A 42963-nucleotide genomic window follows, 5' to 3' on the forward strand; every position below is an offset into this window, starting at 1 on the left:
GGAGGTACAAGTTTTCGTGGCGCTGACTTAACCAATGCTGATTTCACCCAAACCACACTCAAAAGTACAGATTTGCGAAACACTATTCTTATCTGTAGCCGTTGGCATCAAGCCAAAATGCTTGACCGTGTTCGTCCTGGCTCAACTTATCTGCAAAACTCACAAGTACGTCAACTGCTGGTTACAGGACAGGGACAGGATAAGAATTTTTACCGTGAAGACCTGCGGGGTATCAACTTACAATCAGCAAATCTAGCTGATACCAGTTTTATCGGCGCTGATCTCAGTGAAGCAAACTTGCAAGATGCCGATTTGTCAAGAGCAAAACTGAAGCAAACGCAACTAGACGGCACAGATTTAACAGGTGCAACTCTCACCGGCGCGTACATCGAAGATTGGGGCATTACAAATACAACTAAATTGCATGGGGTGAGGTGTGAATATGTCTTTATGCGTTTACCCACTGCATATGACCCCGACCCCCTCCGCAAACCTGATAATAAACAAGAGGTATTTGCAGACGGCGAGTTTGCCGACTTTATCAAACCAATTTTTGACACCCTCGACCTTTACCATAATCAAGGCGTTGACCCCCGCGCTGTTGCCATTGCTTTCAAAAACCTTGCCGAAAACCATCCCGAAGCCGAGTTAGAAATCGTGGCAATGGAGAAACGCGGCGATGATAAAATCTTGCTCAGAGCCAAAACCGCAGCTCTTAGCGATAAATCTCAACTGAGTGCAGAATATTTTGATGATTATAATCAACTCAAAGCTTTATCGCAGAGTCAGCAATTATTGCTGGTAGCAAAAGATAGTTATATTAGTGATTTAAAAAATATGATCACAACTGCACTTGGGCAGCCTAAATCTTATACACAAGGAAATACCATCATGTCAGATATCAGCGGCATCAACATTCAAGGTAGCAGTAATGTAAGCGGTATTGCTGGCAATAGTTCTATTGCTAATCTGGGAACCATTAGCGGTAATGTGAGTATTGTCCTCAATGAGTTACCTGATGCGCCAGATGCCGAAAAACCAGGAATCAAATAATTATTGTCGCAGTTGCAAGATGCAATTATACAATCTACATATTTGCCAGAAGAAGACAAAGCCGAAGCGCTAGAACAGGTGAAAGCTTTAGCAGAAGCGGGTAAAAATCCCCAAGAATCCACCAAGCAGAAGACGGCAAAAACTGCAATCACCATGTTGAAAGGGATACTTACAGGCTTACCTGCTGTTGCCTCGCTGGTGGAAGCGGGTAATAAATTATTGCCTGCGATTTCTAAATTATTCGGTTTAGGATAATTTCTTGACACCAATACACAGAAATGCTCTGACCAGAACGTGTATCGTGGTTTATTAGACCTCTTGCAAAAGTCCCTAACACCCCACCCCCAACCCCTCCCCGCAAGCCAGGGTGGTTTCATACAAGCAGAGAAAAACTTAAAACTGAGTTTCAAAGCCTCTCCCCCCGTGGGGGAGAGGTTTGGAGAGAGGGAAAAAGCCATGCTACAAAACGAGAAATCAAAACTTATGTATTTTTCTTTTTTCGTATGAAACCACCCTGCTCCCCGCAAGCAAAGAGGGGAGACAAAGCGTAGCTTTGGCGGGGTGGGGTTCTTATTTTTGATTTATGCAAGAGGTCTATTGTATCCAAAAGAGAAGCACTATAAAAGACACAAGCAATGTGCAGATATTCACAGAGTAGGGCAAAGAATTAATAATTACTCTGGGTTATTATCGCGTTAAAAAACAGTACAAGCCCTGTACGCTGGAAATTCTACCCTCTCTAGTGCCAGAGTTAAGCTAGTGCGCGTCTAAATTGCGGATTTTTTCGTTAAAACTGTCATTAGTCCTTTGTCCTTTGTAAATACGAGTGACTAACGACCAATGACCAAGGGCGATCGCGAATAAATAAGCAATTAAAATGCGTAACAGCCTAGCAATAATTGCAGTTTGCTCCAGAAGCTTAGTATGACAAAGGCATTCCCAAGCATAGCAAGGCGCTTGAAAAGTACAAGAATCAAGTTGTTAAATATGGGAACCTTCCTAATAAACCGTTTTATCGAAAGCTGGAAACGCTACTTCTTGGGTGACACTGTTGATGTCCGCCCCTCCCCCTCTCCCTCCTTCGATGTCCGTCCTTCCTTAGCGGGCCCAGTCCTTAGCTTAGGTGGGGGTGGCCCCGATGTCGATGATGCTATCCAGTGGATGATTAACCAAGTTAGGGGAGGTACTAACTCCGCCACTAAAGTTAATGTTGTAGTTATCCGCACTAATGGTAATCACGATTACAATCGGCTAATTTATGACATGAGGGGCGTAAAGTTTGTGGAAACTCTTGTGATTAGCAATAGGCAAGAGGCAAACAAAGCCGAGATTATTGAAAAAGTCAAAAATGCTGATGTGATTTTCTTTGCTGGCGGCGACCAATGTGAATACATCCGTAACTGGAAAGATACCAAGCTTGAAACTGCCGTTAAGTCAGTTTACCTGAAGGGAGGTGGTGTTGGTGGCACCAGTGCGGGTGCGATGATCCAAAGTGATTGTGTGTATGATGCTTGCGCTTCTTCCGAAAAAGGCATTGAAACTAGGGATGCACTCGAAGATCCTTACCGGGACATCACTTTTACTTACAACTTTTTCAATTGGAGCAATTTGCAGGGAACTATTGTAGATACGCACTTCGACAGGCGGGAAAGAATGGGTCGAATTATGACTTTCATTGCCCGTCAAATTAAGGACGGTGTATCTAACAGTGTTTTAGGCATAGCAGTTAGTGAAAGTACATCGGTTCTTGTGGATAAAAACGGTTTGGTGAAAGTTATAGGTAGGGGTGCAGCGTACTTTGTACTTGGCAATCATATGCCGGAAGTATGCCAACCCCGAACGCCTTTGACCTTTTCCAATTACAAAATTTGGAAAGTTCGCAGTGGCGACACCTTCAACTTGAGAAACAGACCAACTTCTGGGTACTATCTCAGAAGCGTCAAAAGGGGACGGATTGATTCAAATCCCTATTGAATGGGGCATGGGGCATAGGGCATGGGGAGTTAAAACTTGAAGGTTCAGCCTCAGAAGCTCAACGTTCACCCTCAGAAGCTCAACGTTCACCCTCAGAAGCTCAACGTTCACCCTCAGAAGCTCAACGTTCACCCTCAGAAGCTCAACGTTTACCTCAGAAGCTCAACGTTCACCCTCAGAAGCTCAACGTTCACCCTCAGAAGCTCAACGTTCACCCTCAGAAGCTCAACGTTTACCCTCAGAAGCTCAACGTTCACCTTCAGAAGCTCAACGTTCACCTTCAGAAGCTCAACGTTCACCTTCAGAAGCTCAAGTCTAAGTTTTACACTCCTCCTCCTGCCCAATGCCCTTTTACTTTCTACCAGGGAACCACGCCATTTTCATCAAAAAACCCTCCGCTAGAACCATTATCAGGGAGAGTCGCAAGTCTCACTGCTGCGATCGCTCCCTGCTCAACAGTGCGGTGCCCTTGGTATTGATTAATGTCAGTTGCTGTGTAACCAGGATTAGCAGCATTGACTTTAATCGCGGTATCTTTAAGATCAGCAGCCAACAGAACTGTGATCGCATTCACTGCTGTCTTTGATGAGTTATAAGCAAGATACCTAGAATCAGCGAACTCACTATTTGGGTCAGAGTTTAGAGTCAGAGAACCTAAGCCACTTGATAGATTCACTATTCGCCCTGCTTTTGACTTCTTTAAGAGTGGCAACAGCGTTTTTGTAACTGCAAACACTCCAAATACATTTGTCTCGTAAGTGTGTCGCAGTGTTTCAATATCAACTTGACTAGGTGGAAGGCGATCGCCATCACTTAGTATCCCAGCATTGTTCACAAGGATGTCAAGTTTCCCGAATTCGCTCTCGATTTTTTCAGCCGTAGAGTCGATTGTTTTTTGGTCGATGACATCAAGCTGAATTGATCGGGCATCGATTTGATTTGAACGAAGTTTATTCGCTGCTTGTTCACCACGTCCGATATCTCTTGCACCAACAAGAACAGTTGCACCTCTAGAACCTAATTGGCGTGCAATTTCATACCCGATACCTTTGTTTGCACCTGTAATTAGCGCAACTTTGCCTTTTAAATCTTCTGACATATTACTTCTCTATTTTGATAAACACTGACACTGTTACTATTTTCGAGCAAGTCTAGTGTATAAGAGGTATGTGTCAACATAACATTCATAATTTAGTAATCCTACATAAGTAGTGATTGGCTGTTGTGTTTCCACCAGTAGTCATTCACACTTTTGATAGCGGTTGAGAAAATATTTGCAGCCTAAACTAGCAATTGACTCAAAAATTCTTGGAAAAGCTAGATATGCAAACCAAACAACTCGGCAATTCGGAGCTTCACATTACCCCAATTGGTTTTGGAGCCTGGGCGATCGGTGGAGGTGGATGGGCTTTTGGTTGGGGAGAGCAGGATGACCAGGAATCGATCGCAGCGATCAATCACGCTCTCGACCTCGGCGTTAATTGGATTGACACCGCAGCTGTCTATGGTCTGGGGCATTCTGAGGAGGTTGTTGCTAAAGCGCTCAAAGGTCGATCTAGTCGCCCCTACATTTTCACTAAATGCTCACTGATTTGGGATGAAAAGGGCAAAATGGGTAACAGCCTGAAGGCCGATTCTCTGCGGGGGGAAGTTGAAGCTAGTCTACGCCGACTCGATATTGAAACTATCGACCTTTATCAGATCCACTGGCCCAACCCTGACTCAGAAGTTGAAGAAGGCTGGACGACTCTCGCCAAGCTCAAGGATGAGGGGAAGGTTCGCAATATTGGGGTTTCAAACTTCAATGTAGAACAGTTGAAACGTGCCCAGGAGATTGCACCAGTTACCTCATTGCAACCGCCTTATTCACTAGTTAAGCCGGATGTCGAAAAGGAGATTTTACCTTTTTGTAAGGAAAACAACATAGGTGTGATTGTTTATTCACCGATGCAATCTGGCTTGCTTACAGGAAAGATGACACCTGAGCGGGTTGTTAATTTCCCAGATAATGATTGGCGCAAGAATAATAGTGAATTTCAGGAGCCACGTCTATCTCGTAACCTGAAGCTGGTGGAAGTATTGCAGCACATTGGTCAACAACATGATCGCTCCCCCGGTGAGGTGGCGATCGCTTGGACTTTAAATAATCCGGCGCTGACAGGAGCGATCGTTGGCGGACGCAATCCAAAGCAGGTGGAAGGAATCATTGGTGCTGGAGAATTTCGCCTCAATCAGCAGGAACTAGATCAGATTGGCACTTTCCTGCGCGAGAATCCATAAAATCTCTGAACCGCCTACCAAAGTCGAAAACAGAACGGCAATCTTTGGCACTGACAATAAGTGATGATGATCATCACTTATTGTCAGCTTTGTATCAGTATTCAAGTCCAGAATGATTACAGGAACTATTCCCTTTGACTAAGAGGTTGTTTGAAAAGTCGTAAAGTATACTAGAAACCCCTCTCCAAACCTCTCCCCGAAGCGGAGAGAGGCTTTGAAACCCCCATTCCCTCGTAGGGAAGGGGGGCTAGGGGGGTTAGGTTTCCGAGACTTTGATGTTACGAAAAATACTTTTCAAACATCCTCTAATCGTAATTCCTCTGCCATTATTGTGGGATGTTTGGTAATACCCTCGTTTAATTCGCCAATAGTCTCATTGAATTCACCTAATACTTTTCGGACATCCTCTTCAAATCCGCTGTATAAAAGAGTTTAATTCCCACATTTATACTAGGCAGTCTCCAATCATCTGGTGGTATAGAACTCCACTTGATTCATCCTGAATACTGGATTATGACGAATGTATTCTTTTTTAATTTTCCAATTCAAACTCAATTTTTCAAAATTCTCTTGAGCGTTCAAAACGCCTTATACCAAAATCGTAAATTAAATGATAGAAATGCTAAATGTGATATCAACAGGTTGCAACAATGGCTGGCGATCGCATTTTATATGTTATAAAGCTCACAGAAATTCATGTTAGGCGGAAACTACTTTATGGAACCAGATAAACTGGGCCGTTTTAAGGAGTACGGCGAATTCATCCTCCGAAAGATAGATTCTGTGCCCCAGTACCCTTCTAAACAAGAAGATTGGGTTCCAGCTAGTCTTGATGACTGTCTGCTTCGTCTGCGGTCAGCTGCCCAGAAAACTGTAGACCTTGCAACCTCGCCTGTCAAAATTGGTGTGATGGGGGAATTCAGTAGTGGGAAAACCTTACTTTTAGGCAGTCTAATTGGATATGCAGATGCTTTGCCAGTCAGTGAAAACCCGACTACAGGTAATGTTACCGCCATACATATCATCCCGCAAGACGACTTTGCAACTACTCAATTAAGTAATTTTACTGTAGAGTATCTTTCTCATCAAGGAGTACATGAGTGTCTACGCTTCATGCTAGGGGAAACCAATAAACGGACAACAGCAGCAGGGCTTCCTCCTATACCAGTATCAAAACTCAATTCTGGCAAAGATATTATTAGCTGGTGTGAAGAAGCATGGAATAGTAGTAATAATTTGGAGCTACGTTATTTACTCCGGGAGTTGGTATTATTCCTGCGGGCTTATCAAGCTTATGGGGAAGTTCTGTGTGGTGGCCGCTACCAGATTGATGCTACCACCGCCCACGAGGGGCTACAGCTAGTCGAACAGCCAATGGCAATCCAAACTCTGAAATTTGAGGATCTACCTCCAGCGCATATCCGATTACCGAGTCCACCCCAGAGGCTACCAACAAAGTTATTGCAAAACAGTTTCCCACTGATCCGCCGCGTCGATATCGATGTGAAAATCTCACGGGAAATTTGGGATTTTGCAGACGCAGCTAAATTTATTCTTATCGACTTTCCCGGATTGGGGGCTGCTAATTCCGGGGCTAGAGATACCTTTTTGTCACTGCGGGAATTGGCAGAAGTTCAGACGATTTTAGTACTGCTAAATGGTAAATCTCCCGGTAGCGATCGCGCCAATAAAATCTTTACGATGATGCAGCAGCAGCGACCGGGACAAGACCTGAAAGATTTAATTCTCGTAGGTGTGGGTCGCTTCGATCAACTACCTTTAGACAGCGAGGGTGGCGAAAGAGAACTTGACCAACTGATTGAAGATAGCCCAGCTAATAGCCATTTGCAGGAAGAAACGGTTTTCCAAAAACTCAAAGTTCTGCAAACTACCATTGACGGTGCAGAAGCCTTTACAACCCAAAAAGATCACATCGTTTTACTGTCGCCACTGTTGGGATTGGCTGAATTAGCAAAACGTTCTACTACAGTCAAAGCAGGCTCACCAGAGTTTTTGGCTAACTTAGACTATCCTGATTACCTAGATCGGTCTAAACGGCTACAAGAAAAATGGGAGCTATTAAGTGAACGGTTGCTAGAATCTGACACCCGCAGCTATTTGGGCAGACAGCTGGGTTACTTTAGTCAAGATGGGGGTCTTAGTAAGCTGCGGGAATTGATTCAAACCCACGTAGCTACTCATGGTCTAAAGCAACTGTATGAAGATACTAAAAGAGCTGCTAATGTGGTGAGTCAGCAACAAGATCACTTGAAAGACATCATAGATGAAATTCACGAGCAAGGCATCTCCACAGGAGACAGTCCCGCTTTTATCGAGTTGCGCTTTATGGTCGAAAGCTTGGATAAAATCTACAGGAATTTTCAAAAAGATTTAGGGAAAGAACCGCTCAAAGACCGGCGCGGTGTTGTTGTCAGCGATGTAGTGAAAGATGAACTCACCTTTAGAATCCTCAATTGGAACCAATGGACTTTACTCTTCAACAAAGCCAACAATGGAGCGATCGCTCTGGCAGAATCTAAAGGTGCAGCCGGGAAATTATTTGATCGGGGAAACCGTGTAAATAGCTCCCTTCCGACTAAGAGTGATGATTTTTATCCAGTATTTGAAAAAACTGTTAAAGAAGTAGAAGATTTTGCCCGCGATCGCATCCATCAAGCAGTAGTAGATTTGTTGAACCAATTGTCAATTTTTGTAGCCCCAGAACGCGAACACTTGCAGGCATTTTTCCATCCAGAAATGGAACAAGAAATTGAAGAAAAATTTGGTTTTGAAGATGCTGATCTCTTTTTCAAATTATTACTAGGATGTGATCCTAACGAATGGAAAGAAGCAATTCTCTCCGAAATCAGTAGCAAAGATAAAACCGTTGCACCCGAAATCATCTTTCCCCTAGCACGTCAAGACGACAAACATAACGTTGGTCAAATCTTTGACTGGGCACCAGAGAAAAGCCAAGGTTTACCAAGATCAAGCAATCACCAACTTTTAGTACTGCGACTGCGAGATGAAATTACTGCTAGCGCCAGTCTCCATCTTGTGCAGTATGTTAGCGAAGTTAATCAGCAAATTAATTCCGAAATAGAAGGCATTTTGGATCAAATTATTCCTAGTTTGCAAAACATCTCAAAAAAAGAAACTTTGCTGAGATATTTGGCAGCTGGGGAATTGCCATCTGAAATAGAAATTCCGACTTGGTTGCAGATTCTTTTAGAAATTGCCTCTATTTCTTACTTAGATATTTCGTGACTGGGGAATAGAGCAGCGGGAGAAATAACTACTTTTATCCCGTTGGAAGAATAGCTAATTTTTTTTACGTAGACGCAAAGCGCCTTGCCGCAGGCTACCGCCTTCTCTGCGCGTTGGCGGAGCATCTCGCAGAGAAGGCAATTCTATAATTTTCATAACTCAAATAGGATTGCTATAGTACCAAATTCTCAATGCTCAATTCCCAATACCTAACAGAAAGTGATACTATAATGAACCCTTTTCAACTCAACAACTATACCGAGCAACAATTAAGCGAAAAACAACAAAAAAGATTTCCAGGATGGTTTGCCTTAGATTTTGGTACATCGAATTCTACAGTCACACTTTTTGATCCGATTGAAGTACCGATCGCAGAAATTTTACCAAAAGAACAAGAAATGCGGTTGCGCGATCGCTTATCACAATGGCTAAGTTCTCCCGCCTCAGAAGCTTTACCAGATGTTAGCGATGATGATTGGGAAAAGTTTATTACAGAAATTAGCAAAAACCTGGAGATAGATCCAAGAAAATTGAGTGAAGTATTTGAAAGTGATAATAAAGAGCGATTTTTGGAAGCAATTCGCCAAATTGAACTTTCTTTAGGAAACAGCGAGAGATTCCGCCGGGCTGTCAGCAAAAAACTTTACCAAATCTATCATGAGGTGTTCCGCGTCCCTACCCTAGAGTCGCAAAATCTGATCTCAGTTGTGCTGGATATCGATCGCCGTGACACGGAAATTCCTAGCGAGTCGGAAATTTCGCAATTAGGAGACTTAAAACTGCGGATGGGTAGGGAAGCTAGAGATAACCGAAAAAAAGCGATCGCTCAAGGTACAAGCAGTTCTTTAAAGGAAATTATCAGCAGGTTTCACCATTCACCCAAACGCTATTTTGGTCAGGAGCGGTTGTTTTCAGTTATTTTGGATGGTGAAGAAGAAATAATTACCGCTAACCACCTGATCCAATCTGCTTGGGCGCATTTAATTGAGTTAACTGAAGATTATCGCCAACGCGCACAACGTAGGTTTTCAGAAGGAGATTTTTTGACAGCAGTTGTCACCTACCCCACTGTCGCCCCACCAGTTGTTCGCAAGGAAGTTAGGGAACTGGTTGAGGAATTGGGAATCGATGATGTACAAACTGCTTATGATGAAGCCGTTTCCGTAGCAATATTCTTTTTATGGCGAGAATTTGGCGGTAATCTCAACATTGGAATTGAGTCATTTAAAACTCGTTGTCACCAAGCAGGAAACAAATGGTCACAAAATGTTCTCGTCTTGGATATTGGCGGGGGAACCACAGACTTAGCTTTAATTGAACTGACTTTAGAAGATAAAACCCCTACTTTTGCTGATTATGAAGACCGGGGTTTAGGAGGACGTTACTATAAACTTACCCCGAAACTATTAGGGTCATCCGGTCATTTACAATTAGGCGGGGAATTAATTACACTGCGAATTTTTAGATTATTAAAAGTTGCGATCGCCGACTTTTTATTGACAGCAGTAACAACAGGTGATCTTGACAGCGAAAAGCTCGAAGATTTAATTAACTCTGAGTTAAACGAGCGCTTTTTAGAGCAAGGCAAATTCAAAAGTGGCAGTCTTTTAAAATGTCTCGACAAGGAAAATCCAGAAGGCGATGTTGCTTACAAAGATGCCCTAGATACTGCTGAGAAAGTATTGCCCACCCGTTGGCAACAAGCACCCCAACGTCTGCAATCCTTTTATATTCTCTGGGATCATGCAGAAGCAGCTAAACTTAAACTTGGACAAAAACCACCAGTAGAGAATTCTTTATTAACCTTCACACTTTCTGAGCAGCAAATTTCTGAACTGCTTACCCAAAGCGCCGTAAAATTGCAAGTCAATGATCCAAATAACATCTGCGTTACTCTAGATAACCAGCAATTTGAACGAGCCGCCGCTTCCGGAATTAAAGAAGCGATCGGTATTGCTAAAGGATTGATGGAAAGTCGCTTGCGTCCCGATGATCTCACCAAAGATTCTTGGAATTCCCAAAAAGTTGATTGGTTAATTTTGTCTGGTAAAACTTGTAATTTAGACATAGTGCAGCGCCAAATCTACCAGGAATTTAGTAAGTCTCCATATTTTGTCTGGAATCCAGAACGAATTACCTTTGTATTGGAATTTACCAAATTAGCCACCTCCGCTGGTGCTTGCTATGCTGAGAAACTGCGAAGATTGAGATTCGATCCAGAAGAGTCAAAAAGCTTGCTGCGTAAGGGAGCCAACCAGCTAGAAATTGATGTCAAAAACCTGTTTTATTATTTGCCCTGCAACTTCAAACGCAAAACCCAAAGTAACGATTTGCTAACTATATTCAAGGCTGGACAAGAACTCTATCAACTAGCACCTTGGGAAACTGTTGCTAAGGTTCGTACTGCATGGCAAGGAATCCAACTAACTAATATTATTTACCGTCAAGACTACGAGGATGGAGATTTACGACTATGGGGTAGCTTCGATGGCAAAAACCTCATGAATAAACTGGTAATGCAAGAAGCAGAGTTTCTGAAAAAACTTAAAGTCCAGTTTGAAATTGACCAAACCCTTGAATTTAGTGTGTTGCTTTGTCAGGGAAATCCTCATTATTTAATTGATATTCCTGGCATTGATTTGGAATCGGTAGTTTCAGAAACTTCAGCACTCTTTACTGATGGTAAATTGAACTGGAATCTGGCTGTAGAAGGCTTCAATAAAAACTTGAATGATGGTGATATTGCCGTCAATGTTATTGAGTCAGCAACTGTTGATCAACCAGATGCCTATCATCTTGTATTTGAAGTAGGAAATGATGGTAGTAGAACGTTCCAAAAATTTCACTATTTGCGCGATGGGGTGACGCAACCAGGAATCGGGTTAATTAGTAATCCCTTACCTCCCTTTCCGCAAACTGGCCAGCACACTTTCTATGTTTATCAAACAGATGCCGAAACTAATAGTAAAAAATGGATAAGAATTGGCGCACTCAGCAAACCAGATGTGACAACAGATTACCCTTGCCAATATCGTGTAACTCTCGATGATCAAGGTATTCTGCGGATGCACGCTGGTGAAGTGCCTTACTGGACATCAAAAAGTCAGGAATGCCTGAAGGAAGAGGGATGCGTTTATTTTGCTGAATTAGAGCTGCAACCCAATGAAGTTGATAAAGAACGCGATCCATTTTGCGGCATACATTAACTAGAGTGATGATAGCCTCACGCAAAAGTTTAGTTTTTCAGCGCATAGGCGCTTCGCCTTCTTGCAAGGTAGGGGCGCAGAGTTTTGCCAAATTTAATTCGCTACGAATTAATGAAATGCTGTACTAAGAAAACCTTTGCGTGAGGTTTTTAGAAAAATCATTACATACAGGTAATATTTGGAGGCAATATTCATGCAGCACTTGCGTCAGCTATTAGAGATAAATAACTCGGAGTTAGCCCGGTTACTGTGGTTTAACCTCTATGGATTAGAGGCTACTTTAAATCAGGCTCGCACAGAATTTCCACTAGATCCAGGAGCCAAGGTATGCGATGATGTGCTGCAAGAACTTCATAGCCTGTTGCAACCTACACCGCCACAGCAAAATACTGGTTGGGAAGATCCGCCAAATGAGTTAAAACTAAGTCACCTTCGAGAAGCTTTCGATTCTGACTCAGAACTTAGTTATTATCTGGGTAATTCCCAACTGCAAAGTCAAACAGATTCTGATTTGTGGAATGAGATTCAACGCAAACTGCTGCGAGTCCCAGAGGATTTAGCTGCATCTTGGCGACAACGCACCTTGGATCTGGCTCAAGAAGTTGGTGCGATCGCAGATAATTCTAATCTCTATCAACTTCCCTTTATCCGCGATGAAATTATCTACCCTGGGCTTAGTGGTACTGTTCAAACTCAGGGATTGAGCTTATATCAACAAGCACTTTCAAATTCTCAAATTTCCCAAGGTAATGCATCCGATTTACCAGCAGCATTCCTATTTTTATATATGAATTTTATTGAAATAGACCCAGATTTACATCATGCTTTAAAAAGCGTTTTTAGCTTCGATGTCATCTCTTTACACTCCAAACCAGAACAGCGCCATCAATATATTGATGCTTTAAGCGATCGCTTCCAACGCATCCAAAAAGCTGAGGAAAATGCTGATCCGCTGTCAACTCTTCGTGCTTGGATTGACATGGACGAGGCCATACATTCCCTAGTATTCGTACCACCGGCTGAACGCTATTCTTGGTGGGGAAAGCTACAACACGAATCACGACGCATCCTGAAGAAAGTCGCTGATGAGGCAATTAATGCAGGTAATGAAGTGCGAATTCGTCAATTATCGGGACATTATGCAGATATCTGTGCTTCATCCAAGGATGACTTACAACTAGACTGTGGTGGTATTCCTGGGGAAGTCTTAACTTGTCTTCGGGTATACGCGCGAATTAATCAGGAAGAATCTCCAGGTCGTGTAATATTTCGCTCATCACGTTAGTTGCTGGCGAGTTTTCTAATTCTTGAGATTATGAGGCAAGGCAGACAATTTTACTAATCCCCGCCTTGCCTCATAATCTAATGAAGGTAAAAACCTTTAAATCTAAAGGATGCCCCAGAAGTGTAAAATTCCTTGGCCAGAAAACACTTCAAGCGCAACAGCAGATATAAAACCAATCATTGCAAAACGACCGTTCCAATTTTCGCTCTGAGGAGTAAAGCCCCAGCGTAAAGCATTAGGATCTTCTGGAACCAAAGCCGTAGTTTTCTTAACGTCTGCCATAAATAATACTCCGAGCTTTTATGTTGTAACAGGTATAACTGCCTGTAAAGTAATGTAACAGACTTTTACGAAAATGCAACATAAACTCAAAGCAAAATTCTTTCCCATAAATAAGGGTGGGTAATCCCTACTGGCTGGTAGATTAATATTTATACCATAACAACATAAGTAATATTAATAGTGCAGTTGAGATACAACAATGAATATCGACTTACTGGGATATCGTCAGAAAGTAGGCATGGGTCAAGTACAGGTTGCTAATGTACTGGGCATCTCCCATGAAGAAGTTTGTATTTATGAGCAAAAGCCTGAAACAGTTCCAATGGGGCTTTTAGAAAAATGGCTGGGAATATTTGGGCTTGATATTGCCACTGCTATATCAGCATCAACACCACCACTCAAAGGAATTGATCCAGGAACTCCATATGCTGAACTTTATCACAAACTAAATTTACTCAATCAGTACATTGATGCTAGTCATCCCGTAGGCAAACTAGATATACCAACACCACCAGCTACACCACATGATCTCAAAAAGCAACTGAAGCTCTATAAGCAAAAACCTAATTTAGCACTGACAGGAGGCTTTGACGCTGGTAAATCACACTTAGCAAATGCTCTATTGGGTAGCAAAAATTTACCAGTTGGTTATCAACCAGCCACTAGAGTAATTACATTTGTTCGCCATGTAGAAGACCGCCCCGAATGGTTCAAACAAGATGTCTTGGTTTTTGATGAAAACTTTTGGTTAAAAGATGAGAGTGGTAAACCAATAATTGACTTGTTACTTCTAGATGACAAAGAACGTTGCGAGCAGTATTGTTTACAAGCAGGAAACTTTCATATTTTGCAGAAATATGGAGTACATGGTAGCAATGATGATGTAGCAGCTCATGCAGCCGTAGTTTATATCGATTCTCCTCTACTAAAAGCCTGCAACCTAATAGACCTCCCAGGCTATTCTGATCAACCTAATGAAGTCTCAAAGGACGTTGAAAAAGCTACTAGTGCTGCACAGATAGCCGATATATTGCTGTATGCTTCGCCAGCCAAAGGTCATATTAACGGCCAAGACATGATTCGCCTTGGCGGTTTACTACGCTTACTTCCTGCTCCAGAAACTGAATGCAATAATTTCCCAACACTAGGCAATTTCTTCATTGTAGCGACTCATGCTGATCCAAGTATCTCTGACCATCAGCTGAAAGAAATCTCAGATAAAGCTTCAAAAAGATTTTATAAAAACCTCAGCGAAACTGTTCTAGAGCGTCGTAGAGAAAAAACAAATCGCGCCATCACTGAAGCAGAAGTACGAGAAAGATTCTTCACTTTTTGGTCAGAAAGACCGGATAGATGTCAGCACCTATTTGATGAATTAACCAATATACTTGGCGATTCTCTACCTCAAGCACGTATATGCCGTATTGAACGAGAAATGAAAGCTATAAAGGAGGATAATACAAAAAAGTATACTAGCTTGATTGATACATATAACACAAGTATTGCTGATATAGAAGCACAAAATGCACAACGATCACAATTAAGTGTATTGACAGAAAATGAGTCTGTTCGGCAGCAAGAAAATAAACTTAAACGTGACAACGTTAGGAAAAATATAGATAAATTAAAAAAAAATACCAGAATTGATTTTCAGAAGTATACAGAAGAACTACTCAATGTTGATGCTGTAGAACAAATCATTCGCCAAAAGTACGATGACAAAAAAGAAGCGCAGGAATATCTTGCTGGGTATCTGGTTGAAAAACTTCAAAATGAGTTAGAAAACCTTATGAAAGAAAATTCTGAAAAATTCAGGACAGAACTTGATACTTTCTTTCAAGGCTACCCAGAAGCAGAATTTAATGGATACAAATCAGGAGAACATACAAATTCCAAAAATTTTCGTTTTGATTGGGAAGCATCTGTTATGGGCGCAGTTGCAGGTTTAAGTAGCTTTGGTGCTTTGGCGGCTTGGGCAATATCTTTTGGAAATCTTGGCGGTTACATCTTAGTTGCTAAATTCGTCAGTTTTTTATCAGCACTTGGGGTTGGTTTTGGTTTTAGTGGTGGTACTGCTGGAATAATGACTCTCGTAGCGGCCATAGGTGGCCCAATTGTCCTTGGGATAGGTTTATCTGTTACGATAGGTTTGGCTGTAACAAACTTATGGAGTTCTTGGACAGAATCATGGCAAAAGCATTTAGCCAAAAAAGTTGTTAAATATTTTGATAAACAGAGTGTATGTGAACAGTTCCTCAAAGTAATTGATAAATTCTGGCAAGACACATCTGATGGTTTTGAAAAAGTAGCTGATGTAGTAGAAGGTGATTGGAACAAATATCTTGATCATCAGCGTGAGATAATATCTCCTACAATAGAATCAAAAGATTGCATTGAGAAAATCATTGAGATATTAAAGGTAAATAGGGATTTTTTTGCTGGAATTCCTTGGTCTAACATTAAGTACCAATGTTGAGTAGTAACATATTCTCAAATCTGAGAGAAATATTCTTGCTTTTTCGTAGTCTAGCTGAGATACCCATGTAAAGTGCAAAGTCCTCTTTGGAGGACTTTTGTTATTAGCTTATAATTTTAAATTCTGGTGAGTTAACCGAAATGTGACGATTCCTAAATTATGCTCAAAAGCCCTTTGCGATATCCTGGTGGTAAATCGAAAGCAATAAATCAAATAGTTGAATACTTGCCAGAGAATTTTTCAGAATTTCGAGAGCCTTTTGTAGGTGGTGGTTCTGTATTTATTTATTTAAGACAAAAGTTTCCGCATATCAAGATTTGGATTAACGATTTAAACCGCGAATTATTCTTATTCTGGAAGTTTGCCCAATCCGATCTAGCTCAGTTAGTTAAAGAAATTCGGCATATTAAAGTTAAATATACAGATGGTAAATTATTATTTGCAGAACTAACTAGCGTAGATGTCAATAATTTATCTGATTTAGAAAGAGCAGTTCGTTTTTTCGTACTAAACAGAATTACTTTTTCAGGAACTGTAGAATCAGGTGGTTTTTCTGAACAAGCTTTTTATAAAAGATTTACTGATTCTTCAATAGAACGATTAGAAAAATTAAAAGGTATTTTATCAGAAAATGTCCAAATTACTAATTTGGATTACAGTCATCTATTAAAATCAGCAGGAGAAGATGTATTTGTATTTTTAGATCCACCATATTTTAGTGCTACAAAATCAAAGCTATATGGTAAAAAGGGTGACTTGCACACTTCTTTTGAGCATCAAATATTTGCTAACCTTTTGCAACAATGTTATCATCGCTGGCTAATTACCTATGATGACTCACTGCACATTCGAGAAAATTTCCAATGGGCTAATATCTCAGAGTGGGAATTACAGTATGGGATGAATAACTATAAGCAGAGTGGTGCAGCGAAAGGAAAAGAGTTATTCATTACTAACTACGAAGTAAAACTTGATTTGGAAAAAAAATCACAAGTTCAGAATCTTGCTAATCCAGCTTTGCAATTAAGCCTTGAGATTTAAACCTAACTTTAATAGCTTCCAATTTTCCGGTAGGATAACCCCATAGCTCTCAATATAGCTACAACATATAAACCTTAGCTATGATAACTTCCCCAATCCCTGCTCAAGAATCTTCTGCTAGCTGGTATCTCCTGCTGCAACAATTAATAGATGGCCAATCCTTGTCCCGTACTCAAGCTGCTGAATTGATGCAAGGATGGCTCAATGAAGCGGTTCCCCCAGAGTTATCAGGGGCTATTTTAACAGCGCTGAACTTTAGAGGCATTTCTGCCGACGAGTTGACTGGCATGGCTGAAGTATTACAATCTCAATCAAAACTGGGGACTGGAGACTCTTTACTGGGGACTGGGCAAGAATCTACCCAATCCCTAATCCCTAATCCCCAATCCCCAATCCCCCTAATTGACACCTGTGGCACTGGTGGAGATGGATCATCAACCTTTAATATTTCTACAGCAGTTGCATTTGTCGCCGCAGCATCTGGCGTACCCGTCGCCAAACACGGCAATCGTTCAGCGTCAAGTCTCACGGGAAGTGCAGATGTATTGGAAGCTTTGGGTGTAAATTTGAATGCCCCTAGTGAAAAAGTGCAAGCAGCACTACAAGAAGTGGGGATCACTTTCTTATTTGCCCCTGGTTGGCATCCAGCACTCAAGGCGGTTGCCTCATTACGGCGGACTTTGAAAGTGCGAACAGTTTTTAATTTGCTCGGGCCGTTAGTAAATCCCTTGCGTCCAACTGGGCAAGTGGTAGGGTTATTTACTCCAAAACTTTTGGCAACTGTTGCCGAAGCTTTACAGAATTTGGGCAAGGAAAAGGCAATTGTGCTGCACGGGCGAGAAAAACTTGATGAGGCTGGGTTAGGAGATGTAACTGACTTAGCGGTGTTATCAGATGGAGAAGTGCAGTTAACTACGATTAATCCCCTGGATTTGGATTTAACGCCTGCTCCCATAGGTATGCTTCGGGGTGGGGATGTCCAAGAGAATGCGGTGATTCTCAAGGCAGTACTGCAAGGTAAGGGAACTCAGGCGCAACAGGATGCAGTAGCGTTGAATGCGTCGTTGGCGCTGCAAGTAGCGGGTGCGATCGCTCTGCTGGATCATGCCCAAGGTATTAAAGTCGCTAAGGATATCCTACAAAGTGGCGCAGCTTGGACAAAGTTGGAGCAGTTAGTTGAGTTTCTGGGGAATTGATTTGCGATCGCGATTGCGGACGAAATTCTACCACATTACGTTTGATGGTGACATCGTAGTTGCCAAAAAAGTCATGTCCTAGAAGTCCAGTTTCTAGTTCTGCACCTGCGATCGCTACTGCTACTTTATTCACTATTACCCCGCCAACTGCCATCGAATTAACATAGCCCACAGGAAATTCTACAGCTCTAGAACTAGCGGTGTTTGCCTTCGCTTTCCCTACTGGCACTATTCCCAAAGCATTGGCCATGTCTTGGGTGATTACAGTGCCACTGGCTCCTGTATCCACAATCATCTCAAATTGTCGCTGACCATTGAAGGTGACTTCGACAATTGGCGTTCCACCAATCCGCCTTTTAATCGGGGCTGTAAATACTGCTTCATCTGGAATCAGCACTACTGATGAGGGCAAACCTGGGTCTGGTGGTAACGGTTTTGTTTCTTGTGGAGGCGATAGAGGTAAGGTATACTTTGGTGTAATTGCTGTGTGGGGAACAAGAACTACTATCCTCTTCGGTTCGGCAACGCGCACAGGGCGAGGAGTCGCTTGCTGTTGGGCATATTTGATTTGCCGCCGATATTCAGTAATTTTGGTTTGAGCGATCGCAAATTCTGGGCTTTGTCGCCGCACTCTTTGCATCAGCGCGATCGCATCCTGGTACTGACTCGCCACCAATTTCCAATCATCTGGAGATTGAGCAGATTGGCTGATACTCCAAGCGCCAACAGCTTTGTCTCGCCCCATCTCAAAAAGACTTGGTTCACTTTCAAATGGCTCTAGCGGCTGCGCTTCTGGGGTAGCTGCTGGTGTTGTTGGTTCGACGGCAGGCTGGATTGATGCCAGATCCCCAATTGGTGCGGGTTGCTCATTGCCACCAGTCGCAGTGTTTTGTTTGTCTTCACTACAGCCAACACACAAAACCGCTAGAGCGCTCGATAGAAAAATTAGGGTTGCACGGGATAAAAAAGACTGAAGCATAATTAATTTTAACTGCCCAAGCTTTGCCAAAGCCACTCCCGCTACTTTAATTCCCTTTTAATTTTAATTAACTATTCTAAAAACTCCCAATTGCTCAAATCATGGGATAATTAACAATCGCAGTATTAGGGCATGGGGCATAGAGTATGGAAAATAGGGAACAGGGAAGAGTTTTCCCAATGCCCAATGCCCGATCCCCAATGCCCAATGCCCGATCCCCAGTATCCAATCTATCGCCTATGCCCCTGTCTGACGCAATACCAGCCTTACTTGTCCTGGCAGATGGAACCACTTATCGCGGTTGGTCTTTCGGTGCTACAGGAACCGTGATCGGAGAAGTGGTGTTCAACACTGGGATGACTGGCTACCAAGAAGTCCTGACCGACCCAAGTTACTGCGGTCAAATTGTCATTTTTACCTATCCTGAATTGGGCAATACTGGCGTCAATCCTGAAGATGAGGAATCAGATGGTCCCCAAGTGCGAGGTGCGATCGCGCGCAATATTTGTCACCGACCAAGTAACTGGCGATCGACACAATCCTTGCCTGACTACCTCAAAGAAAATCAAGTACCAGGGATCTATGGCATCGATACCCGCGCCCTCACCCGCAAAATTCGGATGTTCGGAGCCATGAACGGTGGCATTTCCACAGTCATTCTCGATGAGGCGGAATTGCTAGAGCAGATACAGGCGGCTCCCAACATGGCGGGATTGAATCTGGTTGGTGAAGTCACCACCCCAACGGCTTATGAATGGTCAGATCCCACAATTCCAGCTTGGGAATTCAACTCTGAGGCTGCGGAAAATCTTGGGGAACCCTTTACGGTTGTTGCCCTTGACTTTGGCGTAAAACGCAATATTTTGCGTCGCTTAACAAGTTACGGTTGTCGGGTGATTGTTGTACCTGCTAATACCTCACCAGAGGAAATTCTCAACTACAATCCAGATGGTGTGTTTCTTTCTAATGGGCCTGGTGACCCTGCTGCCGTCACCGAAGGGATTGCAACTGCCAAAGCGCTCTTGTTAAGTCAAAAACCCATCTTTGGTATTTGTATGGGACACCAAATTTTAGGTCATGCACTAGGGGCAGAAACCTATAAACTCAAATTTGGTCACCGTGGTTTAAATCAGCCTGCTGGCTCACAACAACGGGTAGAAATTACCAGCCAAAACCATAGTTTTGCTATTGACCCAGATTCTTTGCCTACGGCAGTTGTGGAAATCAGCCACCTGAACTTAAACGATCGCACCATTGCCGGGGTACGTCACAAATCTTTACCTGTATTCTCCGTACAGTATCACCCAGAAGCCAGTCCTGGTCCCCACGATGCTGATTACTTGTTTGAGCAATTTGTCCAAACCATGCGAACAGCACGTCAAGCCGTGGCAGCCGAGGTGAGGTAAAAATAGGGAATGGGGCATGGAGCATGGGGGAGGCAGTGCGGTCTTCTCCCTTGGCGTTAGCCTCTCCAAGAGTTGGGCGGCGTCGAAGTAGCAAAGCCGAGGTAAGCCGTTGGCGCAGCCTCTCGTAGAGAACTATACGGCATAGGGACTAGAAAAGAATTTTCCAATGCCCAATGCCCAATGCCCTATTCCAGCAGATTGTAGACAACTTGCTCAAAAACCATCTATACTTGAGCGTTCACTTTAACTCATGAGGAGGGAATTATTGCTGAACCACTGAATCTAACCGTTAGCCTGAGGGGCACTCGTGAAGTCCGGGATAACTGTCAGCTATTCCGCCTCACAGGTTTGTTAGATGCCTTTTCGGAGCCGACATTTCGCAAGGTACTTGGCAGCAAGATTGACGAGGGCCCTAAGCATATTATTTTGGATCTCTCACAAATCGATTTCATTGATAGCTCTGGCTTGGGTGCTCTGGTGCAGCTAGCCAAACAGGCTCAAACTGCTGAGGGCACTTTGCAAATTGTCACGAATGCCCGCGTCACTCAAACGGTCAAGCTTGTTCGCCTAGAGAAGTTTCTCTCCCTGCAAAAATCAGTTGAAGAAGCTCTAGAAAACGTCAAGTAGTCTTGATTGCTCGACCTGAGAGATCAATTCAGCTATCCAGATTCAACATCGGATAGCTGAATTTTTAAAATTTCTGGCAGAAAACCTCTCTCCTTGTGGGAGAGGGGCAAAGCCAGTTGAGCTATTATGTTTCTAAGTTGAGCAAGAATTAAAGATATAGACAGCCAATTCTTGGGTATGCAATTGTTGGCTAGAATATTCGGATAAACAATCAAGGCTGAAAAACTTGTAGGAAATACAAAGCCAGCAGATTTGTCTATATGTAAACTTTTCTTGATACTGTATAGTTAAAAATTGTCGCTTACTAAGTAAGCATGGCAATGTGATCAAGTAAAAAGGTGAATTTGATGTCCAAATTTTACTCTATCTTAGGCATAGACCACAATAAGTAAGGAAAATTTGGTTTATAGCCGTTGACATCAGGTGATCTAAAATGCCAACTCTCAATCAAAAAGATGAAATTAGGAAGTAATTTTGATAGTATTGATTATGCTAAGTATACTATCATGGCATACTTCATAAAAATTAGTCTTTGGGAAGAATGCCTGCCAAATCTAGCCCGTCAAGGAATGATTTATTTGTGAAGTCACAGGAGGAAGAGCTATTAGATGGACAAGATGAAACTCCCAAACACAGTTTATCTTGGACTCAAGCACTCTTGGCAACCACAGCGCCATTCCAAGAGGTTTCTCTTTCACAAGTACAACAAATTTCTCCTAGTGCTTTAGCATATTTGGGGGATGCAATTTATGAGTTATATGTTAGAATATTCTATCTGCTGCCATTACAACGGTCAGGAATTTACCATCGTCTGGTAGTGGAGCAGGTAAGAGCGGAAACACAAGCGCTACATTTGCGATCGCTGATTCCTCATCTCAGGGACACCGAATTAGAAATTGTCCGACGGGGCAGAAACGCCGCTACAGGACGCCCAAAGCGACTTAATCCCGAAATTTATCAACAGGCAACTAGTCTAGAAACCTTAATTGGCTACTTATATCTCACCGATTACCAGCGTCTAACCGAACTGTTGCAAATACTTCATGTAGAAAAAGAGTGAAAACTCGATTTCCCAATGGCCACAACACTAGATTAGGTTCAAGATATCGAGGTAATCGGGATGATCAACCATACGCTATATCTATAACTCAAATGCAGCAGAAACCAAGAAAAGTCAAGACTTCTAGCGAACCAAATCGTGGACAACCCGTAAAAATTCCGGGTAAGCGTGTTGTTACGAACCCCACTCGCAATCCCAGAAAAATAGATAGCAACCCCATCTCTGTTAGTAATCCTGTTCGCAATCCCAGAAAAATAGATAGCAACCCCATCTCTGTTGCTAATCCGACTGGCAATCCCAGAAAAATAGATAGCAACCCCATTGGCAACTCCCGACAACGAAATAGCAACTTCTCCCAGGCGTCTGAATCTACACCGATAGAAGAAGATAGCGATCTCATCTATGGTCGTCATCCAGTATTGAGGGCATTGCAAAATCAGCGCAATCTCAACCGGATCTGGATTACTACCCGTCTGCGGTACGATCCTAGCTTTCACCATTTTCTCCTGCAAGCGAAGGAAAATGGCACAGTTATTGATGAGGTTGAACCCAAGCGCTTAGACTATCTCACCAACGGAGCCAATCACCAAGGTGTAGCGGCACAAATTGCTCCCTACGCCTACATCGAATTGCCGGATCTAATTGAACAGGCCAAATCTGTAACCGATGGCGTAATTGTAGTGGCTGACGGAATTACTGATCCCCACAACTTGGGAGCAATTATTCGCACCGCCGAAGCAATAGGCGCTCAAGGATTGGTGATTCCCCAGAGAAGGGCATCTGGGATCACTTCCACTGTCATGAAAGTGGCAGCAGGTGCTTTAGAAAATTTTGCTGTAGCTAGAGTTGTCAACCTCAGCCGCGCCTTAGAAGAATTAAAAGCAGCTGGCTTTTGGATTTACGGCACTGCTGCAAGTGGGAGCGAACCCTTGCATACAGTCAATTTCACTAGCCCAATCGTTTTAGTAATCGGCTCAGAAGGCGAAGGTCTGAGTATGTTAACTCAACGCTCCTGTGATTTTTTAGTATCGATTCCTCTACAGGGTAAGACTCCCAGCCTCAATGCTTCCGTAGCAGCGGGTATGGCGCTTTATGAAATTTATCGGCAGCGATCGCTAAATACGCTGCACTTAGATAAATTACATAAATTTTCTTTGAAAAAATAACAGTAACTAGAGTATAAAGAAATGTAAAAGATAATCAAGTAACATATCGTTTAACACTCTGTAGCACGTTATATAAATCGGCGAAAACCATGAAAACCATTTGGCATAACCTCAAGGAAGTGTTGATTAACACATTCGACTACATCGGCTTGGCTTGGTGGGTAGAAATTGTGACGCAGAATCCGCGCTGCACGTACTACTTCGGACCATTTCTGAGTTCTTCTGATGCCAGATTGTCAAGCACTGGATATATAGAAGATTTGGAGGTCGAGGGAGCGCAGGGAATTGCTGTGCATGTCAAGCGCTGCAAACCTAATACCTTAACAATCGCTGAAGACTTGGGGGAAAGATTTGACCGCAAAGTACAGCCTGCCTTTGGCGGTCAAATTTTAAGTTAGGCCAGAGAATGAATAGGACGCGGGGATACGGAGGTGCAAAGACATCGGGACACCGAGAATTCTTTTACCGCGTTACCGCGTCTTTTTCACTCACAGCGTCACCATATCTTCTGTGTCAATAGTCAAAATTTTTTAACGAGATCGCGAAAGTCCCCATCCTCTCTACGAGACTATGGATGGGAATTTAGACCCCACTTGTAACGGCACAACCCTTAGAGGTCACTTCCTCTGACTCTCAATTTAATTACGAATTACGTAGCTTGCTTCTCGCCGGAGGCGAGTATTACGAATTACGAATTAGTAATTATTGTTGACTACCAATTACCTGCGGATGAACTTCGAGCCAATGGTCAATGTCATTCAGCACCTGCTGGGGAACTTCCCACGGGAAAAGATGGGCGGTGTTGGGATAGCACTGCCACTGAGAATTTTGCAGGTGTCGAGCAGTTTCTAAGCTGGAATCAGATGTAATGTGGCGGTCTTGGTCACCAGCAAGTACTAAACTAGGACATTGTATTTGTTGCAAATCTAGAAGTCGGTTGTATCCCGATTGAATTGCACTATAGAGGGCGCGAGTAGCAGTAGGAGAGGTTTGTAAATAAGCTGGTACTGCTTCAGTGGCGATGTAGTTGTAAGTGGTAGATGTATGTTGTTGGATTAGGTAGCGGAAAAGCGATCGCTTACCAAAAGTTTCAATATTCCATTGCCAACTCGGTTTTATATAGTTTAATAGCGCAGCAACGCCAGTATATAAATTATCTTGCCAAGTGATGATCGGATGGCTGCCACGGGGTTTTGCCGCTGTTGCCACCAAAATCAGCCCTGTAATACGCTCTGGCAAACGTAATGCCAATTCCATTGCCAAAATGCCCCCAAGTGACCATCCCAATACTAGGCACTTTTCAATTTCAAAGCGGTCTAGCAGCGCTTCTAAATCAGTTAAATGGTCATTCATATCAAAATTGCCATTCCAGCGACTTTTGCCGTATCCACGTAAATCAGGGGCAAAAGTTTGATAACGTTTTGATAAATGATTGGTAAAGACAGAAAGACTACGACCAGTACCAGGATGACCATGTAAGCCCAGAATGGGGAATCCTTGACCTTGGATGTAGACATTTAGACGTGCAGCAGTAGTATGACTATGGCGATCGCTCATTACTCGCCGTTCTCCTGTCTACCGAATAAATGTTCTAGAATACGTTGACTTTCAGTTCTCAACCCTCTAATTTCCGATCTGATTTCTCTGAGTTCGGTTACAATTCCTTCAAAGTTACCTTGAGTTGCTTCATGGTTGAGCTGATGTATCTCAACTACCTGCACCAACGAATTTACGGTTAAGCCTAGTTGAGCGTAGACGCGTTGGCGCACTTGTGCTGAGCGTAGCCGAAGTAGCCTCTCGTACAGAAGCGGCTTGTCGCTAGACATCGCAACTCTATTCGCTTCAGCCCTTTGTGCTGTCCGTTCTAGGATTGCCTCAATCCGATTTAGCCTTTGTGTCATAGCAGTTGCTTATATTATTCTTCTAATTGTGTCACACGGCTAGTAGCGAAGCATTCCAGTGTTTAGTTAGAGTTCAGCACTTATTGATCCCCCCTAACCCAATACGCTTGGGTTAAGGAAAATTGTAGGTTGGGTTGTAGCTTGCTTAGAGGATGTTTTAAAAGTCCTATTGTCGGTATCAAAACGTTCTAGATCCTCCTAAATCCCCCTTCAAAAGGGGGACTTTGATTCCGGTTCCCCCCTTTTGAAGGGGGGTTAGGGGGGATCAATAAGTGCCTAAAATCACAGCCAAACACTTTTAAAACATCCTCTTAAGAGCAGGGATACGAAATGAAACCCAACAAATCGCGAAGAATGTTGGGTTTCGTTCTTCAACACAACCTACGCTCTTTAAGGTTTTTGACGCTAACTGAACCGTATTGCCCCCTAACCCACGCCAGTCGCTCCACTTGGGGAGACCCCTGTTCCCGCGCTGGCTAAGAGATAAATTGGGGGAGACTAGAATCAAAGTCCCCCAATTTATCGGGGGATTTAGGAGGCTCTAGAACGTTTTGATGGCAACAATAGGACTTTTAAAACATCCTCTAAGCTCGACTTTATCCATTTTTTCGCAACGCTCAAGCTAACGCTGAAACCTTTGTGGGACTGTCGTTTGACTTTTTCGATTTCACCGATAATCAGTGACTTGGAAAAAGTATTTGCTAAAAAGCTAAGGTTTTTCCAGCTCAAGAAAACCTAGTTCATAATTTTGGATAAAGTCGAGCTAAGAAATCGGTTCATAAACCATTTGAGGAATCAACACTTCGTCTTGTAATTGGCCAATACCTAAAAAGCGAGTCTCTTGATCATAAACTCGCACTATTTCAGAAACATCGAAAGTTAGAGAAATTCGCTGACCTTGACACCATTTTTGAGCCGATGTTGCTGGTAAAGTAACAGATGACAAATGTTGTAAAGCCGCATCAGGTACAAAAGGTTGAAATGTCTTAGCTTGCAGTTTAGTTTCTAAGTCTGTCAAAGTGAGACTATCTGTTAAATCGAAACCACTGCTTTGAGTGCGAATCAAAGCTGCAAGAGTGCCACCAGTTTCTAAAATTGCACCTAAGTCACGAGCGATCGCTCTAATATATGTACCAGAACCACAGGCGATCGCTACATCCAATTCGGGAAAATCTCCTTCTCTCCAGTCCAAAATATCTATCTGAAAAACTTCCACTGTTCGCACTGGAACTTCCACCGTTTTCCCTTGGCGTGCTAAGTCGTAGAGACGTTTACCATCCACTTGAATTGCACTATAATTCGGTGGTATTTGCTCAATCTTGCCTTCAAATTGTGCCAGTACAGTTTTCACTTCTGCCAAACTCAATCCAGCACAAGGTTGAGAAGTGATGATTTCACCTTGTAAATCATCGGTTGTAGTCCGCACACCCAGCCGAATAGTGGCTTTGTAAGCTTTGTTTTCTGGTAGATATTGTAATAATCTTGTGGCTTTACCAAGTGCGATCGGTAAGACCCCTGTAGCTGCTGGATCTAAAGTTCCTGCGTGTCCTACACGTTTGAGGCGCAACAATTTTCGCACCCGCGCCACGCAGTCGTGAGAAGTCCAGTCAAATGGTTTGTTTAAGTTGAGAAAACCTTGAAATAACACAAAATCATTAGTTAAGTAGGTCGGTGCAATTAAAGATAACTGGCGTACCCTTTCGGGGAAGCAAGCTACGCCTAGCGTCTCCGACAGGAGAGGGCTGTCATTTGTCTTTAGTCATTTGTCATTGGTAAAGCTTTTAAGCCTATTTACGTTTTTTAACATAGTTTGGTTTATTTATATCAACTTATTTACAACTTCTAAATTTTAGAAAATGCTCATCAATATAATGCTCAAAACATCAATTAAATCCGCAATTTTTCCTACACCGTAATCTATTGATTCGGTGTTGGGAAAAATTGTTAATATATCCTTTAAGAGGTTGTTTTAAAAGTAGTTTGCTGTAATTTTAATCACATTATTACCCCCCTTAATCCCCTCGATGTATTGGGTGGGGGGAAACAAGAAAAATCCGGTTCCCTCCCCAATACATACGGGGAGGGTTAGGGTAGGGTAAAAAATATTTGATACATCAATCATGACTTTTCAAACAACCTCTAAGGGGGGCTGCTATTTATTGTAGAAATATGATAAACAGTTTATGATACTAAAATTTGGCATAAAATTGGCAAAATATATATAAATTGTAATTATTTATGCTTAAGGCTTTCTTGCTGAACGGATCTGTAAGATTCTTCGGTCAGGCGTTACCTGACTATTATTACCGTAAATGAGGTTAAGGTAGCGTGGCTAAAGAGCTTTTTGTGACCAATGGAAATATGAAGGCACTGGCGCAAATCTGCTCGGCAAATGTCGAAGAAACCGCCGATCGCAAGCACTTGTCACTGGGTACTACCAAAACACCAGAAGGAAAATAATGTCAGCATTTCAGTTTCTCTTGCTCGAAGCCAATCTACTTGATGCACAAGTGGTGCAAGCCACGCTGAGAGAGGGTGGGATTGACTGTGAACTACTGCGAGTAGAGACTCGCGCTGATTTTATTAGAACACTGGAAACCGACGAAATCGACTTGATTTTGGCAGACTATGCCTTGTCTAGTTTTGATGGGATTGCGGCACTAGCGATCGCTCGTCGCCTACGTCCTGAGATACCGTTTATTTTCATCTCTGGCAGTTTGGGCGAAGAATTGGCGATTGAAGCGATCAAACAGGGGGCGACAGATTATGTACTCAAGCAACGCTTAGGGCGGTTAGTGCCATCGGTAGAACGGGCATTGCAGGAAGCGCCGGAACTTGACAAAGATACCATTGATCGCAAACAAGTCGAAGTCGCGTTGCGCGAGAGTGAGGCGAGACTGGCGGTAGAATTGGCGGATGCCAAGCAATTACAGTTCATTAGCAGCCAGTTGATTCAAGAGGAAAATATTGATGCCCTGTATGAGCAGATTTTGGATGCGGCGATCGCCCTCATGCGCTCAGACATGGGCAGTATGCAAATGCTGCACCCTGACCGCAACGAACTTCAGTTACTTGTCGTGGAAAGGATTTGACCCGGCATCAGCAGCATTTTGGGAGCGGGTGCAGGTTGATTCAGAGACTCCCTGCGGCATCGCTTTGAACACGGGTGAGCGGGCGATCATTCCCGATATAGAAACCTACGAATTTATGGCTGGCAGTGGGGATCTCAATGCTTTTCGCCGTTCGGGAATCAGGGCTGTGCAAACCACACCGTTGCTCTCGCGCAGTGGTCGGGCTGTCGGCATGATTTCTACTCATTGGCAGGAACCGCATCAGCCATCTGAACGGGAGTTGGGTCTGCTCGATGTGCTGGCACGACAGGCGGCAGATTTAATTGAGCAGAGGCAAGCGAAAACAGCCCTGCGGGAGAATGAGAAGCGGATGCACGGGCAGAAAGAAGCATTTCAGGCAGCGGTCAATGGCGCACCGCTGGCAGATTCGCTCGGCATTCTCGCTCGCCTTGTTGCTGAAGAAACTGCGGGCGAGGCGCGGACAGCTTTTTACATCGCCAATGCGGAGGGAAAAAGCCTGCACCCGGTTTATGGCGCGGGAAGTATGCCCGATTCTTACTTGAAGGAGGTGGACGGGTTTGCCATTGGTGAAGATTCCCTCGCCTGCGGGCTGGCAATTCCGATGGGTTGTCCGGTTTTAACGCGTGATGTTGCCCAAGAGCCGTTGTGGCAACCCTGGGTTCAGATGGCTGAGGCGTATGACTATCGCGGCTGCTGGTCTTTACCTATCGTGACGCGCGACGACAGAAAAGGCGTCGGGACGTTTGCAATGTACTTTTGCCAACCGCGTGAGGCAATGCCCGGCGACCTGGCGCTTGCCGAAATCGTCACGCAGTCCGCCGCCGTGATCATTAATAGTCACTTTGAGGCTCAGGAACGCGCGCGTGCCGAAGCAGCGTTGCGCGAATCGGAAGAAAAGTTCCGCAACGTGTTCGAGACGATTGAGGACGGCTTCTGCATTATCGAAGTGTTGTTCGACGACGCGGGCAAGCCTTTTGATTACCGCTTTCTGGAAACGAATCGGTGGTTCCAGAAACAAACCGGGCTGGACAACGCAATCGGTAAGACTGTGCGCGAGTTTGCTCCGACCCACGAACAATACTGGTTTGACGTTTACGGGCGCGTCGCCCGCACGGGTGAATCGGTGCGCTTTGAAAACGAAGCCAAAGCGATTGGGTTTGTCTACGATGTCTACGCCTTTCGCGTCAGTGCGCCGGGCGAGAATCGCGTCGCCGTCGTGTTCCATGACATCTCTGAGCGCAAGCGGCAGGAAAAAGCCCTGCGCGAATCCGAAGAAAAATATCGCGGCTTGTTCGATTCGATAGATGTCGGCTTCTGCATTATCGAGATGATGTTCGACAAAAAAGGAAAGCCGTTCGATTATCTTTTTCTCGAAGCGAATCGGGCGTTCTCTAATCAATCGGGAATGGAAAACGCCGTCGGTCGAACGATGCGCGAATTCGCGCCCGAACACGAACAATTCTGGTTCGACTTTTACGGCGAAGTCGCTTTGATCGGCAAGTCCGCGCGTCTCGAACACCACCGCGCCGAAGGGTTACACCGCTGGTTTGAAGTTTTCGCTTTCCGCATCGGCGCGTCCGGCGAAAACCGCGTCGCCGTTTTATTCAGGGACATCAACGAGCGCAAACAGCGCGAAGAACAGCAGCAATTTATTTTGAAGTTGAGCGATGCGCTGCGCCCTCTGAGCGATCCGTCTGACGTTCAGGATACGGCAATGCAGATATTGGGCGAGCATCTCGACGTGAATCGCGCCTTCTACGGCGAAGTCCTGAATGACGAGAACACGATAATTTTCAGTCCGGGTTATGCAAACGAAGTGTCTTCGCTTCCCCGGCAGATGAAGTTTTCGGATTTCGATCCTGAGATGATGAACCACTATCGCGCCGGACAAACGATTGTGCTTAATGACACTCAAGGAGACGCTCAACTGACGGCAAAAGCAAAAGCGGTATTCGATGCAATTCTGGTGCGGGCTGCCATCGGCGTGCCGCTGGTGAAAAACGGAAAAGTACGCGCCATCATGAGCATTCACCAAGCCGCATCGCGCCAATGGACGAAAGCGGAAATATCTTTGATCGAAGAAACCGCCGATCGCACCTGGGCAGCAGTCGAACGCGCCCGCGCCGAAGCAGCGTTGCGCGAATCAGAAGCAAAATATCGATCGCTGTTTGAGTCGATCAACGATGCCTTCGCACTGCTCGAAATGCTGTATGACGATGACAATCAACCCGTCGATTGTCGCTTCTTAGAAGTCAGCCCTTCGTTTGAGTCCCAAACCGGATTGCCCCAGGCTCAAGGCAAAACCCTGAGAGAACTCATCCCTTCTGTTGAGTCAGGTTGGTTTGAACACTACCACCAGGCGCTTGTCACGAACGACCTGGTTCACTTTGAGATGTACGAGGAGTATCTCAATATCTGGTTTGAAGTCGATGTGTTCCCCTACGGTAATTCACAAAATCCACAAGTGACGATCGTCTTCCGTAACATCAACGATCGCAAACAGGCCCAAGCCAATCAAATCCAACTGATTCGAGAACAAGCTGCCCGTGAACAAGAACGCCAACGCGCCGAGACTCTTGCAGAACTCGATCGCGCCAAAACCCTCTTCTTTAGCAACGTTAGCCACGAATTCCGCACACCGCTAACGTTGATACTGGCTCCTTTGCAGGATGCACTGAGCGATTCGGCCAATCTCCTTCAAAAACAACGGGAACGGCTAGAACTCGCCCACCACAACAGCTTGCGTTTGCTGAAATTAGTCAATACCCTACTCGACTTCTCCCGCATCGAAGCCGATCGCCTGAAGGCAAACTACGAACCCACCGACTTATCCACCTACACGGCTGAACTGGCAAGTGTTTTTCGCTCGGCGATTGAGAATGCCAATTTGCAGTTAATCGTCGATTGTCCTCCCCTGCCCGATCGCATTTACGTTGATCGAGAAATGTGGGAAAAGATTGTGTTGAATCTGCTCTCCAATGCCTTAAAATTTACCTTCAAGGGGATCATTTCTGTCTCGCTCCAACCCAAAGTAAACAGAGTTGAATTGATAGTCAGCGACACGGGCGTAGGTATTTTCGCTTCCGAACTGCCTCACCTGTTTGAGAGGTTCTATCAAGTCAAAGGCGCGAAGGGGCGCAGCTATGAAGGCTCAGGCATTGGCTTGTCTCTGGTGCAGGAACTCGTCAAGCGGCATGGCGGCGCGATCGCAGTTACGAGCGCAGTAGACCAAGGTACAATCTTCACCGTCACTATCCCCGCCGGAATCGCCCATCTACCCGCCGACCAAATTTGGGTTGCCTCGACACTGGCATCGTCGGCTGTAACGGCGAATGCTTTTGTTGAAGAAGCCTTACATTGGCTACCTGAAGAAAGTACAGAATTTCAAAACTCGGAAGTTCAAGCTCAGAACTCGGAAGTTCAAGCTCAGAACTCGGAAGTTCAAGCTCAGAACTCGGAAGTTCAAGCTCAGAACTCGGAAGTTCAAGCTCAAAGCTCGGAAGTTCATGCTCAGAACTCGGAAGTTCATGCTCAAAGCTCGGAAGTTCGAGCTCAGAACTCGGAAGTTCAAGCTCAGAACTCGGAAGTTCAAGCTCAGAACTCGGAAGTTCAAGCTCAGAACTCGGAAGTTCAAGCTCCAAGCTCCAAAAGGGCGCGTATTCTCCTAGTGGATGACAACGCCGACATGCGCGGCTATCTCAGGCGGTTGTTAAACCAGTATTACGAGGTGGAAACTGTAAATGACGGGTTAGCCGCACTGACTGCGATCCGGCGTGGTGGGAGTGCCATCTATGACTTGGTGTTAGCAGATGTGATGATGCCGAGAATGGATGGCTTTGATTTGCTGCGATCGCTACGGGCTTCACCAAATACCCAGACAATCCCGATTATTTTGCTCTCTGCTCGTGCTGGTGAAGAATCACGGGTGCAAGGTTTAGAAACTGGCGCAGATGACTACTTAATTAAACCCTTCTCGGCACGAGAATTGTTAGCGCGAGTCAATGCCAACCTTCAATTAGCACAACTGCGACGCGAAGCGGTCTACCGCGAACAGGTGATGCAGGCGGTACAAACACTCAATGAGCGTTTGGAGCAACAGGTGAAAGCCCGCACGGCTCAACTAGAAGCCATCAACCAAGAACTGGAGGCGTTTTCTTCCTCAATATCCCACGACTTGCGAACGCCGCTACGCTACATCAGCAGCTTTGCCGAGCAATTGCAAGGCAAGCTCGATGCAACCGTCGTCGATGCATCCAGTTTGCAGACTCTCAATATTATCACTAAATCTGCTCTTGAGGCAGAAAAAATGGTAAACGACCTGCTGGAGTTTTCCCACCTGGGGAAGACAAAAATGCATTTGACCACTGTTAATATCAGTCAATTGGTGCAGCAGGTGCGAGAACAATTGCAGCCGGAATTAATCGGGCGATCGCTCCACTGGCAAATCGAACCATTGGCAATGGTAGAGGCTGACCCGATACTCCTGCGGCTAGTACTGCAAAATTTGCTGTCGAATGCCGTCAAGTACACCCGCAATAACAGCGAAGCTGCAATCAAAATTGGTAGGATTGAACAGGAGCAGGAAGTGATTTTCTTTGTCAAAGATAATGGTGCAGGGTTCGACATGAAATACTGCAATCGACTATTTAGCATATTTCAACGGCTGCATCCCCAGGAACAGTTTCCTGGCACGGGAGTCGGGCTTGCCACTGTACGGCGGATCATTCATCGACATGGCGGACGCATCTGGGCAAAAGGCGCAATCGACCAGGGCGCAACGTTTTACTTTTCGCTCCCCAAACATGAGGTGTAGTTATGACAGGACTGCGCTTTCTTTTGCTCGAAGACAATCCCCTTGACGCAGAGGTGATACATGTCACCCTGACCGATGGCGGCGCTAATTTTGAACTGCTCCGGGTAGAAACTCGCGCTGAGTTTGTGAAGACATTAGAAACCAATGCGTTTGATTTGATTTTGGCAGACTATACCTTGCCTGGTTTTGATGGCATTTCCGCCTTGAAAATTGCCCAGAAGCTTTGTCCTGACACGCCCTTTATTTTCGTCTCTGGCAGTATGGGCGAAGAATTGGCGATTGAAGCGCTGAAACTGGGAGCCACTGACTATGTGCTCAAGCGCAACTTACGGCGGTTGGTTCCTTGTGTCCAACGAGCGCTGCGAGAAGCCCAAGAAAAGCGCGATCGCCAACTTGCCGAAGCCCGCTTGCGTCAAGTCGCGGCCAAACTGCCTCATGGCGCTGTGTTCATTGTGGATCGAGATTTGCGCTACCAGCTGGCAGAAGGCGAAGCGCTGGAGTGGGTCGGCATGACTACTGAAAACTTTGTTGGCAAAACACTCAGGGAAGCCCTTGAACCCGCCCTGGCAGACAGCTACGAACCCTACTACCGTCAAGCTCTCAATGGCGAATCGTTTAGCTTAGAGCATTACAACCACAATCGCTACTATATCTCTCATGGCACACCCTTACGCAACGAGCGCGGTGAGGTTGATGCTGTGCTGGCAATGTCCTACGACATTACCGCTCGCAAACAAATCGAAATTGCCCTCAAACAAAGTGAAGCTCGCCTTCGGTTAATGGTGGCAAGTGCAAAAGAATATGCTATTTTAACCGTTGATCCCAACGCTATAATCACCAGTTGGAGTGCTGGTGCTGAAGAGTTGTTTAAGTATTCAGAAGCAGAAATAATTGGCAGTGACTGTCACAGCCTTTACAGCCGCGAAGACAACCTAAAAGACCGCGTTGGCTGGGAATTCCAGACCGCCCAAACTCAAGGACAGGCAGAAAATGAGTGCTGGCATATCCGAAAGGACGGTAGTCGGTTTTGGGGTAGTGGCTTTGTGATGCCCTTACGCGATGAAGCCGACAACGTGCAAGGATTTATCAAAATCATGCGCGATGTCACTTCACAGCGGCAAGCTGAAGAACGCTTGCGGTTGCTCTATGACATCACCAGCGATCTCCTGGCGGTTGAGCAACCGATGACACTGATGCATAACCTATTTAGCAAACTCTCACCCCACCTAGGGTTGGACTATTACTACAACTACATCGTCGAGTCAAAAGACAACCGCCCCAGACTGCATTTGCAAAACTATGAGGGCATTAGTCAAGAGATGGCAGAGGCGATCGAGTGGCTTGAGTTCGGTGAAGACCTTTGTAGATGGGTAGCTCAAGAACGACAGCAACTCGTTCTCGATCGCGCCCAAATTGCCACTCATCCTCATGCCCAAACCCACCGCGACCTGGGTGCCACCGTTTATGTCGGTCAACCGTTAATTGTCCAAGAACGGTTATTGGGAACCATCTGCTTTGCTAGCTGCACCCGCACTCGCTTTACCTCAGAAGAAATTGATTTGATGCAATTGATGTCTGAGCAGATAGCGATCGCCCTTGAGCGAGCCAACCTAATTGTCTCGATTCAGGAACACGCAGAACAATTGCAACGAGCTAACCAGATTAAAGACGAGTTTTTAGCGGTGCTGTCTCATGAGTTGCGATCGCCCCTCAACCCCATCTTGGGCTGGGCACAACTGTTGCAAAAAGGCAAGCTCAATGCCGCCCGTCAACACGAAGCACTACTAACGATTGAGCGCAACGCCAAACTGCAATCACAATTAATTGAAGACTTACTCGACATTTCGCGGATTATGCGGGGCAAGCTGTCCTTAACAGTGGCTCCCCTTAATTTAATCTCTGTGATTTCTGCTGCCCTGGAAACGGTGCGTTTAGCAGCAGAAGCAAAGAATATTAACTTACAGATTGATCTTGATCCGACTGCACCTATCTCTGGTGACGCTGCCCGCTTGCAGCAAGTGGTGTGGAACTTGCTTACCAATGCCGTCAAATTTACACCAGATGACGGACAAGTAATCATTGAATTAAGGCAAATTGCAGGGCAGGCTCAAATCCGGGTGATCGATACAGGCATTGGCATTCTACCGGAATTTTTACTACATGTGTTTGAGTATTTCCGGCAAGAGGATAGCTCGACGACACGCAGATTTGGTGGCTTGGGTTTGGGCCTTGCGATCGTCCGCCAAATTGTGGAACTGCACGGTGGCACAGTCAAGGCAGAAAGCTTGGGTGAGAATCAGGGCGCAACCTTTACAGTTCAAATACCTATCTTGAACCAGTCAGTAAAAATTGTACTTGACTCAGCCGACGCTGAAGCATCAAGCGCAGAGACTCCCTTAAGCAACCTGCAAATTTTGCTTGTAGATGATGATACTGATACTCGCGAGTTTCAAGCATTTTTGCTAGAACAAAATGGCGCAAAAGTGACAGCCGTAGCGTCTGGGCTAGAAGCATTGCAAGTACTTGATAGTTTCATTCCTGATGTAATTGTGAGTGATATAGGCATGGCCCAGATGGATGGCTATATGCTGATCCAGCAAATTCATTCACGCCCACCTAATCAGGGAGGAACGATTCCGGCGATCGCGCTTACCGCTTATGCCGCAGATATTGACCAGCAAAAAGCACTGACTGCTGGGTTTCAAGCTCACATTACCAAGCCATTAGACCCAGAGGAGTTAGTGAGGAAGATTCTAAACCTGCTAGAAGACAACTAAGATGCGTAGAACGTCAAGTTGATGATAGAGATACTTGACCCTTTGGGAATAACTTCGGTAAGCTGACTGTAACTTTAGTTCCTTGTCCCACTTCACTAGACAAGGTAATATTGCCACCATGTAACTCGACACAAGCTTTAGCGATCGCAAGCCCTAAGCCTGTGCCAGAGATTGTATCAACATTACTTGCACGACTGAACGATTGAAACAAATTTTCTTGATCTGCTATTGGGATACCAATTCCCTGATCTTTGATGTAAAAGATTACTTCTGATTCTTTGCCGATCAGGTGGAATTCCACAGTCCCTCCATCTGGAGAGTACTTAATTGCATTGGACATTAAGTTAATAAAAATTTGCTGCAAAAGTCCGCGATCGCCCCAAAAGCCCTGGTGATTCCCAGTAATTTGAAAAATAAATTCGTGGCGATCGCCTGCTGTTTCTCGCTCTTGTTCAATCAAATCAGCAAAAAATTGCAGTAAATCGAGCGGGATTGGCTTAAATTTGGGTTTTTCTAGTTCAAATTGGTTAACCAGAAGCATATTATCCACGAGTTTGGACATATACCTTGCTTTATGTTCAATGATTCCTAGAAACTTCTGTTGTTTATGCTCATCCAGTTGCTGGCTATGTTTTACCAAAGTTGATGCAGCCGCAAGAATTGAAGTTAGCGGCGTTCGATACTCATGGGAAACCGTTGCAATGATTTGAGATTTAAATGCATTGAGTTGCTTTTCTTTGGCAAGCGCTGCTTGAGTTTGGGCTAGCAATTCCGCTTGTTGGATGGCGATCGCTAGTTGCACCGAAACTTCATTGAGCATCTGTGCATCATCAGTTTGCCACTCTCGTTCCCCGGAATTATAGTGAGCAATCAACAAACCCCAAAGTTTGGGGGTTGGGTTCCCATTGTTGCTGAGATTAATCGGAACCACCAGATTTGCTTTAGGATTAAATTGCTCTTTCAGGCTGACACAATTACACAAGCCAAGCTCATAGATATAAGGGATTGGGGATTGAGGATTGGGCACAAGAGGCAGAGGAGCAGGGGAAAGGGTGCAGAAGAGAGGAATTTTCCCCCTGTTCCCCTGGTTACTGAGCTTGTCCTGACTTGTACTGAGCTTGTCCTGAGCGGCGTCGTTGGCGCAGCCCAAGGTAGAGAAGGGCGAAGCCGAAGTAGCGTAGCCGTTGGCGCAGCCCAAGGTAGAGAAGGGCGCAGTCGTTGGCGCACTTGTGCTGAGCGTAGCCGTTGGCGCAGCCTCTCGCAGAGAAGTAGCCTCTGGTAGAGAAGTATGCTCTCCTGCTTCTTGTGCAGTTTCCAGCCCCCAGTCCCCAGCCTCGACGCGATCGCACAGTGCTACAGTGTGGTATGACTCAACTGATGAGGCAACTATTTTACCGTCGGTATCTGGGGCAAACTGATACACCATCACGCGATCGCACTTCAGAAGTTGCTGTACCTCAACTACAGCCGTATTCAAAATTTGCTCTAGGTTAAGAGACTGGCGAATTCGTAGAGATGTGGTGGCAATTAGGCGCTGTCTCTCCTGAGTTTTGATCAGTTGGGCTTGCAAGCACGATTGCTTGATGGCGTTGCGAACTGCTAATTGCAGCACATCCTGTGTCAGATGTTGCTTGACTAAATAATCCAACGCACCCCGTTTCATTACTTGCACAGCTATCTCTTCATCACCACGCCCTGTCAACATAATCACGGGGACAGAAGTTTTAAATATCTCCTGCTGCATCTGATCGAAGAGTTCTAATCCACTCATATCAGGTAGGCAAAAATCCAGCACAATCACATCGCAGCGTACTTTTTGGCACAAAGCAAGTCCTTCTTCTGCACAGTCTGCCTCCAAAATTTGGTAAGACTGGTGCGGATCTTTCAAAAGATATCGACGATAGATTTTCCGATCTGCTGCACAATCATCAATGATCAGTAGCGTCCATGTGTCCAACATAAGGTTGTGAGGATCAGGGAACCATATAGATCCCTTTTATCCAGATTGTGTTTTCATTGCATAATTCTAAAAATAATATAAAATAAGTCTAAATAAAATCTAAATTCTTTAGTAATTCTAAAGCAATACAAGCAGTCGAACACGGTAGGAAAAACAGGAAGATGGGGAAAACGCATCTACCACAGACAAGCAGACACAGTGACTCAAAGAGGAAAATATCGCTATGCCCTCTGAGCCGTCTTTTTTGTTATCCTATTGTCCCTACTGCCTGATCAACAGAAAATAAACAAATTAATCCAAGACTGGCGGCGTATTGGCTTCAAGCCAATAGTCCACGAATGCCTGGATTGTCTTTTTTAGTTCCTCAGCATCCATCGGCTTTACCAGATATCCATTTGCGCCCTTTTGGTAGCACAATTCAATATCCTTGGGGTTAGATGATGTGGTAAAAACAACGATGGGGATTCTGTTGAAACTCTTGTCTTGCTTGAGCCGATCTAAAATGTCACGGCCATCAATACCTGGCAAATTCAGATCGAGCAAGATCACAGAGGGTCGTAGTGCTACTTTAGAGTTGCATAAGGCTTCGCCCTTAGCGCCGGCATCGCTCCCCTGTTGATAGAGGAACTCTAAAACCTCATCCCCATTAGTACAACGGTGTATGGGGTTCTGGACGGACATGCGCCGCATGAGGCGTTGCAGTATCCGAAAATCTTCATTGCTGTCTTCAACAACCAGCAGCGGTTCATGAAGTTTTTTTGTCATTCGTGGTCTTAAAAGAACTTAACAAAAATATATATTTGGTCACTATCTTAAACTATTCCAGCGTAAAATAGAACATCGAGCCAACGCCTACGGTAGATTCAACCCAAATTTGACCGTTATGAAGCTCAACAATCTTCTTAACAATAGCTAGTCCTGCACCTGCTCCTCCACCGTACTTTTCCTGAGAGTGGAGCCGCTTAAATAGTCGAAAGATAGTTTCTAGGTGATGCTCTGGAATTCCAATACCGTTATCTCGGACATAAAAGATTGGAGATTGGGCACTTGTACTGAGCATCTCGACTTCTCTACGAGACGCTACGCGTAGCTTGCTTCCCCGTAGGGGTACGCTCGATGGAGCCGGCGTCGTTGGCGCACTTGTGCTGAGCGTAGCCGTTGGCGCAGCCTCTCGCAGAGAAGTAGCCTCTGGTAGAGAAGTATGGGGCATTAGTTTAACTTTATCTCCCCTGCTCCCCTGCTCCCCTGCTCCCCCTGCTCCCCCTGCTCCTTCTTGATCTAAGTAGCCAATCTCAACCCATTGCTCTGCCTTATCGTTGTATTTGAATGCATTGCCAAGCAGATTACTGAAGACCTCATTAACAAGAACTCGGTCACACTGAACTGTTGGTAAAGGCCGAGGAATGCGAACATCGGCAAGTTGAGCGTCATGACGACTAGCACGAAAAACATCAATTACTTGGTTGAGCAATTCGTTGAGGTCAGTTGCTTGCAAGCGCAGTTGTGCTTGTCCTAACTGCGAGAGTCGCAGTAGAGCATTAATCAGAGTTTCCATGCGTACAGACAAGGACACTACTGTTTGCAAGCACTCAATTCCTTCATCATCTAATACTTGACCATAGTCTTCCAGCAGCACCGTCGAGAAGTTATAAATTCCCCGCAAAGGTTCCTTGAGGTCATGGGAAGCCGCGTAAGCAAAGGATGCTAGTTCTTGGTTGCTGCGCTCTAACTCCAGGTTGATTTTAGCTAACTCATCCGCTTTCGAGAGTACAATACCAACGATCGCATTCCTGAGAGCGATCGCACTGTCAAGTTCACACGTCCTCCAAGGTAGAGAAGTTAATCTAACCGTTTCTTGCCATTGTTCAAAGGATTTTCGCACAGACAGGCTAAGGCTACCATCTGCTTGAGCTTGAATGGATTCTTTTGGATTACCTGCCCAGTGTACCGTTTGGAGAACTTCTGGGCGAAACCACAGGATGTAATAGCGCCGGACTTTAGAAATCCGCAGTAGCAGCAAGCCACTGGCAGTATCTTTAAATATCAGCGCCTTTGGGTAAAGCTTCGGCAGAGAGTCAGTAGAAAACAGGTTGTCGCTAACTTGGGTATCCGCCCATTCAATCAGTGCCCGCACCTGCTCAATATTCGGTGTTGTTCCCACAAGGGTAATTTCATTATCCAGACAAACCGCCGCTCCTGAGGCACTAACAAGATCCAGCAAGCGGATTTCAGTTTTGATTAAGGCATCTATAAAATTGTCTGCCTGGGAAATGGACTCTAGGAAATCAGACTGTAGCGATTTCAGCTTTACCTTATAGTCCCATTCCGAGTAACTAATTTTGTGCGCTAATTCTGAAGACACAATCTGTCCCAAAAATTCGCACATCTTGCGTACTTCGTAAGAAATATACTTTGGTGTTTGATGGTGACAGGATATTAATCCCCAAAGCTTTTGCTCTTGAATCAGCGAAATCACCAAAAGAGCCTTCACTCCCATATTTTGATGATATTCAGCACAACACCAATCAAAACTTCGTAGCACAGAATAGCTTAAGTCAAGATGCTGATCTGTTGTCATTTCCAGTGGAACTAGTTTGACAGGTTCAGCAGTCAAATCGGGGAGAAATCGCAGAAAGCAACGCGTGTATAACTCCCTAGCCTGCGCTGGAATATCTGTAGCGGGATAGTGGAGTCCTAAATAAGGTGATAAATCTTCGCGTTTGACTTCTGAAATAACAGAACCCGCTCCCGACTGGTCAAATTGATAGACCATTACCCGATCAAAACCGATGATTTTTTGGATTTCTTGTGCCACCAAATCCAAAAATTCGATCAGATTGGATGTCCTTTGCATTTTAGCGATCGCTTCACCCACTAAAGTATAGAAGCTTAAGAAACTCACCTCAGATTTTGAGTCAGTCGGTTCTAGCTCCAGAATCACAGCCTCTTCTGTACGATGAGCAATAGCGTCAAAATCTTGTTCTTGATGCAAAGTATTTATTGATACTTTAAAAGTATTAGCACTGCCAATTTTTTTCACCAAGCACTGCTTGACAGTTTCCACTTGCCGAGCGTCAAGCAAATAGCTCAAGGGTTTACCGAGCAAATTTTCTGGCTTTTTGCCCAAATATAATTGGGTATTGTTGCTAACTTTGAGTATCTCTAGCTGAGTACTGAGTGCCAGTAGTACACCATGAGGTTGAATAGAGCCAGGTATGTGAATGGGTATGCGATCGTGGTTAGTCAGAGCAGTAGCTTGGGCGGTAGTATTTTCAAACTGGCTCATAAATCAACTTATGTAAAGCTGAATTTTACAATAGCGCAATTAAATGTCATATTTCTTTAAAGTATATGCCGATAAGGATGAATGCGATCGCATATTCACTCTGCTTGTTACATTTTTTACACTAATTAGGTAAGTGCGAACAATGAGAAGATGGTTTTCGGTGTATTACAGCTTCAGTAACGCACCAAAAAGAGAAATTATGGTATATTCAAAGTAGATACGTAAGATAGGCCAAAGTAGGCACGTCAAGCTGCGAAAGTTTTATCTTTGGGTGTGTAATTCTCTAAGAAAGCATTTTGAAATAGTTATGACTACAGTTGTTACTAAGTGGGGAAATAGCCTAGCTATTCGACTTCCGAAAGCTTTGGCTGAACAAGTTAATGTAAAAGAGGGGACAGACATAACTTTCAGTGTCTCAGGCAATAGTATTGTAATCACGCCGCAGCAGCGAAAAAAATATACGCTTGATGAATTATTGGAAGGTATGACTCCAGATAACTTCCATCCTGAAATAGATACTGGTTCTGCTGTGGGGAATGAAGTTTGGTAGTTAAACCATACGTTCCAGGTAGGGGTGATATTGTCAAGTTAGACTGCGGAACAGCAAAGCAAATTACGGCTGATTCTATCCGACAAGTGTTAGCGCTGAGAACATCAGGAATGTCATTTGAAGATATTGCTGAAACACTGAGTGCTGAACTGAAACCTGAAGGGCGTGAGCAGATGGGCTATCGCCCTTTTTTAGTTATATCGCCATTAAAATATAATCGAATGGCTTCTATAGTTCTAATTTGTCCAATTACTAATCAAAAAAAAGGTTTTAATTTTGAGGTTCCGCTTCCTGATGGAATGATAACCAGTGGCGTAGTACTAGCGGATCAGATCAAATCCCTAGACTGGAAAGCTAGGAAAGTTTTGTTTGTAGAGAAAGTTGAAGAGGATCTAATTGAAGAAGTGCAAGCAAAAATTGAGCCTCTGATTTTATAAAGATGTAAATGACTTAGTGATTGGATTAACTGCGATCGCAGCTTTCACTCTCTCATCCCGCAAGTTATAATCCATTTTGGATATGTTTTTCACCCCAGCATAGCCAGCCGCAGACATAGTTTTGAACTGGTAAAAATAAAGGTTCGCTAACTAAAAAATTTCCTTTGATGATTCTTAGAGGATTCAGATAAGCGCAAAGTTATTTGCAGTTAGGAGATAACTTTACTATAGCCGTTCTCGCTTGGGTGTAGTACAGTTTTGATCTCACTTCCATTCCTCTGTCTTTTTAGGAGAGAGGCTTTGAGCCTTACTCCCCTTCCCTTCAAGGTAAAGGGTTGGGGGTTGGGTCTGTATTAAAATACTGCTCGGTTAAGGGGAAAAGGGGAAGGTGAAAGGGGAAAAACCTTTAACCCTACCCTTTAAACTTTTCCCTAAGCCAAATTCCTAGTCTAAAATGCTTAACCGAAAAGTATTGGTCTGTATTAGACTAAAATTTCAAAAGTCGGATCGTATATTCTCGATAGTTGTAAACTGAACATATAGTGAAAATTTAAACTCACCTTCAGTGATGGCTCTATTATTAAATGAATGAACCTTGTCCATTGTTCAAGTGACTTGCGGACTTGAATACTGCTCCATCTTGCCAAACTTCAATTAAATCACTATAACCATCTCGATTAACATCTCCAGTGAGATACTGTGTGTTATCTCTAAAATCACCCACAACAGTTGTGGCAGCTAGGTTATTAAATACACCTTGTCCATTGTTCAAGTGACTTGCGGACTTGAATACTGCTCCATCTTGCCAAACTTCAATTAAATCACTATAACCATCTCGATTAACATCTC

At 44.3% G+C, this 42963-nt stretch carries 32 protein-coding genes and 1 pseudogene (1 of these 33 running past the window's edge); 21 read left to right on the top strand and 12 right to left on the bottom strand.

The annotated features are described in order from the left end of the window. The 3 genes from V7K85_RS25555 to V7K85_RS25565 all read left to right on the top strand — a co-directional run. On the top strand, positions 1-1053 hold the 3' portion of the coding sequence (locus V7K85_RS25555; protein WP_334817771.1) for a pentapeptide repeat-containing protein. 606 nt of this gene lie to the left of the window's left edge; the window shows 1053 of its 1659 coding nt (coding positions 607-1659); its start codon lies off the left edge, out of view; the stop codon is at positions 1051-1053. A gap of 3 nt (positions 1054-1056) precedes the next feature. Beyond that, positions 1057-1308 carry a hypothetical protein gene (locus tag V7K85_RS25560; RefSeq protein WP_334817773.1) on the top strand — a complete coding sequence of 84 codons (252 nt, stop codon included), beginning with the start codon at positions 1057-1059 and terminating at the stop codon, positions 1306-1308. A 669-nt stretch (positions 1309-1977) separates the two neighbouring features. Beyond that, positions 1978-3027 (top strand): cyanophycinase, encoded by a 1050-nt coding sequence (locus V7K85_RS25565; protein ID WP_334817775.1) that lies wholly within the window; start codon positions 1978-1980, stop codon positions 3025-3027. Between the two features lie 149 nt (positions 3028-3176). Here V7K85_RS25565 and V7K85_RS25570 read toward each other — a convergent pair whose 3' ends face one another. Continuing rightward, the gene (locus V7K85_RS25570) at positions 3177-3371 is read right to left on the bottom strand and encodes a hypothetical protein (RefSeq protein ID WP_334817777.1); all 195 of its coding nucleotides are present in this window, start codon (positions 3369-3371) and stop codon (positions 3177-3179) included. Positions 3372-3385: 14 nt separating this feature from the next. Then, a complete protein-coding gene (locus V7K85_RS25575) occupies positions 3386-4126 on the bottom strand; it encodes an SDR family oxidoreductase (protein WP_334817779.1) in 741 nt (246 codons plus the stop codon). Between the two features lie 224 nt (positions 4127-4350). On the opposite strand from V7K85_RS25575, the gene V7K85_RS25580 reads away from it, so the two are divergent. The 4 genes from V7K85_RS25580 (at position 4351) to V7K85_RS25595 (ending at position 13065) form a co-directional block, all read left to right on the top strand. Continuing rightward, positions 4351-5307, top strand: coding sequence for an aldo/keto reductase (locus V7K85_RS25580; RefSeq protein ID WP_334817781.1), 957 nt, complete (start codon positions 4351-4353; stop codon positions 5305-5307). A gap of 717 nt (positions 5308-6024) precedes the next feature. Further along, positions 6025-8574 carry a proteasome protein gene (locus V7K85_RS25585; protein WP_334817783.1) on the top strand — a complete coding sequence of 850 codons (2550 nt, stop codon included), beginning with the start codon at positions 6025-6027 and terminating at the stop codon, positions 8572-8574. 230 nt (positions 8575-8804) lie between these two features. Continuing rightward, positions 8805-11780 carry a molecular chaperone gene (locus tag V7K85_RS25590; RefSeq protein WP_334817784.1) on the top strand — a complete coding sequence of 992 codons (2976 nt, stop codon included), beginning with the start codon at positions 8805-8807 and terminating at the stop codon, positions 11778-11780. Positions 11781-11973: 193 nt separating this feature from the next. Next, on the top strand, positions 11974-13065 hold the full coding sequence (locus V7K85_RS25595) for a hypothetical protein (protein ID WP_334817787.1): 1092 nt from the start codon (positions 11974-11976) through the stop codon (positions 13063-13065). A 102-nt stretch (positions 13066-13167) separates the two neighbouring features. Here the strand turns inward: V7K85_RS25595 and V7K85_RS25600 are convergent, their stop codons facing one another. Next, positions 13168-13347: a high light inducible protein gene (locus V7K85_RS25600; RefSeq protein ID WP_334817789.1), complete on the bottom strand. Its 180-nt coding sequence runs from the start codon at positions 13345-13347 to the stop codon at positions 13168-13170. 199 nt (positions 13348-13546) lie between these two features. Here V7K85_RS25600 and V7K85_RS25605 point away from each other — a divergent pair, with 199 nt between their 5' ends. The 3 genes from V7K85_RS25605 (at position 13547) to trpD (ending at position 18060) form a co-directional block, all read left to right on the top strand. Beyond that, positions 13547-15823 (top strand): dynamin family protein, encoded by a 2277-nt coding sequence (locus V7K85_RS25605; protein WP_334817791.1) that lies wholly within the window; start codon positions 13547-13549, stop codon positions 15821-15823. A 159-nt stretch (positions 15824-15982) separates the two neighbouring features. Further along, positions 15983-16864, top strand: a complete 882-nt coding sequence (locus V7K85_RS25610; RefSeq protein WP_334817793.1) for a DNA adenine methylase — start codon at positions 15983-15985, stop codon at positions 16862-16864. 80 nt (positions 16865-16944) lie between these two features. After that, positions 16945-18060 carry an anthranilate phosphoribosyltransferase gene (trpD, locus tag V7K85_RS25615; RefSeq protein WP_334817795.1) on the top strand — a complete coding sequence of 372 codons (1116 nt, stop codon included), beginning with the start codon at positions 16945-16947 and terminating at the stop codon, positions 18058-18060. Here trpD and V7K85_RS25620 read toward each other — a convergent pair. Beyond that, positions 17990-19039: a retropepsin-like aspartic protease family protein gene (locus tag V7K85_RS25620; protein WP_334817797.1), complete on the bottom strand. Its 1050-nt coding sequence runs from the start codon at positions 19037-19039 to the stop codon at positions 17990-17992. The two genes, trpD and V7K85_RS25620, sit on opposite strands and share 71 nt — an antisense overlap. Positions 19040-19278: 239 nt before the next feature. On the opposite strand from V7K85_RS25620, the gene carA reads away from it, so the two are divergent. The 5 genes from carA to V7K85_RS25645 all read left to right on the top strand — a co-directional run bounded on the left by carA (position 19279) and on the right by V7K85_RS25645 (position 23696). Then, on the top strand, positions 19279-20445 hold the full coding sequence (gene carA, locus V7K85_RS25625) for a glutamine-hydrolyzing carbamoyl-phosphate synthase small subunit (RefSeq protein WP_334817798.1): 1167 nt from the start codon (positions 19279-19281) through the stop codon (positions 20443-20445). A gap of 261 nt (positions 20446-20706) precedes the next feature. Then, positions 20707-21072 (top strand): STAS domain-containing protein, encoded by a 366-nt coding sequence (locus V7K85_RS25630; RefSeq protein ID WP_190727785.1) that lies wholly within the window; start codon positions 20707-20709, stop codon positions 21070-21072. Positions 21073-21652: 580 nt separating this feature from the next. Then, positions 21653-22132, top strand: a complete 480-nt coding sequence (locus tag V7K85_RS25635) for a Mini-ribonuclease 3 (RefSeq protein WP_334817848.1) — start codon at positions 21653-21655, stop codon at positions 22130-22132. A 92-nt stretch (positions 22133-22224) separates the two neighbouring features. After that, positions 22225-23298, top strand: a complete 1074-nt coding sequence (gene rlmB, locus V7K85_RS25640) for a 23S rRNA (guanosine(2251)-2'-O)-methyltransferase RlmB (protein ID WP_334817850.1) — start codon at positions 22225-22227, stop codon at positions 23296-23298. A gap of 89 nt (positions 23299-23387) precedes the next feature. Next, positions 23388-23696, top strand: a complete 309-nt coding sequence (locus V7K85_RS25645) for a DUF1816 domain-containing protein (RefSeq protein WP_334817799.1) — start codon at positions 23388-23390, stop codon at positions 23694-23696. Between the two features lie 304 nt (positions 23697-24000). On the opposite strand, the gene V7K85_RS25650 is transcribed toward V7K85_RS25645, so the two are convergent. The 3 genes from V7K85_RS25650 to truB form a co-directional block, all read right to left on the bottom strand. Continuing rightward, positions 24001-24855 carry an alpha/beta fold hydrolase gene (locus V7K85_RS25650; protein WP_334817800.1) on the bottom strand — a complete coding sequence of 285 codons (855 nt, stop codon included), beginning with the start codon at positions 24853-24855 and terminating at the stop codon, positions 24001-24003. Then, on the bottom strand, positions 24855-25199 hold the full coding sequence (locus tag V7K85_RS25655) for a hypothetical protein (RefSeq protein ID WP_334817802.1): 345 nt from the start codon (positions 25197-25199) through the stop codon (positions 24855-24857). The genes V7K85_RS25650 and V7K85_RS25655 overlap by 1 nt, the downstream gene beginning before the upstream one ends. A 763-nt stretch (positions 25200-25962) precedes the next feature. After that, positions 25963-26847 carry a tRNA pseudouridine(55) synthase TruB gene (gene truB / locus V7K85_RS25660; protein ID WP_334817804.1) on the bottom strand — a complete coding sequence of 295 codons (885 nt, stop codon included), beginning with the start codon at positions 26845-26847 and terminating at the stop codon, positions 25963-25965. Between the two features lie 811 nt (positions 26848-27658). On the opposite strand from truB, the gene V7K85_RS25665 reads away from it, so the two are divergent. From V7K85_RS25665 to V7K85_RS25680, 4 genes and pseudogenes are all read left to right on the top strand, one after another. Further along, positions 27659-28291: a response regulator gene (locus tag V7K85_RS25665; protein ID WP_334817806.1), complete on the top strand. Its 633-nt coding sequence runs from the start codon at positions 27659-27661 to the stop codon at positions 28289-28291. Then, positions 28194-29492 (top strand): annotated as a pseudogene (locus V7K85_RS36675) (GAF domain-containing protein); the annotation flags it as partial. The gene V7K85_RS25665 and the pseudogene V7K85_RS36675, both read left to right, overlap by 98 nt. 15 nt (positions 29493-29507) lie before the next feature. Beyond that, positions 29508-33104 (top strand): ATP-binding protein, encoded by a 3597-nt coding sequence (locus V7K85_RS25675; RefSeq protein WP_442940623.1) that lies wholly within the window; start codon positions 29508-29510, stop codon positions 33102-33104. Positions 33105-33106: 2 nt separating this feature from the next. Further along, positions 33107-35881 carry a response regulator gene (locus V7K85_RS25680; RefSeq protein ID WP_334817808.1) on the top strand — a complete coding sequence of 925 codons (2775 nt, stop codon included), beginning with the start codon at positions 33107-33109 and terminating at the stop codon, positions 35879-35881. A gap of 13 nt (positions 35882-35894) precedes the next feature. Here the strand turns inward: V7K85_RS25680 and V7K85_RS25685 are convergent, their stop codons facing one another. The 3 genes from V7K85_RS25685 to V7K85_RS25695 form a co-directional block, all read right to left on the bottom strand. Beyond that, complete coding sequence (locus tag V7K85_RS25685) at positions 35895-37841, bottom strand: ATP-binding protein (RefSeq protein ID WP_334817810.1); 1947 nt, start codon at positions 37839-37841, stop codon at positions 35895-35897. A 291-nt stretch (positions 37842-38132) separates the two neighbouring features. Beyond that, positions 38133-38606 carry a response regulator gene (locus V7K85_RS25690; protein WP_334817812.1) on the bottom strand — a complete coding sequence of 158 codons (474 nt, stop codon included), beginning with the start codon at positions 38604-38606 and terminating at the stop codon, positions 38133-38135. Positions 38607-38658: 52 nt separating this feature from the next. After that, positions 38659-41127 carry an ATP-binding protein gene (locus V7K85_RS25695; RefSeq protein WP_334817814.1) on the bottom strand — a complete coding sequence of 823 codons (2469 nt, stop codon included), beginning with the start codon at positions 41125-41127 and terminating at the stop codon, positions 38659-38661. 307 nt (positions 41128-41434) lie between these two features. Between V7K85_RS25695 and V7K85_RS25700 the strand changes: the two genes are divergently transcribed. Both V7K85_RS25700 and V7K85_RS25705 read left to right on the top strand, forming a co-directional pair. After that, positions 41435-41677 (top strand): AbrB/MazE/SpoVT family DNA-binding domain-containing protein, encoded by a 243-nt coding sequence (locus V7K85_RS25700; protein WP_334817816.1) that lies wholly within the window; start codon positions 41435-41437, stop codon positions 41675-41677. Further along, entirely contained in the window at positions 41671-42114 is a 444-nt protein-coding gene (locus V7K85_RS25705) for a type II toxin-antitoxin system PemK/MazF family toxin (RefSeq protein WP_334817818.1), read from the top strand. The genes V7K85_RS25700 and V7K85_RS25705 overlap by 7 nt, the downstream gene beginning before the upstream one ends. Here V7K85_RS25705 and V7K85_RS25710 read toward each other — a convergent pair. Together V7K85_RS25710 and V7K85_RS25715 are read right to left on the bottom strand one after the other, a co-directional pair. Further along, entirely contained in the window at positions 42109-42231 is a 123-nt protein-coding gene (locus V7K85_RS25710) for a hypothetical protein (RefSeq protein ID WP_334817820.1), read from the bottom strand. The genes V7K85_RS25705 and V7K85_RS25710 overlap by 6 nt on opposite strands. A 463-nt stretch (positions 42232-42694) precedes the next feature. Next, positions 42695-42963: hypothetical protein (locus V7K85_RS25715; protein WP_334817822.1), on the bottom strand; the 269-nt coding region annotated here is incomplete at its 5' end.

Origin of the sequence: Nostoc sp. (assembly GCF_036917615.1) — a bacterium.
GTDB lineage: Bacteria > Cyanobacteriota > Cyanobacteriia > Cyanobacteriales > Nostocaceae > Nostoc.

Bases quoted from the DNA above. Each gene is read 5' to 3' on its own strand.
- V7K85_RS25565 (WP_334817775.1), top strand. From the start codon at position 1,978: ATGACAAAGGCATTCCCAAGCATAGCAAGGCGCTTGAAAAGTACAAGA.
- V7K85_RS25575 (WP_334817779.1), bottom strand. From the start codon at position 4,126: ATGTCAGAAGATTTAAAAGGCAAAGTTGCGCTAATTACAGGTGCAAAC.
- V7K85_RS25580 (WP_334817781.1), top strand. From the start codon at position 4,351: ATGCAAACCAAACAACTCGGCAATTCGGAGCTTCACATTACCCCAATT.
- V7K85_RS25585 (WP_334817783.1), top strand. From the start codon at position 6,025: ATGGAACCAGATAAACTGGGCCGTTTTAAGGAGTACGGCGAATTCATC.
- V7K85_RS25590 (WP_334817784.1), top strand. From the start codon at position 8,805: ATGAACCCTTTTCAACTCAACAACTATACCGAGCAACAATTAAGCGAA.
- V7K85_RS25595 (WP_334817787.1), top strand. From the start codon at position 11,974: ATGCAGCACTTGCGTCAGCTATTAGAGATAAATAACTCGGAGTTAGCC.
- V7K85_RS25600 (WP_334817789.1), bottom strand. From the start codon at position 13,347: ATGGCAGACGTTAAGAAAACTACGGCTTTGGTTCCAGAAGATCCTAAT.
- V7K85_RS25605 (WP_334817791.1), top strand. From the start codon at position 13,547: ATGAATATCGACTTACTGGGATATCGTCAGAAAGTAGGCATGGGTCAA.
- V7K85_RS25610 (WP_334817793.1), top strand. From the start codon at position 15,983: ATGCTCAAAAGCCCTTTGCGATATCCTGGTGGTAAATCGAAAGCAATA.
- trpD (WP_334817795.1), top strand. From the start codon at position 16,945: ATGATAACTTCCCCAATCCCTGCTCAAGAATCTTCTGCTAGCTGGTAT.
- V7K85_RS25620 (WP_334817797.1), bottom strand. From the start codon at position 19,039: ATGCTTCAGTCTTTTTTATCCCGTGCAACCCTAATTTTTCTATCGAGC.
- carA (WP_334817798.1), top strand. From the start codon at position 19,279: ATGCCCCTGTCTGACGCAATACCAGCCTTACTTGTCCTGGCAGATGGA.
- rlmB (WP_334817850.1), top strand. From the start codon at position 22,225: ATGCAGCAGAAACCAAGAAAAGTCAAGACTTCTAGCGAACCAAATCGT.
- V7K85_RS25645 (WP_334817799.1), top strand. From the start codon at position 23,388: ATGAAAACCATTTGGCATAACCTCAAGGAAGTGTTGATTAACACATTC.
- V7K85_RS25650 (WP_334817800.1), bottom strand. From the start codon at position 24,855: ATGAGCGATCGCCATAGTCATACTACTGCTGCACGTCTAAATGTCTAC.
- V7K85_RS25655 (WP_334817802.1), bottom strand. From the start codon at position 25,199: ATGACACAAAGGCTAAATCGGATTGAGGCAATCCTAGAACGGACAGCA.
- V7K85_RS25665 (WP_334817806.1), top strand. From the start codon at position 27,659: ATGTCAGCATTTCAGTTTCTCTTGCTCGAAGCCAATCTACTTGATGCA.
- V7K85_RS25680 (WP_334817808.1), top strand. From the start codon at position 33,107: ATGACAGGACTGCGCTTTCTTTTGCTCGAAGACAATCCCCTTGACGCA.
- V7K85_RS25685 (WP_334817810.1), bottom strand. From the start codon at position 37,841: ATGTTGGACACATGGACGCTACTGATCATTGATGATTGTGCAGCAGAT.
- V7K85_RS25690 (WP_334817812.1), bottom strand. From the start codon at position 38,606: ATGACAAAAAAACTTCATGAACCGCTGCTGGTTGTTGAAGACAGCAAT.
- V7K85_RS25695 (WP_334817814.1), bottom strand. From the start codon at position 41,127: ATGAGCCAGTTTGAAAATACTACCGCCCAAGCTACTGCTCTGACTAAC.
- V7K85_RS25700 (WP_334817816.1), top strand. From the start codon at position 41,435: ATGACTACAGTTGTTACTAAGTGGGGAAATAGCCTAGCTATTCGACTT.
- V7K85_RS25710 (WP_334817820.1), bottom strand. From the start codon at position 42,231: ATGTCTGCGGCTGGCTATGCTGGGGTGAAAAACATATCCAAAATGGAT.